Here is a 57,671-nt window from a genome sequence, read left to right as displayed (position 1 = left end):
AAGGGCTTCCATACTCGGAAAGTGCGCCGCAATGGTTTGCCCCGCTTTGGCACCGATAAGTCGGATACCCAACGCGAACAACACCCGTCCCAAGCCGCGGGATTTGGAATCTTCAATAGCTTTCAAAAGATTTTGTGCCGACTTCGTGCCCATTCTCTCCATCGTCACTAGCTGTTCTTCCGTAAGGTGATACAAATCAACCACGGTTGTTATCAAGCGATATCGAATTAGACTTTCTACGATACTCGGTCCCAAGCCATCAATATTCATCGCATCCCGTGAAGCAAAGTGAATAATTTTTTCTTTTTCAATCGCCGGACAATGCGGATTGGTACAACGTACCGCTACTTCATCATCCTTGCGTGCCGTTGGCGATTCACATACGGGACACTGCGAAGGCATCATGAAAACCTTCTCTTTACCGGTGCGTTTGTCTTTCAGAACACGGATGACCTCCGGAATGATTTCTGCTGCTTTATGTACCAACACATGATCGCCAATACGGATGTCCTTTTCCTTAATAAAATCCTCATTGTGTAATGTAGCTCTTGCCACATTTGTGCCGGATACAAATACCGGTTTTAATTCTGCCGTCGGTGTCAATACTCCCGTGCGTCCTACGTTTAAGGTAATATCCTCCACAATCGTTTCCACTTCTTCCGGCGGATACTTATATGCCGTAGCCCAACGCGGATCTTTTACCGTAGCTCCCAATATGTCTTGATCGGCAAAGTCATTCACTTTTATAACCATTCCGTCCGTGTCATAGGGCAGTTGATGACGTGCTTCATCCCAATACTTAATTTGTGCAATCACTTCATCAATCGAATCACACAGCTTATAATTTTCATTCACATGGAATCGATATGTCTCCAAGGTAGCCAGCAACTCCGCTTGGCTATGAATCGGGCTATCCTCCACGGCACCGATAGCATACGCAAAAAAATCTAGATTACGATCTGCCGTAATAGCCGGATCTTGTTGCCGCAAGGAGCCTGCCGCTGCATTCCGAGGATTTACAAATACAGGTAGACCTTCTTCATCACGAGCTTCATTGATTCGTTTAAACTCCTTATGTGGCATATAGGCTTCACCACGAATTTCAATATACGGCGGTGCCTCTTCGATAAACAGAGGAATGGATTGAATCGTACGTACATTGGCCGTAACATCTTCACCTACTCGTCCGTCGCCTCGTGTGACCGCCTGGACAAGCACGCCATTTTCATAATGCAAATTAACCGCTAAGCCATCAATTTTTAATTCCACCACATATGTCGGACGATGTCCCAACTCACGCGTAACGCGTTCGTCAAAAGCTCTCACTTCTGCTTCATTAAACACATTGCCCAAACTGAGCATCGGTCGTCCGTGAGGCACCTTAGGAAAATCGCCTTCTACCTTTGCTCCTACGCGCTGCGTCGGCGAATAGGGGGTAATGTATTCAGGATGTGCTGTTTCAAGATCTACTAACTCTCGATATAATTTATCATATTCATAGTCCTGTAATACCGGCGCGTTCTTTACATAATATAAATAGGCATGATGTGCCAGCTCTTTTTGTAAGGTATGAATGGTAAGAGCTATATCATTTTCTTTCGTTGCCATGATTTACTCCTCTGTCTACTCGCACTCCAATCTATGCTATAGTACCAAGCTATTTACGTTTATTTCCTAAAGCATGTATCGAGAGTGAGCAATGATTAAAAAGTTTTATTCTTCCAATCGTTTAATCGGCGCAAATTTCGCCATCAAAATGCGAATTCCTTGTGTAGGAAATTCTATTTTTAGTTTCAAACCGGCACCTTCACCTTGTAATGCCAACACCTTGCCTTTACCCCACTTCGTATGCATGGCTACATCACCGACCTGCCAATTTTCTACCTGTGGATTACGCACAATCGGTTTGGTCACCGGTCGTGACATAACAGACATATGCGGTGGTATACGACGTTCTGTCATTTCCGGACGCTTTGCCTTCGCCCGCAGCTCTTCAATGAGCTCCTGCGGTATTTCCTTTAAAAAGCGCGATGGCAAATAGCCTGCCGTCTTACCGAATACAGTGCGTGTGGTCGCATTGGATACATATAACTCGCGTTCTGCCCGTGTAATTCCCACATAACAAAGCCGTCGTTCTTCTTCAATCTCTTCGGGATTCATAAGCGTACGGCTGTGGGGAAATAATCCTTCTTCGAGACCGGCCAAGAAAACAACAGGAAATTCCAGCCCTTTTGCCGAGTGAAGAGTCATCAACGTTACTTTTGAGTCTACTTGTTCAAAGGAATCCACATCATTCACCAGTGCTACCTGCTCTAAAAAGTCTTGCACTGTCCCAGTTGGATTAGCATCCATAAATTCCTTGGCCACCGACAGTAATTCACCGATATTTTCGATGCGCGCTTCGTCTTGCGGATCTGTACTGTCTTCCAATTCCTTCATGTAACCGGTTTGATCCAAAATCGCTTCCAACAATTCCAGTACGTTCATCTCATTCATGGAAGCCACCAAGCCGAAAATCAGTACGCCGAACTCTTCCAACCGTTCCTTTGTCTTTCCCTTTATCGTAGGGATATTGTGTAACTGCGTCAGCGTCATAAATAAGGAGCTTCCCGTATCTTGTGCATAGCTTTGTAGCTTGCTAACAGTGGTTGCTCCGATACTTCGTTTCGGCACGTTAATAATACGCAATAAACTCAAATCATCGAAAGGATTAAAGAGTACCTTTAAATATGCCAAGACATCTTTGATTTCCTTGCGATCGTAGAATTTGGTCCCCCCTACCATAGTGTAAGGAATCGCTCGTTTGATCAAACCTTCTTCCAATACGCGCGATTGCGCATTAGTACGATATAGAATGGCCATATCCCCGTAAGGTACGTTGTTTAACTCATGCTGTTTGTACATAGTCTCACTGATAAAAGCCGCTTCTTCTCGTTCGCTTTGTGCCGTAAAGTGTTTAATCTTTACGCCATCTTCTTGTTCGGTCCACAGATTTTTTTCCGGGCGACCTTCATTATTATCAATAACCGCATTGGCTGCCTCCAAAATCGTCTTGGTTGACCGATAGTTTTGTTCTAATTTAATAGTCGTGCATTGCGGATAATCTTTTTCAAAGTCTAAAATATTTTGAATATCCGCTCCGCGCCAAGCATAAATACTCTGGTCCGCATCACCGACAACGCATATATTATTCCACTGTGAAGCCAACAAACGCGCCAACACATATTGTGCATGGTTCGTATCTTGATATTCATCAATCATGATATAACGGAAGCGATGACTGTATTTATCCTGTACCGATGCATTAGTTTGTAGCAGCTTAACCGCAACCAGCAGCAAATCATCAAAATCAAGAGCATTGTTCTTGCGTAGCTCCCGTTCATAGTATTCATATACATCCGCCACTTTTTGCGCATAGAAATCCTTGGCGGTACGTCTGAATTCGGATGCAAATAATAAACGGTTCTTCGCATCTGAAATGTGTGACTGCATGGCACCTACCGGATAATACTTGTCATCTAAATTCAACGCCTTTAACGCTGCTTTTATCACTACCTGCGAATCACCGGTATCATAAATAGTAAAATTTTTACTGTATCCTAAATAATTATCCAGCTCAAACCGTAATAGCTTGGCACAAAACGAATGAAACGTACTTAACCAAATTCTATCGGCTACCGGTCCTACCAAATCTTCTACACGGCTTTTCATTTCTTTGGCTGCTTTATTGGTAAACGTAATTGCCAAAATCTCAAAAGGGCTAACTCCTTTATCCAATAAATGTGCGATACGGTATGTAAGCACTCGTGTTTTTCCCGAACCGGCACCGGCTACGATAAGTAACGGGCCTTCCGTGGTTTCCACAGCTATGCGCTGTTCTTTATTCAATCCATCCAGTAACGTCTCCATACCCATCCTTTCTTAATTATGGCCCCTCAGGAATTGTCACCTAACATCCATCTGTAATATATACATCGTCATCACCAACGCCCAAGAAGGCCATACAATAACAAAAACGTTGCAATACGCAACGTTTTTGTCTGTCTATCATCCTGTCTTATTTCATTGCGCCCAAAATCGGAGGTACAATCTGTTTTTTACGGGATAATGTTTTTTCAAGGAATACTTCCTGTTCTTTTGGTTCTTGACTGAAAGCAGCTTTAACCACACCGTCTACATCACCGGCATACAGTAAGTTGGTACTTTCCTTCAAGATATCCGTTACCATGATGTACGAAGCAGCATATCCGTTACTAGTCCGCAATTCTTCCAAGGCTTTTAATAAATCAGCTTTACGCTTCAACACATCGGCAGCATCCATGGTAGTCAACTGACCGATACTAATAACCTGACCATTGGCAGTAAATTCTTTCATATCCGTGCGAACGATTTTTTCATCGGAGAAATCAGACACATCCGCACCGGCTTTTAACATTTCAAGGCCATAGGCTTCCAAGTCAACACCGGCAATTTCTGCCAAGCGCTTAGCCGTTTCCACATCCTTCGGAGTACAGGTAGGCGAACGGAAAAGTACGGTATCGGAAATGATGGCCGACAACAAGAGACCTGCAATCTGCTGCGGAATTTCCTGATTGTACTGCCAGTACATGTTGGCAACAATTGTACAGGAGCAACCTACCGGTTCATAGTGGATAAAAATCGGATTTTCCGTCGTCAAACCACCAATACGGTGATGATCGATGTTTTCGATGATTTCCGCATCTTCGATGTCATCGATAATCTGAACCTTTTCATTATGGTCAATCAGGATTACCTTCTGTTTGTCCTTCGGGGCTTCCACGCCGGCACGTACCATCCCCAGATACGTATCACCATCAACTACGGGATATGCACCGGTATGACCGCGATCAAATTCACGAAGCTTTAAGTCAGGAGAAATAATCTGGCATTTTGTCGCCGAAGCAATGTCGCCCGCCTTAGCTGCGCCTTTACCTTCCCAGGCATTTTCCAACGCATCGATTAATTTTTTCGGCATGATAAGGCCAATGTACTTACCATCCTTTACTACCGGAATACGATTCATATCGTGTTCGCGACGCCAAGCCAATACTGCTTTCAAATCTGCGTCGGCATCAACGGCCGGTACTGCTTCCATCACATCTTTAATGCGAACAGCAAAGCTCGTTACAATTTCCGGATGTTCCACACCAAAATAATTTAAAACAAATGTGGTTTCTTTATTTGCCGGACCCGCGCAAATAGCTCTTGCCGGAATTCCTAACTGATTTTTTAAATTTGCATAGCCCAATGCGGAACAGAACGAATCTGTATCAGGGCTTTTATGACCGGTTACAATAACCTTTTCACTCATGTGTATCACCTCGTTATAAACTGTTGAACCGATTGGTTTTGTGTCTTTCATATTATACCATAAACAGATTACCTATAACATACCTTATATAACAAAACAGGTGGGATTTTATTAATTAAATCCCACCTGTTTTACAAACTACGATTTATTTTTTCTTACCGAAGCCAAGCTTTTCAATCATAATGAAGAGCATTGGAATAACAAAGATACCAAATGCTGTTGCCGCGGTCATACCGGCAACTACGGTAATCCCCATCGATACGCGAGCACCCGCACCAGCACCGGAAGAAATAGCCAGCGGTATACATCCGAGAATAAATGCCAAGGAGGTCATCAAAATCGGACGAAGACGAATCTTTGCAGCCTCGATAGCTGCATCGACAATACGCATACCACGTTCTTCCACACGAATCTTAGCATATTCGATAATCAAAATAGCATTTTTAGCAGCCAACCCAACCAATGTTAACAAGCCAATCTGCAGATAAATATCATTAGCCAAGTTGTATCGTCCCGTAAAGTTTAAGAGATATGGTACCAGCGCAGCACCCATAATCCCCGAGGGAATAGAGAAGAGTACAGCGAACGGCACCTTCCATGATTCATACAAAGCAGCCAATACTAAGAATACGAAGATAATCCCCATACCCAAAATAAGAATTGTTTGGGAACCGGATTTAACTTCCTCACGTGATTGATCGGCCCAGTCATACGTATACCCTTGTGGTAAAGTCACTGCCGCTGCTGCTTTCAACGCATTGATAGCATCACCGGAGCTGTAGCCTTGATTCTGTGATCCCCCGATTTTAACAGCCGGATAGTTGTTAAAGCGAGTAATCGTCGCAGCCGATGTTGTCGGCTTAGGCATAATATACGTATCAACCGATACCATATTGCCGGCGCTATTGCGCACATAGATGAAATGATTCATTTCCGGCGAAACGCGATATTTTTCATCCGCCTGAATCATTACCTTATAGTTTTTACCAAACTCATTAAAATCATTTACCTGAATACCACCATAGAAGCCCTGTAACGCCGTGTAAATATCGGCCACCGATACACCATCGCGGGCAGCTTTATCGCGGTTAACATCAAAGTTATATGTCGGCGTAGAATCGTTATAGGTTGTATACACCGAAGCAAACACCGGACTCTTGCGCGCTTCTGCCAAGAAGGAATTGGCCACTGTCATCATCTTCGCCGGTGAATCACCAACCTTATTTACAAGATACATCGTGAAACCGCCGGAACTGCCTAGCCCCGGAATTGGTGGTGGATTCAAAGCCAAAATTGTTGCCTGCGGTTCATGCGCCGCAAAGCCAAACACTTTACCGATTTTTGCTTCTACACCTTGCGTTGGACCTTTACGGTGACTCCAATCAGCTAAGGTGGCAAACATAACGCCAGAGCTGGATTGCTGTGCGTTGGACAAGATATCAAAGCCTGATACGCCGGCAACTTCCGTAATATCCGAATCATTCTGTAAGAAGTTGCTTACATCCTGAATCACCTGCATAGTACGGCTGGACGAAGCCCCCGGCGGCAGATTAATAGCCATCATGAAGTAACCGTTATCTTCAGCCGGCACGAAGGAAGTCGGCAAGACACGGAATACACCTGCTGCAATTGCTACGAAAGCAATCAATGCCAACACCGTGAGCCATAATTTACGAGCTAATTTAGCCAACTGGAAGCCATACCAGTCACTGAAACGTTCCAGCAATTCATTGAAGCGATCCAATGTTCTAGATAGCCAATTAGATTGTGCCCCCGGCACATGCGGTTTCAACATAGTCGCACACAAAGCCGGTGTCAATGTCAACGCAATGAAAGCAGAAATAACTACCGACACTGCAATGGTCAAGGCAAACTGCTTATACAGTATCCCTGTCATACCACCCATAAAGGACACCGGTACGAATACGGATACCAATACAAAGGCAATACCTATAACTGGCCCTTGTACATTTTTCATAGCAGCCAAAGCCGCTTCTTTTGGATGAAGACCGTTAACCTTCATTTCATATTCCACGGCTTCAATAACAACGATAGCATCATCGACGACAAGACCGATTGCCAGTACCATAGCAAACAAGGTCAATGTATTAATGGTAAAGTCCAAGACTTCAAATGCCGCAAAGGTACCCAGCAAGGATACCGGCACCGCAATCATCGGGATAATCGTAGACCGCCAAGACTGAAGGAAAATATATACAATCAAGGCAACCAAAATCAACGCTTCTATGAAGGTATGAATAACTTCTTCGATTGACGCCGATACAAACATGGTATTATCAACGATAACGCTGTATTCCATATCAGGCGGTAGGCTCTTTGCCTGTTCTTCCAAGATTTTTTTGATAGCTCCGATTGTTTTAATTGCATTCGCATCATTGGTAAGCGATACGGCAAACACCGCAACCGGTTTGCCATCACTTTTAGCAGTGATACTGTAATCCTTGGAACCCAAATTAATTTTTGCAATATCCCTCAAATGAAGAAGATTGCCGTTTACATCCTTCTTAACAATAATGTTTCCAAATTCCGTAGGACTGATTAAACGTCCCTGTACGGTAATAGGCATCGTACGCTGCTGTTCTATAGGCGTCGGATCGGCACCGATAGTACCTGCCGCCGCCTGTTTATTTTGCGCCTGAATAGCCGAGGTTACATCCGTTACCGTCACGCCCAACTGGGACATTTTTGCCGGATCCAACCAAATACGCATTGCAAAGTCGGAACCAAATTCCTGTACACTACCGACACCGTTTACCGACTTAATTTCATCCATCATATAGTTGGATGCATAGTTCTTTAAGAATGTCTGATCATAGGTACCGTTCGGTGATTTCAACGAAAATACCAAGGCCATATCACCGGTAGATTTTGTCGTGGTTACACCCAATGTCTGTACTTCAGTCGGCAACTGTGCCAACGCACGCTGCACACGGTTTTGTGTATTAACCGTATCCATATCCGCATCGGTGCCTTGGTCAAACTGAACAGTCAATGAATAGGTACCATTACTCGTACTGGTGGATACCATGTAATCCATATTTTGAACACCAATAATCTGACTTTCAATAACCGATGCCACTGTATCACTGACTACTTGCGCCGAAGCCCCCGTATATGCCGCCGATACACGAACTTGCGGTGGTGTAATCTGCGGATATCGAGCAACCGGCAGGGTAAACATAGCCAACAACCCTACCAAGGTAATAATCAATGATATAACAATGGCAAATATCGGTCGGCTAATAAAAAATTTCGACACGATATCCCCCCTATTTATTCACTTCAATTTGTTCTTTAGTAATAGCATGCGCATTGACCTTCATGCCGGTACGCACCTTGGTAAGGCCGTCTACGATAACATCCATACCCGGTTTCAAACCACTCTTGACGATGGTATATACGCCCTGTGTGCCACCGGTTTCTACCGGTACCTGTTCAACCATGCCGTTTTCGCCTACCACCATTACAAAGCTCTTATCCAATACCTGAACCAAAGCCTTCGTCGGAACCAGGATCGCATCTTTGATAATATCCCCCGGAGAAATAACCGTAGCATACATATTCGGCAACAATAAATTGTCATTATTCGGGAAGGAAGCCTTGAGTACGAGCTTACCGGTGCCGTTATCCAATGTTTTGGCCGCCTGCACCAGCGTGCCCGTAAACGGATACATAGTACCGTCTGCCAGACGAAGCTGTAAATCCTTGGTGGCATCTAATGCTTTCATATCCTTGTTCTTCATAAAATCAAGGTATTCGGATTCGCTCATGCTAAACTGAACAAAAATCGGATTGGTAGAATCGATGGTAACCAATGTAGTCTGACCTGCCGTAACATAAGTACCTAAGTCCACATCATCCATTTTAAGCGTACCGTCATACGGTGCATATACTACTGTGTCCTCCACATTGTCCTGGGCAATGCGAATCGCTGCTTGATTTGCTTCATAAGCCGCCTTGTTTTGCTCTGCCACGCTGGCCTGTGTGTCTACCGTCTGGCGAGCAATCGCATCTTGACTGGCCAATTGTTCGTAACGCTGTAAATCACGCTGTGCATTTTGGTAGGCTGCATTCGAGCGAGCAGCTGTTGCCTGTGCACTGGCCAAATCTGCTTCATATTGACGTGAGTCCAAACGATACAAAGGCTGTCCCTTAGTTACATATTGACCACCTTTAACATACTTTTCTACCACATGACCGGATACACGAGCATGTACCGCCACGGAATTCTGTGCGATTACCGTACCATTAAAGGACTCCGGTATTTGCGTATCGGACGCTGCTATTTTAAAGGTATTGACGTCCACCTCACCTTGCTGCTGTTGACCCTTGCCACAGCCTGCCAACGCGAGCATAACCGCCAAAAACGCGGCCACTACTCCGAAATAACGAAATTTTTTCATGCGTTATCTGCTCCCTCGTTTAAAATACCACGTAATAAAATATCAATTGCTTCCGGTAAAACATGCAGGCACTCTTCCGGATTACGTTTGTTGTCGTACACAATTGATCGTGCGATTCCCCGCAACATCATGATGAGAACACCAATATCGATATTCTTAATAACTCCTATCTGTTTCTGTGTTTCCAAATAGGCCTGTAGCTGATCCCAGTCCTTGTCAAAGGTGGCCATAGCTTGATCGACAAGATATGGGATGGAATTGAACATTTCACGGAAATGATCTCCGTTCAGGGTATTGTACAAATCCGATTTAACAGAAAAATACTGCTTCAGCTTTTGGGCGCACGTTAACTGCTCATCCGCTAAAATAGCCTGATGCTGCTCATAAAAATCCCGGGCTTTTTCCGATAAAATTCTTTCCAAAATTTCATTTTTAGAGAGAAAGTTTTCATATAGTGTTCGTTTACTAATATTCAAACGCCGCGCTAAATCCTCCATTCGGAATGATGATCCATGTAGCCGAATTTCCTCAGTAGCAGCTGCTAAAATACTGTCCTTCATCCTCTCCTCCAATCTAACCAAACTAATTACTCAGATACAACAACTTACCCTGTCTGAAAACTTAACAGAAAACTCCAGTACCATTCCTTAGTTTAGCTAAAAAGCCAGTAAATGTCAACTTTTTTGGTAGGTGTGTCCAGCTTCCTATCTCTACACCAGTCATATATCTGAATTTTTATTTTCCGGCATGAATACTATCTTTTTATACACTTACATAGTTTCTCCTTTTATGCTATACTACGTAAGAATTATAAATACTATATCATGAGTTGTTATTCACAGATATTACGGGAGTTTGTTATGCGAATTGATTTACTGCGACCGGTATGGCATCCATTAACTTGGCTCGCATTTATAGCGTTACCTTTTATAGGACCGCATTTACCATTATACTTTGGTTGGGAGAGTGGCCCTTTCGAACTGTTTCAAGCGTTTATCTTATTTATCGGCGGCTGTATGTCCTTATATATTGTCTTTCGTCCCAAACCGGATATTTCTCTCTCTTTAGCCAATGCTGTGCCCAAGGCCCTTCTTCTGGCAATTACATTTATCTGGTGGTTTATGTGCCTTAGAGAGCTAAGTTGGGGCGCTGTTTTCTTGTCCCCTCTTGGTTTTGATCCTATTGAAGGATATAAATTTTCAGCTCATGAGCAATTACCTTACTATACCGCAATTCATATTGTCTGCGGCATCCTGGCCTTTTTTTCCTTCTTGGCCATAATACGTTGCCGCTACTATTTACTGGCCTATTGGAAAGTACGACGCTTCCCCTTGCCGGAAGTTATACTGGCCATTGTTATGCAGCTGTTTGCCACTACGGCCGAAGGTCATTTATTACCATTGGGTTCTCCTCCCCAAATTGTTAAAGAATGGTGTGAACTCTTATCGTATCTTAGTTTACTTGTAGGTCAAATTATTTTTTTATTTAATCGCCGTTAACGTTATCTGTATTATAACATTTATATTATACGCAAACAGGCTGTGATGCATCCTTGCATCACAGCCTGTTTTATGTATTATTAACACCTTATATATTTTTAATTTCTTAGTGCATTTACTCATTTGCCCCCGCGAAGCAACTCAATCATTGCTTTACGATCGTCAGCTCCGAACACGGCCGACCCGGCTACCAAAATATCAGCCCCTGCATTACGTACGGCTTCTACGGTTTTAGCGTTAACGCCACCGTCAACTTCTACTACCGCGTCTTTATTGCCTACAAATTCCAATAAATTTTTCGCCTTTTGAATTTTACGCACTGCATGAGGAATAAAGGATTGTCCCCCAAAGCCGGGATTTACACTCATAACGAGTATCATATCCAAATCAGCTGCTATATCTTCCAATACAGCTACCGGTGTAGACGGATTCAGAGATATTCCCGCTTTCATACCATGTTCCTTGATTGTCTGTATCAATCGATGCATATGTGCTGTTGCTTCGGCATGAAATGTAAAATATTCTACGCCGATAGTAGCGAAACTTTCTACATAATCTTCCGGGTTCGTTACCATCAGATGAACATCAAAAGGTAATGCCGTATGTGCTCGAAGTGCTTGTACCACCGGAGCGCCAAATGTCAAATTCGGTACAAAATGGCCATCCATTACATCTATATGAAGCAAATCAGCGCCCGCTTCTTCTATCTCTTTTATTTCGACAGCCAACTTCGAAAAATCAGCCGACAACATTGACGGAGCAATTTTTACCATACTATCACCTTTTCCTTTGACTTACAATTTCTTCTCGAATCGCTAAGTACGAAGCATATCTTTCTTTATGGATTATTCCGCTTTCTACCGCTTCTTTTACTGTACACACCGGTTCATGCTCATGGTAGCACGGACTGAATTTGCATCCATCCTCATAGGTCATAAACTCGGGATACAGCGAAGTCAATCGCTCCAGACTAATATCGCTGAAGTCAATGGCACTGAAGCCCGGCGTGTCCATAATAAACGAGTGATCGTTCAACGCATATAATGACGCGTGACGCGTCGTATGACGTCCCCGCTTTATTTTATCACTGACTTCACCAGTCTGAAAAGCAAAATTAGGTTCCACCGCATTGAGCAAGCTACTCTTGCCGACGCCGGATGGTCCTGCGAAGGCACTGACATGACCATCAAGTATAGTGCGCAATGTATCGATGCCTTCGCCGGTATACGTCGATGTCATAACTACCGTATATCCTACTTTTTGGTAACGCTCTACAATCTCTGCCGTTGTTTCATCTGCCAAATCGCTTTTATTGACACATAGTACTAAAGGAATATCTGCATGTTCAATCATAACGAGCAATTTATCCAGTAGCAAACTATTAATATCCGGCGCATGAGCTGCCACCACTAATACTACCTGATCGATATTGGCAATATGCGGCCTTTTTAACTCATTGCGCCGCGGCAGAATATTTTCAATGGTACCTTCATTGCCATAGATGACACGATCACCCACCAGGAGTGAGTAACGCCCCTTTTTGAGGCGTCCTCGCACCTTACATTCTGTGATAGTACCGTCCTCACCTTGCACATAGAAGTAACCATTCATGTTTTTTACTACTATTCCGGTTTTCATAAACCTCCTACAATGCTTGATCTTGAATTAATGCACCATCTAAGTATACCTGAACACGTACCTTACCAACGCCGGATACGTCCTTATCTACACGGTCGCCCGGATGGTTTACTCCATCATAAATTGTCTTTGATCCATTATCATCGACAACTACAATACGTACCTTTTGATTTTGTTTTCCCGACGGTACGGTCACATTTACGCTACCTTTAGCCGTCTGCGGCGTTGGCTCTGCCGGCTTAGACGCCTCAGTAGCCAATGCTACGGAACTACCGTCATCCACTTTACTGCCCGGCGACGGGGATTGACTGGTAATTACTGCAGTATCATCACCGGATCCACTAATTTGCCCTACTGATAATCCCATGGACGCCAATGCATCTTTGGCATCTTTCAATGTCATTCCCACTACTCTGGGAACCGTTACCGTTTTCGCCTGTATTTTGTTGACTGTAACATCAATAGTGGTTCCCTTGTTAACTTTAGAATTAGCCGGCGGACTTTGCATTAGGATAACACCATCTTCTTTGCTATCATCAGATGCTGTTGTAACCTTGCCCAGTATGAGTCCCATATCTTTTAATTTTGTCCGTGCTTGATCAAGACTCATACCGGTAATATCCGGCATCGTAAGATCTCCCGCGCCTTTACTTACTACGAGATGAATCGTCCGCTGTTCCTTAACCTCTTCGCCGGCTTCCGGACTCTGCGAGATGACCTGCCCCGCCGGTACATCAGAGTTAGTTACTTCACTTACCGATACACGTAAATGGTTATCTTCCAAAATATGTTTTGCCACCGTTACCTGTTTTCCAACTACATTCGGTACCGTTACGGTAGCATTGCTCCAGAAATTGCCAAAGCTTAAAAAGGCCCATAAAAATGCCAACAAGAAAATCACTACAGATCCTAGCAGAATATACTTTTGCGGCAATCGTGACAGCAGTGCAATAATTGAGCGCTTCTTACTATTTTTTCCTTCACCCTCGTCATCATACAACGGTTCTTCATAAGCCGTAGTGTCCTGTACCGTCGGTAATACTTGCGTTGCGAAATCATGGGGAATCATGCGACCGCTTTTGGAATTGACAAATCCCTGAGACAATCGCAAGTCACTAATCATATCAGTGATAGAATCAAATCGATCCTCCGGATTTTTAGCCAATGCTTTCATAACCGCCCCTTCCAATAAGGGAGGAATACTCGGATTATAACGCATAGGTGAAACTAAGCGTTCGCGCACATGCTTTAAGGCAACACTGATAGGTGTATCTCCTTCATAAGGTACACGACCTGTTAGCATTTCGTATAGTACTACGCCTAGGGAATAAATATCGGTACTTCCGTTGACGGGTTTCCCGCTGGCCTGTTCCGGGGATAAATAATGTGCCGATCCCATAACAGAATTCGTATACATTACAGTATTACTGGCATTCATTGCTCTGGCAATGCCAAAATCAGTTACCTTCACACGTCCCGTCTTAGTAATGAGAACATTATGAGGTTTAATATCGCAATGAACGATACCCATAGCATGTGCATGTTCCAATCCTTCGGCGATAGCAATCGTGAATTTTACCGCATTATCAATAGATAAGCGCTTATGCCGCACTATATATTCCTTAAGTGTTTCTCCCTCTACATATTCCATAACGATGTAATGATAGCCTTGATCATACCCTACATCGTACATACTGACAATATTGGGATGACTCAGCTTACCGGCAGCCTGCGCTTCACGTTTAAACCGGGCCACAAATTCTTCATCGCCTGCAAAATTTTGATGTAAGATTTTAATCGCTACCGGACGGCCCAACAGTCCATCTTCGCCTTTGTAGACATCGGCCATGCCGCCGATTCCGATTTTTTCGAGGATTTTATAGCGATTATCTAAAATAATGCCGCGCATTCTATTATCTGCTTCTTTCATTATTCTATCGCCTCCTACTCAATCGTGCCTACTACAATCGTTACATTATCTTTTGCCCCTGCATCATATACAAGTGCCATTAAATCTTCCAGTAAACGTTCGTCATCTGACTGCTCATTGAACATTGCCTCTATCGTGTCTTGAGGAATATACCCCGTCAGTCCGTCTGAGCAAAGAAGAATTCGATTACCTGATTCAACCGATAGGTGACCACAATCCACATCAACATTAGCACCTACACCGACAGCCCGTGTCAATATATTACGTTGCGGATGCGTTAACATTTCATCGCTTGATAAAGTACCTGCTTCATACAAACTTTGTACCATAGAATGATCCGTGGAAATTTGCACCAAACCATCCTCATCAAATAAATAAAGACGACTATCGCCTACATTGGCCCAGTATAATGTATGATACTGTTCATAGGCAACAACTGCTGTCGTTCCCATTCCCTTCAGTTCAGGTTCCGTAAACACCCGTTCATATACCATTCGATTAGCTTCACTAACAGCATGTTGCAAAGCCTCCTCCGAAGGCATCTTCAACTGGCGTAATGCTTCTGCGATACTATCAATAGCTAGCGTGCTGGCAATTTCCCCGCCTTTATAGCCTCCCATTCCATCAGTGACTATACAAAACGGTCCCTCGATACAAAATCTATCTTCATTTCGTTTTCGCACTAAACCGATTTTACTCATACCAATACACTTCATAGGCTTACCTCATTTCTCGCTTTGCGCTTTTTCTGCCTGCTGACGCATATGCTGAACCTTTAGCTGTCCGCAAGCAGCTTGAATCGCATCTCCCATTTCCTTGCGTACTGTAACAGCTACTCCATAGGAGGCCACTATCGACTTGAAAGCATCAATGGCTCGCGGCGATGGTTTAAATAACTGTATATGTTCGTTCCCGTTGACCGGGATTAGATTAACATTACAATTTGGAAAGGTTTTTACCAAGGCTCCTAACTCATGAGCCTGTTCTCTAGACGCATTCACGCCGTCTATCAAAATATATTCAAACGTAATCCGTCGTTCCGTTTTCTCATAATAAGTCTTAACCGCAGCCAATACATCTTTAATGTCGTAATATGCACCGATGGGCATAATCTCACGGCGTATTGTATCATTGGGCGCATGCAAGGATAATGCCAGCGTAATCGGAATACCTTCATCTGCCAAAAGATAAATATTTTCGACAATGCCGCAGGTAGATAAGGTCATTCGCCGGTAGCCAATGTCAAAGCTTTCTTTTTCATGCAGAAAACGTAAAGCGCCGATTGTATTTTCATAATTCTGTAAAGGCTCTCCGGCCCCCATAACAACGATGGAATGTATACGTTCTTTGAGTACGTACGCAAACAGCAATACCTGTGCTACGATTTCATGAACCTCCAGATTGCGGAACAAGCCACCTGTAGTAGAAGCACAAAAAATGCATCCCATAGCACAACCTACTTGTGAAGACACACACACCGAATTGCCGTAATGCTGCTTCATCAATACGGTTTCTACTTGGCTGCCGTCACTAAGCTTTAGCAATAATTTTTTAGTATTACCGTCAGGTGCTGTTTTCTCCGTCACAATCGTCGGTAAACTGATAACGCAGTATTCCTTCAGCCATGTCCGTAAATCTGTTGGCAACTGTGCCATATCACCAAAAGAGAATATGTAGCGTTTATAAATATAATCCATCAGCTGTTTTGCTCGGAACCGCTGAAAGCCTGCAGCTGTTATAAGTTGCTGTAGCTCCTCCAATGATTTACCCAACAGCTCTGTCATAGAACCTCCTTGCGCATGCGCGCTATAAAAAAGCCATCCATCTCATCTTTATGTGGCATCAAAGTAACCATAGGCCCTTTAGTCTCGAAAGGCAGCAATGTTGCTGCATCTTCAATGATAAATTCAGGATGTTCCTTTAAAAAAGCAGTGACTACACCCTCATTTTCAGCCTTATTGATTGTACAAGTAGAATAAATCAAATGGCCACCGGTCTTTACAGCTTTTGCAGCGCGTTCTAAAATACGTCCCTGCAATTCCGGCAGTGCATCAATAGCTTTTTCCTCCTTACGCCATCGCATATCGGGTTTCTTCTGTAATATACCAAGACCCGAACAAGGCGCATCAACCAGTACCTTATCAAATACATTATCATACGATTCCGGTAATGTCGTGGCATCCTGTTCATAAAAGGAAACGATAGACACATGCAAGCGCTGAGCATTTTGTTTCATCAATTCGATTTTATGGCTATGAATGTCATTGGCCACAATAGCTCCTTGATTTTGCATCAAAGCAGCCATATGCATTGTCTTTCCACCCGGTGCTGCGCAACAGTCCAACACCTTCTCTCCCGGTTTTGGCTGTACAACATAAGCTACTGCCATAGAAGCTTCGTCCATAAAAGTGATTGATCCCTCTTTCACCCATTTTGCAGCTTCTAAGCTACCTCGATGGCTAAGAATTCGCAACGCCTCAGGTATTTTAGTACTCTGTTCTACCCGCCATCCGGCTTTCTCCATTTCAGAAACAATCACTTCAGGCGTAGCTTTCAAGGTGTTGACGCGAGCTATAAGTGCCGGATTGTCATTACACCAAGACAACAGTCCCAACGTTGTATCCTCGCCATACTCGCTAAGCCAACGCTGTATTAACCATTCCGGTTGATTATACACATATGACCAACGCTGCGCTTCACTGTCTGCCATTGCTTCAATACTTAATTCTTCGCGACAGCGTTCACTATTACGCAAGACACCATTAACGAATCCATGCAATCCGCGCGTAAGCTTCCGTGCTAATTTTACACTTTCATTCACTGCTGCCGAATGAGGGACTCGATCTAAATACCATAGTTGATATAACCCAAGACGTAAAATTTCTACGACCATGGCGGATAATTTTTTAATAGGTCGTCCCGTCAGTTTAATTATCATGGCATCCAAATAATTTCTTCGTCTGATAACACCATACACGAGCTCGGTAAAAAAGCGGCGATCTACATCCGTAAAATGATATTGACTAATATATTGTTGTAAAACAATATTAGCGTATCCGCCATCGCGGTTAATCTCCAACAACGCTCGTACAGCTGCCAAGCGTACATTTACTCGGTTGCCTGACCTCAATACCGAATCTTGTTTTTTAGTATCCATTAATTAATCTCTCCACAACTGCTTGAATCCTCTTTGTATCTACTCGCGTATTACAGCAAGGACCACATGGTCGTTCGTTAAGAACACCTACTACAGGAATAGGGAACACATCATTCATACCGCTTACCAAATCACGTTCACAGGCAATAGCTACAATAGCTTTGGGACGTATTTTTTTTATCATCATCCGTGCAAGCGTCCCTCCGGTCACAACTACGAAGTGGCAACCGTACGTATCAGCTATATCTAACAGTTCACCAACCTGACAACGTCCACAGCGCTTGCAATTATGAACATCCGTGGTTACCTTATGAACGCAATCACTTTGCTGTAAACAGTGAGGTGTCAATAACAACACTCTCTCTGCCGGCACTTTATACAAATTAAGCTCCACCAAATGATTAATAAGAGCAATCAGAGACTGACTTATGCGGTCCTTATCAACACCACATAGTTTTCCCAGCCCCAATACCGCCGGGAAAAAAGCGTACAACCACCGATTACTGATGCGTAATACTATCGGTGAAATTCGTATTCCCTTTTTAGCTGCCGCAAGCATGATTCCCCACATAACCCAGCATACGATAGGAAACAATGCCAGCAAAACCTCGCCGGTCATAGCCGCGCCAATACCGAAGGCCTGCATGCCCGGCCACAGTAAAAACATGAGTGTAGACCAGGCAAAAGATAGAATGACAAACACGGTAAAGGTTAATTGAAAATATAGCGGATATTGACCATATTTACTGTGCGTACTTTGCTTATCACATAGATTGTGTGTATTGCTCATCAAATACCATCCCCGCCTTCAGCTGATGGCCCCGGCAAAAATCACCGGCCTTCATACGTTTTTTATTTTCCGGTTGAACCTCGGTAATAGCTAACACGCCATTTCCTGTCTGTACGGCAAATCCGTTATCATTTATTCCAATAACAGTACCCACCGCGCCTACCTGTGCCCCAGGGAATTCATGCGCCACCCCTGCTTCAGTAAGCGCATAAGCCTTCCATATTTTAAGTCGCTTACCATTCAAAAAAGTTACACACCCCGGCGACGGAGAAAGGCCTCTAATTTTTCGTGCCAATACAACAGCATCTTCTTGCCATTGCAAATACCCCATATCCTTCGTCACTTTGCGAGTATGCGTAGCACAACTATTGTCTTGCGGTGTTGCCGTTACCGTACCGGCCACTAAACCGTCTATTGCTTCATTGATCATCGAGCCTCCCAAAAGAGCCAATCGATCAAACAACTCACCTGTAGTTTCCTCTGGTTCGATTTCAATCTCAGTTTGTACCAAGATATCTCCTGTGTCCAGCCCTTCATCCATCTGCATAATAGTAATGCCCGTCGTTGTATCACCGTTTAAGATAGCCCAGTGAATCGGCGCTGCTCCACGATATGCCGGAAGTAATGAGGCATGTACATTAATGCATCCCCACTGCGGCTGATGAATTAACCATGGTGGCAAAATCTTGCCATAGGCTACCACTACCACAATATCCGGACGCAATTCATGAAGGCATTCTTTTATATCCTCTGTTTTTAGCGTATCCGGCTGAAAAACAGGAATATTTGCTTCCAGAGCTATTTCTTTAACCGGTGGCATTTGAACCTTTTTACCTCGCCCTTTAGCCTTATCCGGTTGGCAAAATACACCTACTACCTCATGAGGCCCTTCAATTAATGCCTGTAGCGTAGGCACTGCAAAATCGGGCGTCCCCATAAATACAACTCTCAAGTGTTGCATATCTATCTTCTCCTTATGACCTATATAGAAGTCGTCATCGATGTTTTTGTTTCCTCAACTGCCTCGCTGGCCGCTTCCTCTATCTGACTTGCTTGCTCTTTCGCCACATATACTTTTTCCAGACGTTCCACAAACAAAATACCATTTAAGTGATCAATCTCATGTTGTAAAATGCGGGCTAAAAATCCTTCAGCTTTAATTTTTTTCTTCTTATTATGACGGTCGATATAATGTACTTCCACAAAATTATACCGTTTTACATCTCCAAAATAACCTGGCACGCTAAGGCATCCTTCTAATCCAATTTGTTCACCGTCAGCCTTTACAATTTCAGGATTAATGAACTCTTGTAAACCGTTACCGTCATCCAGTACCAACATTCTCTGTGACACACCTACCTGCGGTGCTGCCAGCCCGACACCGTCGGATGCATACATAGTTTCCGCCATATCGTCTAACAACTGACGAATCTTCTTATTAACAAATTCCACCGGTGTTGCCACCTGCTTTAACACCGGATGTCCTGCTTTAATTACTTCTAATACTGCCATATAACCTCCGTTACATCGGGTCCACATCAATAGCCAACCCCTCTTGCGTAAATATCCAAGAATGATAAATATACTTTTTTACATCTGATAAGGTATCTCCGCGTACCATAACCGATATGCGATACAGATTGCGTACTCGATTAACACCTTCTTCGTATGGTCCCAGTACTTCAACATCATCGTCAAACGCTTTACTGAGCTCTTCTACAATAGCCGTTGCTATCTGCATTGCTTTATCTTTTTTTTCATGCTGCATACGGAAATGAATCATCTCGCCACACGGTGGATACCCCAACGCTTTGCGCGCCTCGATTTCTTCCTTATAAAACCCTTTGTAGTCGTGGGTCTTACTCTTTATTATAGCATAATGCAGTGGATTGTAAGTTTGAATTACCACATGCCCTTCCGATTTTCCGCGACCGGCTCGTCCCGCTGCTTGCGTCAATAAATCAAATGTTCTTTCAGCCGCCGTATAAAGCGGTATATTCAATACAGAATCCGCTGTCAAAATGCCAACAGCCGTAACACCTTCAAAGTCGTGACCTTTAGCTACCATTTGAGTGCCTAATAAAATATCATACTCACCGGCAGCAAAACCGTGTAGCACATCTTCGCCACGTCCTTTTTTCGCTGCTACATCCTGATCCAGCCTTGCAATGCGTGCCCGGGGAAATTGTTTTGCCAATTCCTCCTCCACTCGCTGCGTGCCGGAGCCAAAAAATTTAATTTTCCTGCTACCACATTTAGGACACACCTCAGGTACCCGTTCATGGTATTCACAATAATGACATCGTAAGGCTTCATTTGCCCTATGATATACCAACGATACATCGCAATGCGGACAGTTCACCGGTTCACCGCACTCGCGACACATAACAAAAGTGCTGTACCCCCGCCGATTAAGGAGCATAATCATCTGTTCCTTTTTTTCTAATGTGCGTTGAATGAGATCCGTCATAGCATCGGAAAATACAGAGTAGTTTCCATGAAGTAATTCTTCTTTCATATCCACTAACAACACTGTTGGCAACGGCTGATGATGAATACGTTCCGGCAACTCCAACAACGTGTAGATTCCCTTCTTAGCCTTATAATATGAATCTACCGACGGCGTGGCCGATCCTAAAATAACAGGACAGCTGTTGCTTTCTGCGCGCCATAAAGCAACCTGCCGCGCATGATATCTAACCATGTCTTCTTGCTTATATGATCCATCGTGTTCTTCATCAACTACGATAAGGCCGATATCATCAGTCGGTGCAAATACCGCTGAACGTGCGCCGATGATGATATGACTATCCTTACGACGTAATCGCTCCCAATTATTATAGCGCTCGCTAATTGTCAGCTTGCTATGAAAAACAACTACTTCGTCACCGAAAGCTTCTACAAAACGAGTAACAATTTGATCCGTCAGCATGATTTCCGGCACTAAAATAACGGCTATACGATTTTCCGCCACACAGGCTGCCGCTGCCTTTATATATACCTGTGTCTTACCGCTGCCTGTTACCCCGTGAAGCAAAAATGGACTAAATCTCCGATGAATAATCGCATCATGAATCGGCGCATATACCTTTACTTGTGCATTTGTTAACGGTATATCCGGTATTTCTCGAGCATCGTAATCCGTATGCGTGTGTCGGTATTTTTCTTCACGACGTACCCCACTAAGCTCCGATACTTGTTTAATGATAGCTAATGAGAATCCTTGCTCTTTAAGCATATCATAGGAAGCTCCGCCAACGGACAACAAATATGCCACTGCTTCACGTTGTCTCTTTTTTCGAGCCGGTATAGATTCCACGGTAAGAAATGACTCGGGATATAACCAAGCGACCTTAGGCCGCTCATAGCTTTTTAATTCTTTTTTATCAATGGTAAATAAGCGAAGTGCATCAGGATAGGAGCAAAGATAATGATGGCTGAGCCTTTTTGCGGTAGCCAGCATCTCCGGTGTAAACCAAGGTGTTTTATCGAGTACGGAGAGAATAGGCTTAACCGTAAAATTAAGAGCCACTGTTTCCGGCGCATAACCAACAATAATCCCCTCTTCTTTACCGCGCCCCAATGGTATGGCAACGCGCGTCCCAACGGGTATCACGCCAAGTGCATCCGGCACTTCATAAGTAAAGGGCTTGTTCAACTGTTTAGCCGGTCTATTGACAATAACTTCTGCTAATCGCACCGTAGCACCTCCTTAGTCACTTCTTTTGATTATACCATTTCCGTTAGTAATTGAAAAATGGATGCCTCACCATTCTCTATATTACAAGAAGGTAAAAGCATCCATTATTACATCTTCACTTAAGGTTTATGAATCAATCCTCAAGCTATCCAATTAAAGTCCTGCTTCCTGACGAAGGATATCCGCTTTGTCAGTTTCTTCCCAAGGAAGATCGATATCGGTACGACCGAAGTGACCGTATGCCGCCGTCTGACGATAAATCGGGCGAAGCAAGTTGAGCATTTCGATAATCCCTGCCGGGCGAAGGTCAAAATGTTTACGCACCAATTCTCCAATGCGTTCTTCGGAAATTTTACCGGTACCAAACGTTTCTACCATGATGGAAACCGGCTGTGCTACACCAATAGCATAGGCAATCTGAATTTCACATTTATCTGCCAAACCGGCAGCAACGATATTCTTTGCCACATAACGAGCCGCATAAGCAGCACTACGGTCAACCTTTGTAGGATCCTTACCGGAGAAAGCACCGCCACCGTGACGAGCCATACCACCATAGGTATCAACAATAATCTTACGACCTGTTAATCCTGCATCCCCCTGCGGTCCGCCAATAACAAAACGTCCCGTTGGGTTAATAAAGAATTTCGTATTTTCATCAACAAAGCCTTCCGGCAATACCGGGGCAATTACATACTTCTTCAAATCTGCTTCAATCTGTTCACGCGTTACTTCCGGACCATGCTGCGTAGAAATTACGATTGTTTCAATGCGCTTCGGTACACCGTCAACATATTCAACAGTTACCTGCGTTTTACCATCCGGACGAAGATAATTAAGAGTTCCATCTTTGCGCACCTTCGTCAACTGACGAGATAAACGATGAGCCAACGCAATCGGCATCGGCATGAATTCTTCGGTTTCATTAGTTGCATAACCGAACATCATACCTTGGTCGCCGGCACCAATTTTATCAAACTTATCCTGACCGCCTTGGCGGGTTTCCAAAGCTTCATCAACACCCATGGCAATATCGGCGGATTGTTCGTCAATAGCTACATTAACGCCGCAAGTATCGCAGTCAAATCCAAATTTAGCGCGAGTATATCCAATTTCACGGATTGTTTCACGAACAATATGATTAATGTCCACATAGCAATTTGTAGAAATTTCACCTACTACATGTACCTGTCCGGTTGTTACCAACGTTTCGCAAGCAACATGCGCAGTCGGATCTTTAGCTAAAATAGCATCCAATACCGCATCGGAAATCTGGTCAGCGATTTTATCAGGATGACCTTCCGTAACGGATTCGGACGTGAAAAATACGTGTTTTTCAGCCATTCATCTTACCTCCAATAAAAAAATTCCTCATCAATAAGATGAGGAACCTAAACCCCATCTTTCGGCTGTTACCGTCGGAATTAGCACCTTTTCTTCACAGAATGGTTGCTGTAGCTTCATTGGGCCTTTCCCTCCACTACTCTTGATGAGTCATATCATTTCTAATTTAACTGTAGTAACTTTTGTTACCTCGCATATTATACTACAAAAGTATGATTCTGCCAAGGCCACAATGTAATATATCTTTTTACTATAATTCAGCTACGGCTGCAATAATTCGCTTTGCCACATCTTGCTTACTCATAAGTGGCAGATTAGTAATCTGCTCACCAGGATAAATAAATGTAACTTCATTAGTATCCACATTAAAGCCAGCATTTTCCTTACTTACATCATTGGCTACAAGCATATCTAAGTTTTTATTACGCACTTTTGCACGGCCGTATTCGATAACGTCATTAGTTTCTGCTGCAAAACCAATAAGCTTTTGATGCGTTTTCTTCTCTCCCAGCCCCTTTAAGATATCCGGATTTTTTACCAAATCCAAAGACATATGCTCCATCTTTTTTATCTTTTGCTCTGCTGCCTCAGCCACGCGGAAATCCGCCACTGCGGCTGCCATAATAACCGCATCACACTCTTCATATACTGCTTCTACCTGTTGCTGCATATCACACGCCGACTGAACAGGCACAAACTGCACACCATACGGAACCTCAAGATGAGTCGGCGCCGATACCAAGATTGTACGCGCACCGGCTAACGCAGCCTGTTCGGCAATAGCATATCCCATTTTTCCGCTGGATTTATTACTAATGAATCGTACCGGATCAATAGCTTCCTGTGTGCCACCGGCTGTTACAACCACAGTTTTTCCTTTTAACAAATCTGTTTTCATAAGATGAAATTGTAACCATTTCACAATATCCACCGGTTCCGGTAATCGACCAATACCACTGGTTCCGCAAGCCAACGATCCGCTGGCAGCTTCTAATATATGGTACCCCAATTGACGCAATGTGTTCATATTGCGTTGCGTAATTGGATTCAAATACATATTTGTATTCATAGCCGGACAAAGAAAGACCGGTGCCTGTGTAGCCATAATTTGCGTAGTTAACATATCGTCCGCAATACCGGAGGCGATTTTACCGATTACATTAGCTGTTGCCGGAGCCACCACATAAGCATCTGCCCATGTAGCCAACGCAATGTGTTCGACATTCCAATCATGAACATCTTCAAACATCTTTACAGCTACCGGATGCCCACTAATCTCGCCGAAGGTCATAGGAGAAACAAATTTAGTAGCATTTTCCGTCATCACTACCTTTACTTCCGCCCCTAACTTACGCAAACGACTTACCACTTCCACAGCTTTATAGGCTGCAATTCCTCCCGATACCCCTACAATAATATGCTTGTTCTTCATCGCCTCTGCTCCTATAGAAAATACCGGTATGATACCGGTATTTATAACGTTCTTATTTAATGCCATCCTTAATGCGGGCAAACCCGATTTTATTTTCTGCGATTTCATGTAACGCTACAGAAACCGGTTTATCGGAATCTACATCATTCACCAGAGCCGGATCGCCATCGGTTAATTCCCGTGCGCGTTTAGCGGCCAATGTAACTAACGTATATTTACTATCCACATGTTTTTCCAAATCTTTTAATAGCGGTTTTACCATCATAACTGCAACACCTCTTCCATAAATTACCTACACGGTTAGTCATTCGTATAATTTTTGTAAATATCCTGAATCTTTTCTTTATTGCGTTTTATCTTACACGTTTCTGCGCGTAAAATAGAGGCCACTTTTTCCACAGCATCCTCTAATACATCATTTACTACAATATAGTCGTAACGATGCGCTAACGCTAATTCAGAACTAGCCTTTGACAATCGCTTGTTAATCACATCCGTCGCATCGGTGCCACGATCGCGCAACCGATTCGACAAAATATCCAAGGAAGGCGGAACAATATAGATAAACACAGCATCGCTGAAACGATCTTTTACCTGCATTGCACCTTGGATATCAATCTCTAGGATAACACTTTTACCTTCCTCGAGCAACTTCATAACATGACTCTTCGGTGTCCCATAGTAGTTATCATATACCTGAGCATATTCCAGGAACGCATCCTCTGCGATGAGTTCTTTAAATTCTTCTTTAGTGCGGAAAAAGTAGCTAATACCTTCCTCTTCTCCCACACGTGGCGCCCGTGTTGTCATTGACACAGAGTACACCAGATTCGGCATCTCCTTGCGAAGCGCCGCACAAATTGTGCCTTTACCCGCTCCGGACGGACCGGAAAGCACGATTAAAATTCCCTTCTCCGTCATTTGCCTATCATCCCTCCACTGTTTCTTCCGTATGCTGCACTACACGATGAGCCACTGTTTCCGGTTGAATAGCAGACAATACAATTTGTCCGCTGTCCATTACTAAAACAGCTCGCGTTTTACGACCGTATGTAGCATCAATAAGAATGCTTTTATCCCGTGCATCCTGTATCATTCTTTTAATCGGTGCCGAGTCAGGACTGATAATAGCCACCAACCGTGAAGCGGACACCATATTACCAAAACCGATATTTAGCAGTTTCGTACCCATACTCCAACTCCTTATCTTTGGGACTTACTCGATATTTTGTATCTGCTCTCGTATCTTCTCAAGTTCACATTTCAATGCTACTACTCTATCCGTAATCGACAGGTCCGCCCCCTTGGAGCCCATCGTATTCACTTCTCGATTCATTTCCTGAATGAGGAAATCCAATTTACGGCCTATCGGTTCCGTATCATTGAGGGTGTTTCTTAATTGTACCACATGAGACCCGAATCGTACAATTTCTTCTGAAATATCTGTTTTATCCGCCATAATGGCTACTTCCTGCAGTATTCTATCCTCATCAACGGTCTTGCCGAGTGCAGATAACATGTCATCCAGTCGTCGGCGCAATCGTTCTTCATACGCCGTTAGCACATCAGTTTTATGACAATCGATAGCCTCAACAATATTTTCCAGCGTCTGTAGCCGCGCTTCAATATCCAGGCGCAACGCTTCACCTTCCTTAGCCCTCATTTTTAGCAGATTTGTTATCGCTTCCTCTGCAGCCTTCATCGCCAACATAGCAATCGTATCCGGTGTTATATCCACCTCTTCCACGGAAAAACATTCATTGCTAACAGCCGTAACAGCCGACAAGGGCACTTCTTGTTCGGATCCATAAAAACCTTCCCGCACCAACGCACGACGAACTTCTTGCACTAATGCGCTGTCCACCGTCAAAGTCCGTCCCTTTGTCCCCGATTTACAAGAAATGCTTACTTCTATCTTACCTCGAGCCAATGATCCCTTCACCATCCGCCGTATCTCATCCTCTACAGCGGTAAATAAGCGAGGAACCTTGCATATGATATCGCAATACCGAGAATTTACCGATTTCATCTCTATGGTAACATCCAATTGTTCATTAGCAGCGCGGCCACTGCCAAAGCCAGTCATACTATTCATTATCGTATCCTCTCATATAGGTCATTTAATATCAATATTTATTCTAACACTAATAACCACCTAAAAAAAGGTATAAATATGATATACTAGCTAGTATGAAAGGAGAGGATAAAATGAATTTAGACGGATTGACTTTATCCGTATTGGTCAGAGAATTGGCAGCTCATATCGTGAACAGTCAAATTCAACGCCTCTTACAGATAGATAAGACAACATTGCTGTTTCGCTTAAACACGCATAACGGCAATCGTAATTTAATCATAACCGTCGGTGCCAAACCGAGCATATATATGGCCAATCACTTAACAGATATTCCTAAAGAGCCGACCTCACTTTGTATGTTTCTGCGTAAACACATAGAAGGCGCTCGTCTTACATCCATCGAACAAGTAAATGGTGATCGTATCATCCACATTACGGCTGATAAATTAGCCTTAGACGGTACACTCGTTGCCACCCACATTTACGTAGAACTTATGGGAAAATACTCCAACTGTATCTTCGTCCAAGACGGTGTGGTATTAGAGTCACTCATCCATGTATCACCGGTTATGAACCGTGAACGTACCGTCTCACCCAAGCAACCTTATGAGTTACCTCCCAACGCGGAGCGAACAAGCATCTTTGATTTTTCCGAAAAAGAAATTAAAGGTATGTTACATTCATTTCCGGATGATACAGTCGGCAAAACAATACGAAAACTCTTCAATGGTTTTGGTCCCGTATTACTGCGCGAAGTATGCTACCGTGCCAAAATAAATGAAAAGGATATCTGGGAAAACTTGTCCGAAGATTCAATCGATCAATTAGCTACAGCATTATACTCACTGAGATGTGAGTTAGCTACTGCCAACGTACTCTATGAATGCACATTGACTTCAGGCAAAAAAATTGCATCACCTATCCCCCTATCCTATCTCACAACCGATGAGTCCGCATCACAAACTGTTTACGACTCACTCTCTCATGCGATAGAAACGGATATAACTGCTACCGGATCCATTCATACCGCCGGTCACGACTTAGAACGTTTGCTTACACAAGCTATAAAAAAGGAAGAATTGCGTCACAGTAAAATCGAAGCCGAAGTGTCCGATACCAGTAAAGCAGATACCTACAAAGCCTATGGTGATTTATTGATGATCAATGCCTATCAAGATAGTCATTACGCCGCTTCTATTACCGTTGACAATGTGTTAATCGATCCGGTTGTACCGATTACTATTCCTCTTACACCGGAACTAAGCATCGTTGAAAATGCCCAATCCTACTACAAGTTATATACCAAGTTAAAAAATCGCACTAAGAGTGGTCGGTATCAATTAGAACAAAGCCGTATTCGCATCGACTATTTACAGTCCATTCTTTATAGTTTAGAACTGGCTACAACGAGTAATGAAGTCCAGGCCATCCGCACGGAATGCGAATCAGCAGGGTTAATAAAAAAATCAAAAAAACCTTTGCCATATAAGCCGGCCAAAGATAATTTTATACGCATCCATCTCGATGGGGGCGAGCTTATTATCGGTCGTAACAATCAACAAAATGACTATCTCACCCATCGCTGGGCAAAACCCTATGACATGTGGTTTCATACCTTACACACCCAGGGATCCCATGTCATTTTAAAATGTGATGGAGAACCCACTGAAGAACTCTTGGAGCTAGCCGCTCGTTACGCTGCTTACTTCAGTAAAGCCCGAGAGTCTTCCAAGGTGCCGGTTGACTATACGTTAGTAAAATATATTAAAAAACCCCCTGCCTCTCCTCCGGGATTTGTTATTTATACACATCAAAAAACATTATATGTAGACCCGTTCATTCCTCAGGAAGACGTTATACAACAATAATGAAAGGCCCGTTGCACTACGAATCATAGTACAACGGGCCTTTTGTTATTGATTTATTGCTGCTCACGACCGGACTGTTTTAAGTTTTCCTGTTCCTGACGAAGGCTTTCCAATACCTTTTCTAAATTATTTTCCAAGAACTTAAGCACATCCGATGCATACTGTAAAGAACTATTCTTTAATTCCTTAGAAGACTGATTAGCTAATGTAATCGTCTGGTTAGCATATTCTTGCGCCTGTTTAGCCAACTCACTTTCTTCTGTCAGCTTAGCAATATATTCTTTTGCCTGTGCAATCAGCGTATCAGCTTGACGCTGGGCTTCCGCCATAATCTTGTCCTTTTCGGCTACCACGCGGCGAGATTCTTCCAGCTCCAACGGTAGGGATTCGTTGATAGAGTCAAGAATGCGCATGATATCTTCTTCTTCAATTACACGCTTGGTCGTCATCGGAATGCGACCACTATTTTCAATTAAGTTTTCCAAATCTTCTAACAGCTTTTCCGTTTTCATTCTTTCCACTCCTAGTGTCATCATTTACCGTTAAATTTTGCTTCCAAAGCTTCCTTTACCACAGGCGGTACCAAGCCTGTCAGCTTGCCGTTAAACTTCGCCAACTCGCGAATACCTGTTGAGCTGACAAAAGAATATTTATTATTTGTCATAATAAATATAGTTTCTATGTTATCATCCAAAAATTTAGAGAACAACGCACGCTGGAACTCATATTCAAAATCGCTGAGCGCGCGAAGACCGCGAATAATAATATGGCTATCCTTGGATTTTACATATTCGTTTAATAATCCACCGGCACAATCTACTTCGATATTCGGGATATGTGTTACCGACGCTTCAATCAGTGCCACTCGCTCTTCCATCGTAAATAGCGAATGCTTATTGGGATTGTCCAATACAGCTACCACCAATTTATCCACCAATTTGCTGGCACGTTCAAAAATATCAACATGCCCGTTAGTCACGGGATCAAAACTCCCCGGGCAAACGCCTATGCGCACAGTATTAACTCCTTTCAAGCTCATCACGCCTAATATAGGTTACCCTGGTATACCCAAAACGCTGTTCACGTACAATTTGCCAACCTTTGGGTAACACCGGTTCTTCCTTTTCGTGGCGCTCTATGACGAGCATTCCATCGTTTTTTAACAAATCCGTTGCTATTACAGCATCCAATGTCTGTTGAACAAAGCCCTTTTCGTAAGGCGGATCTGCGAATATATAATCAAAATTACGGCCTTGCAAGCGTTTGACAGCCACCATTAGCGGATGCGACCATACCTCTACACGATCTTCTAGGTGACAGTGTACGGCGTTCTCCTTAATCAGCTTCGCCGTCGCTACATCAACGCAGACAGCACCGCACGCACCGCGACTTAACGCTTCCAACGCCAATGCCCCGGTACCAGAAAAAAAATCCAATACCGTAGCATTAAAAAGGCCGTAGTTAGACAATATATTAAACATACTCTCACGCACTCTATCCTGAGTAGGACGTGTCGCGTGGCCCTTAGGAGCTTTTATTGTATGCCCCTTGGCTGTTCCGGCAATAATTCTCATATATCCTCTTTATGACTACATTCCTTCTACTAGTATAGTATATAATTCATTAAAATAAAAGTAGGCTTACATTATTTCTAATGCTTTCTTCATAAAATACAATAGCACGAAGTATAATCATCATACTATATATTCATTTCATCCTTCAAATCCCGTGCCATGAGACTCCACAATGCTTCGGACGGCGCTTTTTGATGATACAACACATCGTAAAGAGCGGAAGTAATCGGTAGTTCTACGCCCAACTGTTCGGCTTTCTCGTACACGGCGGCAACTGCAAAAAATCCTTCCACTACCATATTGGTATGCGTCACAATATCATCCATTGTCATACCATCTGCTAATTTTTGTCCGGCCGCTCGATTACGACTGTGTTTACTCATACATGTGGCTATTAAGTCACCCATTCCCGCCAATCCGGCATAGGTTTCTCGGCGAGCTCCCATAGCAATGCCCAACTTCGTCATCTCATGAAGTCCTCTTGTCAAAAGCGCAGCCTTTGCATTATCGCCCAACTTCATACCATCGGCAATGCCTGCTGCTAAAGCAATAATATTCTTTGTCGTTGCTGCCATTTCCACGCCGGTCATGTCTTCATTAACATAGACACGGAATGTGCCGGAATTCAATACTTGTTGGACTACTTCTGCTGTAGCCAGCCGTTTTGCTGCAACCACCGTAGCCGCCGGTAAATTGCGGCCAACTTCTTCCGCATGATTCGGTCCCGATAGAATAGCAATATTATCAGTAACCTTAGCTAATATCTCATCAGCCACCTGCGACAAACGTTTCCCTGTTTTGCGCTCAATCCCTTTAGAGCACAATACTACTGTCGCCGATTCTCGAATATAAGTGACGATTTCCATCAAAGTACTCCTCACATATACGGAAGGAGTAACAATCAAAATGACATCTGCCAAGTTAACAGCTTGTCTGCAATCATCACTAATTTTTAAAGTAGGCGGTAAGGTAACACTTGCTAAGTACTCTCGATTTTCGCGGTAGCGGAGCATAGCCGTCGCATGTTCCGGGCGTCGACAATATAATATAGTATCGTTACCAGCCTGCAGGGATTTCAAGGCCAGTGCTGTTCCCCAGCTACCGGCTCCGATAACAGTCACTTTCATTTTGTGTCACCACTCTTTGTACGTACTACCTTTAATTCCTTGCCTTGCAGAAGTCGAACGATATTTTCCCGATGACGTACAATAACGAACAGTGCTGCCACAGCACCAAAGACAATATACCACAAGGGTGCATTAAATGCCCACATCAGAATTGGCACCAATGCTGATGCTACAATTGATCCCAGAGACACTAACTTTGTAAAATAAACGATAATGGCCCAGACGGCAAAACACACAGCCGAAACAGTCGGAACAAGAAAAATCAATACTCCCAGACCGGTGGCTACGCCACGTCCACCTTTAAACCCTAAAAACAGCGACCAGTTATGACCAACCATGGCCAGAATACCACCAATAAGCATAGTTTCCGGTGCCGGTCCCATAAGCCAAACACCAATCATTCCTTTTGCTACATCGCAAAGAAATACAGGGAGAGCTGCTTTCAGGCCCAACACGCGATAGGTATTGGTAGCGCCTATATTTTTACTACCGTAAAGCCGTACATCAGTATTAAAAAATAGTTTACCGATTAGCAGCCCACTGGGAATACTTCCAACCACATAAGCCAATGCTGCCATCAACCACGGAGAAAATACGTCCGTCATTCGTCGTCATTTCCTTTCTTACCCCGTAAAATCAGTCGTATCGGCGTTCCTTCAAATCCAAACGATTCCCGAAGGCGATTTTCTAAGAAACGCATATACGAAAAATGTATTAACTCAGGTTCATTGACGAAAAGAATAAATGTAGGTGGTTTTACGCTAGCCTGTGTCATATAATAAATTTTAGGCACACGCCCATTTCTTGACGGTACCGGATTAACCGACTGTGCATCAGATAATACTTGATTAAGAACACTGGTAGAAATACGCATATGTTGCTGTTCAGATACAAATTTAATCATATCCGCCAGTCGGTGAATCCGCTGTTTTGTTAATGCAGAAGCAAACAAAATAGGGGCATACTGGAGGAAGCCCATTTCATCATAAATATCTTCGGTAAACTTGTTGGTCGTCTTATCATCCTTTTCGATAAGGTCCCATTTATTTACTACAATAATCATGCCCTTGCCGGCCTCATGTGCATAACCGGCAATTTTTTTATCCTGCTCAGTTACACCATCCGTAGCATCCAAAACCAAGACAACTACATCAGCGCGGTCAACCGACCGAAGCGAGCGTACAATACTATATCGTTCTACGGGAGCATCAATCTTTGCCTTACGTCGCATACCTGCCGTATCAATCAGCACAAACTTCTGATCGCCGTGTGTCCAATGCGTGTCAATAGAATCACGAGTTGTTCCGGCCACATCGCTGACAATCACTCGCTCCTGACCCAACAATGCATTGGTCAAAGATGACTTACCCACGTTAGGACGACCAATCAATGCCACATGAATGGTATCTTCTTCACTCTCGGTAGTCCCGGCATCGGGGAAATTTTTAACCACATCATCTAACAAATCACCAAGGTTCATTAGATTTTTTGCCGAGATTCCAATAGGATCACCAATACCTAGATTATAAAATTCATAAATATTGGCTTCCTGTGCCTGACTATCAATTTTATTAACCACCAAAATAACTGGCTTACCACTACTGCGCAGTATATTAGCTACTTCCTCATCAGCCGGTACAATACCTGTCTTACCATCTACAACAAATAAAATAACATCTGCTTCTTCAATAGCAAGCTGTGCCTGCAAACGCATCATTTTTGGAATAACATGACTGCCAGCAGTTACAAATTCAATCCCGCCTGTATCAATCATGGTGAATTCTTTATTTAGCCACTCTGCATCGAAATAAATACGATCGCGAGTAACGCCGGGAATATCTTCCACAATGGAAATTCTCTTATTTACAATCGCATTAAACAGTGTCGACTTTCCTACATTCGGACGACCGACAACTGCCACTAACGGTTTTGCCATGCTCCTCACCTCAAATACTCATATATTAACTATTTTATTGTACCATATTTCACTTTATTCAATAAAGAAAAAAGACCAACCGATTTATACGGCTAGCCTTTTCAAAAGAAAGGGAGACACGGCAACGTCTCATTGCCACATCTCCCACTTAGTATCTTATTCTGCGTCTTCAGAGGAAGCTACAGGTTCCATAAGCTCAGTCAAAGCCAAACCTAATTTCTTTTCGTCTTTGCTGAAGGAAATTACTTTAACTTCTACTTCCTGACCACGGTTGAGGTAATCTTCCACTTTAGCATTTCTCTGTTTAGTAATCTGAGAAATATGAAGCAGACCCTGGATATCGTCGTTAACGGCAACGAATGCACCATAAGCTACCAAACGAACAACTTTACCGGTCAAAACATCGCCAACGCTAATAGTTTCTTCGGCCAAATCCCATGGGCTCTTTGTCAAAGCCTTTAAGGACAAGGAAAGTTTGTGGCTTTCCGGATCGAAGGACTGCAATTTAACTTCGATTTCCTGACCTACGGAAAGTACATCTTCTACCTTTTTAATCTTATGCCAGGAAATGTCGGAAATATGAAGCAAACCTTCAATGCCTCCGATATCAACGAAAGCACCGTACGGCATAATCTTACGAACCACACCTTTGTAGTTTTCACCAACAGCAATTTTCTTCAAGGCTTCTTCTAATTTAGCCTGACGTTCTACTTCAAGTACAGCACGACGAGAAAGAACTAAGCGGTTTTTCTTTTCATCGATTTCAAGTACTTTAGCTTCAAATTCGGTACCTACCAAATTTTCAAGAGATTTTACGAAGTATACGTCACCTTGGGACAACGGAATGAAGCCGCGCAAGGAATTTACAGTTACTACAAGACCTGCCGGAATGGCATCAATACCTTTACAAATGATTGGCTGATCTTTTTCCTGAGCTTCGATAACATACTGCCAATCTTCGTCCTTAGCTAAACGAGTCACAGAAAGATATACCGGGTTATCTTCTTTAATATGGTTCATAATAACCGCTTTAATCTGGTCACCTTCCTTAAGAACATCTTTTGCGGAAGCCGGTGCCGGATATGCGATTTCCGTACGATTCAAGATTGCTTCCGTTTTATAACCGAAAGAAACCCATGCACGTTCATCTTCTACCTGTGCAACAGTGCCTTCTACTACAGATCCTTTCTTAAGATCTTCGTCCCAGTTTGCTTGTGCAGTTAATAATTCTTCAAATTCATTCATTGTCTCAATGACCTCCTTAATTATCCAGTCGGGTGTCGATGCACCGGCTGTAACCCCTACTGTTTGGACCCCTTGGAACCAGGCCACTTCTAATTCAGCAGCGGTCTCTATGTGATATGTGGTACAGCCTACATCTCGGCAAACTTCCGCCAGCCGATTTGTATTGCCACTATTTTTACCACCTATCACAATCATAAGGTTTACTTCTTTCGCAAGTTCTACAGCCGAGTTTTGACGCTCCTGCGTAGCCGTGCAAATAGTTTTGAAAACCTTTAGATTCTTAGTTTTTTTCTCTAATATACCTATTATACTTTGAAACTTAAATTGTGAAAAGGTCGTCTGTACAACTACCCCCATATTTTCCACGAAAGGAATAATTTCGGCGTCTTTTTCAGATTCAACGATTATTCCTTTATTTCCAGCCCATAAATTAATGCTAATTACCTCTGGATGCTTTTTTTCGCCCAAAATAACCAATGTCATATTATCATCCACAACAGACTTAGCATCTTGCTGTGCTTTTTTTACATGAGGACAAGTAGCATCGACTACATCTAAGCCTTTATCTTCTGCTTCTTTATAAATAGCAGGCCCTACCCCATGGGAACGAATAATTACTTGTCCATCCGGAATTTCCTCCAGACTGTTAACGGCACGCACTCCGTCATCGGCTAAGGACTGTACTACCTGCGGATTATGAATAATCGGTCCCAATGTATAACTGGTAAAGTCATTCTCCGCTGTTTTCTGTGCCATAGCCACCGCACGCTTAACACCGTAGCAAAAACCACAATTCTCTGCAATGCGAATTTCCATTGACATCCTCCTTTAATCTATATATGATGCCCACAACCGTTTATGTATGCTACTACAATAAAACGATTGCAGCAACAAAGCAACAGTATTGCTACACATATAGTATCATGAATCGGTCCTTGCATGATAGTCCGCAATCATAGTTTCTATTGATTCTTTTACTTTAGCATTTAATGCATCAATAGCTTCCTGTGTCGGTTTAGCTTTTTCTACTTCTATTACATCACCAATAATAATGGCAATCTTTCCCCGTTTCATCTCACGTGTACCAATAACTGCTACAGGGACTACCGGTACGGCTGTACGCAAAGCCATAGAAGCTACCCCATCATGAAAGCGTCCCAGCTTTCCCGGTTTTTGGCGACTGCCTTCAGGAAAAATTCCCAATACCCACCTCTTTTTCAAGAGGTTCATAGCATGACGAATAGCAATTTTATCGACTCCGCCTCTACGCACCGGAAATGCTCCCAACCATTGAATTACAGTACGCAAAAACGGATTACGGAAAAGTTCTTCTTTGGCCATAAAATGGACAGCTCGAGGTAACGCATAGCCTATGACCGGTGGATCGTTATTACTTAAATGATTGGGTGCTACAATGAGAGGCCCCTCCATAGGAAATTTTTCACGCCCTTCCACATGGACATTGAATCCCCAACCGTAGATTACTTTGAACGCAGTACGCCATATACATTCTACTACCGGATTCATTTTTCATCCCCCTTTACCTGTATTGCCTCTTCAGCCAGCAAAGCAGACTTATCAATGATAAGCTTCATAATGTGTTCCACCGTATTCTCAAAGCTCATATTACTGGAATCTACCACTACTGCCTCAGGTACACATATAAGCGGTGATTCCTTACGGGTAGTATCCATCAAATCCCGTTCCTTTACGCTACGCTTAATGTCTTCTAATGAAACCTCTTCAATATCCTTCACTTCCAACCACCGACGGTGCGCCCTGGCATCAACAGAAGCCGTTAAATATATTTTAAGTTCTGCATCAGGCAAGACAACCGAACCTATATCTCGGCCATCCAAAATGACACCGCCGCAACGTGCCATCTGTCGTTGCTTTTCTACCAGAAATTCACGCACCGATTTATAAGATGCTACTTGAGAAACATGTCCCGTCACAGCCTGTGACCGAATATCTGCTGTAATCTCACGATTGTTAACATATACGCGAAAGCTGTCTTTTGTCGGCTCTAAGCGAAGATCTATCGATGGCAATAACGCCGTTACCTTTATTTCGTCCTTTACGTCCACGCCAGCATGTAATGCAGCCCAAGTGATTGCCCGATACATGGCTCCCGTATCAATATATAAATAGCCTAACTTTTGAGCTACTAATTTTGAAATGCTGCTTTTGCCCGCACCGGCCGGCCCATCAACGGCCACCGCAATTTTTCGTATACTGCTCATGTATGTCACTCCTTGCATATTTTGTTCCATAGATCATATCACTCGGCATCATTGCCATGCGCCGCATGCATCGCTGCCACATAGCCGGTAGAAAATGCCGCTTGCAGATTATAACCACCAGTAAAGGCATCAATATCAAGCACTTCACCTGCCGCATATAACCCTTTAATTTTCTTTGATTCCATGGTTTTAGGAGAAAACTCCTTCACCGATATGCCACCAGCCGTTACGATGGCCTCTGCTACCGGACGCGTTCCCTTCACAGTCAACTGTAAATCGCGTAATGTGTGAACCAATCGCTGCCGCTCTTCTCGACTGATTTGATTAATCGCTTTATCCGCCTGTAAATCTGCCTCGGCAATTACTCTACCGATAAGGCGTTGCGGCAAAATATCTTTCAAACCGTTGGCCAATTGCTTTTTGGAGTATGTCGTAAAGTCACGTTGTACACGCTTATCCAACACCTCTTCCGTAAGTGCCGGCTTTAAATTAATCGACAATGTAATAGGTCTTGCCTTTTTACGTAACAATTTGGAAACCGTATGGCTCAAAGATAAAACAATCGGTCCCGTGACCCCAAAATGCGTAAACATCATCTCACCAAATTGCTTTGCTTGTAGCTTTCCTTTGGCATATACCGACAATTCAACATTGCGCAGGCTTAGCCCCATAAGCTCCTTCACCCACGGCTCCTCAACCTCTAGCGGGATTAAGGACGGTCTTAATTCTGTTACCCTAAGCCCCAATGCTTCTGCTATCTTATGCCCATCACCGGTAGAGCCCGTCAAAGGATAAGATACGCCGCCGGTCGCCAAAATAACAGCATCACAGTAATACGTCTCCTTATCAGTTACTACTGCTTTTATTCGATCTTCTTCCACGAGAATATTGGTGACCGCCTCATTAAGATGGAGTGTGCCACCATAGTTCTTAAAAACTCGACGAAACATATCGCGCACTTCCAGGGCCGAATCGGATACGGGGAATACGCGCCCGCCGCGTTCCTCCTTAACGGCCAGCTTCCACTCAGTCAACAAAGCCAATAAATCTGTATTATTAAATTGCCCATATGCACTGTAAAGAAAACGACCATTTCCCGGAGTATGTGCAATTAATTCATCTACACTACAGGTATTCGTTATGTTGCATCGCCCTTTTCCGGTAATGCCCATTTTCTTACCTACCATATTCATTTTTTCTAGGAGCAATACTTTAGCCCCTTCGCGAGCCGCAATAGTTCCTGCCATCAATCCTGCTGCTCCGGCCCCAATAACTATAATACGTCGCATCATAGATTATTCCTCCGTCTGCTGTTTCAGCTGTCGCACCTCATCATCCGTCAACGAACGATAGGCACCGCGCTTTACCCCGGACAAATTGAGGCCACCGTAACTGATGCGCTTCAAATTCTGAATACGATATCCGAAGTATTCAAACATGCGCCGTACTTGACGATTTCTACCCTCGTGAATTGTTATATCAATCGTCGTTAAACCTGTTTTTGCATCAAAACCATAATCTATTAATTCAGCAGGAGAGGTCATCCCATCCTCCAATGCGACACCTTCGCTAATCGTTGTTAAATGGTCATCGTTAATACGTCCCTTTAAGCGCACTTCGTACGTCTTCTTCACACCCGCCGATGGGTGAGAGAGCATCTGTGCCAAGGCACCGTCATTTGTCAGCAATAAAAGGCCTTCCGTATTATAGTCCAATCGCCCTACCGGATATACCCGTTCGTTAACACCCTTTAGATAGTCCATGACTGTCGTTCTTCCTTCCGGATCGCTGACAGAAGTAATAACGCCTTTCGGTTTATTGAGTAAAAAATATAATGGTTTAGGCGGATGTATTAGCTTCCCCTCTACCTTTACACGATCAATGTCCGGATTAATTTTAGTACCCAACTCCGTAACATAACGACCATTTACCTGTACAACACCTTTTGTAATAAGCTCTTCTGCTTTACGACGGGATGTATAACCGCATCGTGCAATATATTTTTGCAATCGTTCTTTTTCCATGTATAAGTCCTTTCTCTTATGGATACGTATTTCTTTATTCGTTAACGAGTTCTTCCTCTATCATTTATAGTTATTCTGCTGTAAATTCGGCTTCTTCCGTATTCGCAGATTCTTTCGCATCCTCTTTTGTCTCTGTCGATAATACTTCGCTTAGTTCCAAGCTTTCCTGAATACGAATTTCCCGTTGCAATGTATCTATGGAAGAAATACCGACACTACGCAAAAAAGTATCCGTCGTACCGAACAAAACAGGACGTCCAACAGTATCCTTGCGCCCTAGCTCAGCGATTAAATCACGATTTAACAACTGTTTCAATACTTTTTCACTATTGACACCGCGAATTTCTTCTATTTCAGCCTTAGTAACCGGCTGTTTAAAAGCTACGACTGCCAATGTTTCCATAGCTGCGGCCGATAGCTTGTCCTCCCGCTGTCGGATGCGACTTACATAGCGTCCCGCCTCTGGAGCCGTGACGAGCTCAATGCCGGCACCACTACGCCTAATGCGAATCCCGCGGGCTTCCTGCACAAGCGCCTTCTCATACTGTGATAATGCCACTTCCATAGTTTGCGGCGTTACTGAAAACACCTCTGCCAATACATCCAGCGGCATCGGCTTGGCCGCTGAAAATAAAACGGCTTCAATATCCGATTGTGTCATCCGCATCACCCCCTCGTATCACTTCACTGCCTGTTCCTCGTATTAACCAAACATCACGCTCAGCATAAACATCTTCTGTTCCCATCTTCTGTTTATTTTCGTCAATAAGCAGAACCTGCCTCTTAAGCAATTCTAACACAGCAATAAAGGTCACTACCTTTTCCTCGCGGTACAGTGAGGAGTGCATTAATGTATAAAAGCTGAGACGCCCTTCACGGTGCAAACGATGAAGTAGGCTGCGAATGGTCTCTTCTATACTGAACGTTTCTCGCACTACCTGTACTATCGGCGTTGATATAACCGATTTGTGTTCTCTAGCCATACTGGCCCTAAAAATTTTATACAACTCGCTTAACTCAAATCGGTATACCCTTTCTCGGCCCCATTGGCTTAGCGCCTCAACGCGCGGAAAAAGCATATCGCTCTCATCGGATTTTGCCTGAAGTACCGTCGTCAACTCTTTAATCTGTTTGTATTCTAATAGCCGCGTTACCAATTCGTCTCGCGGATCCTCATCCTCTCCATCGGATAGTATTGTCGTACGTGGTAACAACATCCGTGATTTTATATACAACAATGTCGCCGCCATGACAAGGAACTCACTACTGTAATGAATATCAAACTGTTGCCATTGCTCCAGCTGCTCCATATATTGCGATGTAATATCCACTATGGGAATATCATAAATATCAATTTTATGCTTTTCAATTAAGTGCAGCAACAAGTCAAGCGGCCCTTCAAAAACAGCCAGCTTATACTCGTACTGCATCTCCTCCGCTTTCACTATCATACTCATTATAAAAAGCGGTGCTCTTCATGCATCCGCTTCTCCCTTTCCAAAGATTCAAATGCCTCTTCGGCCTCATCCTATTGTACTGTATATACGCATTTATTATACAGAAATATCTCCTAAAAAACCAGTATTCACTTCCATCTGCTGAATTTTTGTCACTCCACGGCAAATCTTAGAAGTAAAGCTATTTTATATTGTATTTTTCGTCTCCTTCTGCTATCTTTAGTAAGGATATACTATTATCTAGTCATTGTAATCACAGTTACATAATTATAAATAATACATGCAGGCATGCATGCTAAAGAGAGGAACTCTTCATGAAACACACACTACTATCCATGTACAACAGGTTCCGTTGGCCGTATTTACTAACGACACTTGTCATCTACATCATTTTACACCTTACATATGAACCCATTACTCTGGGCTTTGACCTTGAGGATATAACTACCCTGGCCTTACCGCTACTGATTGGACTAATAGGGCTACAGCTTATAATTAAAGCTCCACTATATCGTAAAATATACGGAGGTCATGGTTTAGTAGGTGTTGCTTGGGCTTTTACTTTTCCCTTGCTCTTCCATTGGTCTTACAGTAAGCCTTTTTATTTTTACGAATTTGCCGGTGACTTTCTCTTTGCCTTAACCGCCTTTATCAGTCTGACATTACTGCAATACGGCCTAGCCCGGATTGGACGCTTTCTTCGCTTATCATCAATATGCTTTACACTCATTGATTGGCTACTGCTTTTAATCCCTTTGGGGCAGATTGGGTATTATGTATCTACATGGCATTGCCTGACACCGGCTACATTAATGGCCCTCTACCAAACAAATCCGGAGGAAGCTTTCGGTTTCTTAAAAAGCGCCGCCGGCATTCCCGGACTTATAGGCATTGTCATTGGTCTCGCTCTTTTATTTTGGTACCTTTACCACGTAAATTACTGCTTAGCTCGCTTTGCTGCTAACCCTATTAGTTCAGAGACAACCTATAATGATACTCTATCTTCCAAGACATCGGTTCTTTGGCGCTGGCTACTTACAGTAATCATTAGCATATATGCTTTTGGTTTCCTTTTACCCGGTACCTGTATTCTTCGTAACTGGAGCGATGTTACCAAATACATGCACGAGCTTCAGCAGTACAATGCTCTGCATCATGATGTATTCGATTCCTTACAGATAAATGAAAAAACAACAGCAGCCCAACGAATTCCGGGAACAATCATCCTAGTTATCGGGGAGTCGGCTTCACGCAACTATATGAAAGTGTATAATCCCGACTTTCCTTACGAAGATACACCATGGCAGTCAGAAGAAGCTTCTAATCCAAACTTTATCTTTTTCAACCATGCTTATTCCTCTTACGTACAAACAGTACCAACTTTAGAGCGTGCCTTAACAGAACGCAATCAATATGACGATGCGCCCTTCCTTCAATCCGCCAATATTATGGATGTCGCTAAAAAAGCCGGCTACACTACCTATTGGCTAAGTAACCAAGGCGTATATGGGGAATATGATACGGCAATTTCCTTAATCGCCAAAACATCCGACCATACAAAATGGGCTCATGAATCCTATATGTTCTCTGATAAATACGATGGCGTGTTATTGCCTTTGTTACAAGAAGTGCCTAAGGATACACCAAACTTTATCGTAATTCACATTATGGGCAGTCACATTTATTACAACGATCGTTATCCTCATGAATTTAGCAAATGGAAAGTCGGCGAAGTGCCGAAGGGGATGGAAGCGTATGCTAACAGCCAACTTTATACGGACTGGGTATTAAAATCAATTTATAACTATGCTAAGGAACATCTGAATTTACAGGCTATGATTTACTTCTCCGACCACGGAGAAAGCTTGCATTTATCGCACAATCCTGATATCTTTGATTTTGACATGGCACGAATTCCATTCTGGATTTACTTGTCACCACAGTATCAAGCTGCTTACCCGGCAACAGCACAACTCTTACGTCAACGTGAACATCAATATTTTACTAACGATTTATTGTATGATACCGTATCCGGACTCTTACAAGCACCATCGAATCGCTATGATGCACATCGCGATCTGAGTAATCCGGCTTACAAATATAACAAAAATAATTTAACTACTTTACTCGGCCAACAACCTTTGACTAACGATCCGGAAGTTGACAAGTAGATTAAAATAATTGCAAAAAGGTCTCGCAACGAAGAACTCTCTTCGTTGCGAGACCTTTCTAATATACCATTCAATACAATTGTTATTATGCTTCCTTTACCAACGGTAAGGTAAGATGAACTACGGTACGAATCGGTCGTTTTGTTTCTGCGTCAGTGCTACGGAATCCCAATACATTGTACAGCTGTTTAGCACTTTCCATACTCGGCAAACTATCTAAAAGAAGCCGTTTATAGCCGTTTTCTTTTGCCTCTTCCACTACAATCTTAGCCATTGACATACCAAGGCCGGTACGACGGAAGTCAGGACGTACATATAAACGTTTCATTTCCGCCGTTGATGCATCCACGCGGCGAATCGCTACACAGCCTGCCGGTTTACTGTCTACAAAGGCAATATACATAGCTTCGCCTTCACCTTTATACTTCTTTTCTAAACCTTCAAACTCTTTGACATCTGCCGTTACACCCAAGGACTTTACATACTCTACAAACAACAACTTCATTTCATCAATGTATTCATGTCCGTCTCTCATTTCGAAATTCATAACAATCCCTCCTAGTATACACATATGTCAGTAATGCAATCGCCATTCCGCGCACATTGCTGTTTATCTCTTGTATATAAGATTCGCCATCTTGTATCTAATCTCCTCTAAAATATATTTTATTTTATATACTTTCAAGTTTCCCTATATTCAAGATTATTTACGCTATATATTTAAGATTATTATCTGTATATTCAAACTTATTTACGCTGATGCGTATCATGCGTATCTGTAAAGTAAATGGTTGCCTCCGCTTCCGTAATGACCTCTATACCGACTGCACGTAACGCCTCTACAGTAACACCGTCACTACTTCGTAATGTATGGGTGAAGGTTCCATCATATATTGTTCCACTACCACAACTGGGGCTTTTAGATTTCATAATAGCTAAACAGCAATCTTCCCGAATTGCTAATGCTACTGCTTGCTTTGCTCCTTTTTCGAATGCCTCCGTAACATCATCACCATCAGCAGTGATTACTCGAAGACCACACCGTTCTGCCGGTGTTCGTGGTGTAGACAGTCCTCCGGCTTCTTCGGGACAAAAAGAAATAATATCTCCCATAGTTTTAATTTTCTCCACAATTTGTTTATAGTTATGCCCTCCGTCATAGCGACAAGGCTCTCCCATTAAACACGCACTGATCAAGATTTTTTTCCTTTTTTCCCTACTTGCTCCATCGCGAATTCGTTGGATGATATCTGCTATAGCACTCGCTTTCCTTGTTTGTTGCATCATTAATTTTCCTCCCACTAAATTTGGGCATAAAAAAAACAGACTGAAATCAGTCTGTAATGGTGCCGAGGACCGGAATCGAACCGGTACGGTTGTCTCCAACCGACGGATTTTAAGTCCGTTGCGTCTGCCTGTTCCGCCACCCCGGCAGGAAATGTGTGGAGGCGGCACCCAGAATCGAACTGGGGAATAAAGGTTTTGCAGACCTCTGCCTTACCGCTTGGCTATGCCGCCACATAAAAATGGAGCGGAAAACGAGATTCGAACTCGCGACCCCCGCCTTGGCAAGGCGGTGCTCTACCGCTGAGCTATTTCCGCATGTATGGTGCCTCAGGACAGAATCGAACTGTCGACACACGGATTTTCAGTCCGTTGCTCTACCGACTGAGCTACCGAGGCGAAAAAATGGCGACCCCGATCAGATTTGAACTGACGATCTTCGCCGTGACAGGGCGACATGTTAACCGCTACACCACGGGGCCGTTCATAAGCTACTTCATTATTATATGATAACCATCATTCATTGTCAAGTCATTTTTTCTTAACAATCTACGATTACCACTCCTAACGCAGTCGACTCTATGAAGAGTACGTTGTATATAATACAGCATCCCCTTCATTCCGTCAACTGTTTTTTTCTATTTTGTTAATCTTTTTTTCAACTTGGCCTACCAGTATCCGACGTATTAATATACGACTTAAGTTTTTCATTATATAATAACTCACGTCCTAAGGTAGTTATCTCTGCATGTCCCGGCAATATAATCAGCGATGGATCCCAGAAGCTTAAACGTCGTAGCGTTTGTGTTAACGATTGCTCATCACCGTTATAATTTTTTGTTGTGCCTATAGAATCCTTGAACAGCGTATCTCCGGTAAATAAGTAGCCCTCCAACTGAAACATAACACTGCCACGACTATGTCCGGGCATTTCATATACATAAAAAGATAATCCACCTACATCTAAAATAGATTCACTAATAGTACTGAAGGGTGCCGTAAACATTCCCTTGTACGATGACGGCATACGGCGCTTTGCATGAAGAAGTTCCTCATCACCGGCATGCATATACACAGGTGCCTTCGTCATCGCATATACACCATCGACGGCACAAACATGATCACAATGACCGTGAGTCAACAAAATAGCCGTCACCTTTGCCTTCCCCACCATATCCATCACTTGTTTGGCATGTAATCCCGGATCAATAACTACCGCTTTCTCTCCCTCTACATCCTTATAGATAATTACATAACAATTTGCCTTATATAAACCCAAAGGTTGCTTTATAATTCGATAGCACTCCGTATGAGCTACAACTTCTCTGTTCATACTTTACCTCATGCCTTCCACTTATCGCATGACAACACGATAACTACGCTTTCTTTGCTTAACAAAATAGCCTTGCCAGAAATCCGGATGCAACAGCACCAAAAGGGTAAACAGCTCCAAACGTCCCAACAGCATATCTACAACACAGGTTAATTTAGCTACCGGATGTAATATGGCAAAAGAGTCTGTAGGCCCTAATGTACCAAAAGCCAACCCAACATTACCTAAAATACCAGCCACACATTGTAAGGATTCACCGACATTCAGTCCCGTACCGGCAATGATAATCGAAGAAATTGCAAATATCATCATATAAAGGAAGAAAAAGTGCTGTGCCAATTGTATCCATTTTACCGGCATTGGTTTGCCATTGATACGCACTGCTTGCACCATATCAGGATGTATTGCTTTACGCAGATAAATAATGCTGCTCTTCACTAAAATAATAATACGGATAATTTTAATTCCACCCGTCGTCGATCCGCTACAGCCACCAAAGAATGTAGACAAGAATAATACCATCTGTGCCATCATAGGCCATACATCATAGTCAGCAACAGCAAATCCCGAGCCGGTTTGCATAGAAATGAGCATAAAGGTAGCATCATTAAAAGACTGCAAAAACGATTCCGATCCCTGCACACTAAGAGCAAATGTAATGAGCATAATGCCGATGCCCAGGATCAAGAGATACATCCGATATTCAAAATCATACCAAATTTCCTTAATTCCTCGTTGAAATACGCTGTAGTAGACAGTAAAATTCCCTCCGGCCAATATCATAAATACCACTAAGATGTAGCGTATCCAATAATTATCAGCATAGGCAAAGGTTCCCGCTGCATTAGGCGTAAAGCCACCGGTAGCAATCGTGGAAAATGTCATATTAATAGCATCAAACCAACTCATTCCCGCACCGTAAAGAAGTATGCAGCAAACAGCTGTAAACAGCAAGTAAATGCGCCACAACTTAACTGCCATGGACTGAATCCGCGGCAAAACAACTCCGGGGCGTGGCACCGAAGCCTCAGCATTAAATAAATGGGCAGCATCGGCCCCTAAGTTTTTTAGAAAAGCCAATACCAAAACGATAATGCCCATACCGCCCAACCAGTGTGTCAGCCCGCGCCAGAGAACAAAACTTTTCGGTACACTGTCCAAATCTGCAATAACACTAGCACCGGTAGCTGTAATACCCGATACCGATTCAAAAAGCGCATCAATAAAGGATGGTAAAATACCGCTAAAATAAAAAGGCAGCGCCGAAGCTAACGAAGATAGCAGCCACGTAGCGCTGACAATTAAAAAGCCATCACGCAGGCTGTAGTTAGTGCCGGGCCGCCCCCAATAATAGAGTGCTCCACCTGTCAATGCCGTTAAAACACTGACCGTTATAAATGAATAATATGGCTCTTCCCAGAGAAGACCATAACCAAAAGGTACCAACATAATGGTTGCCAATAACAACAACAGCTGGCCCACGAGGTGCATGACAATCTGTATCTTCATAAACGCCCTCCGTCAACCTTGCTTCAAATATGTCAGCAATTTATTTACATGCTCAGGTAACGAGAAAAAGACGATATGATCATTATCATACAATATCGTCGAGCCTGTCGGCACAATCGTAGTATCACCGCGTACTACGGCACCTACCAACGCTTTCCCCGGAAGCCGTATATCCTTCAAGGCTTTTCCCACCAATGGAGAAATAGATGTTAATACGACCTCTACTGCTTCTGCTTTAGAGCCTTCAAATGTAGAGATACGAACTACATCCTCACCGGTACGAACCATACGCAAAATTTCACCGGATGTCAACAGCCGCGGTGAAAATACAATATCAATCCCTACCTGTTCCATCAGCGTAATATATTCCGGTCGGCCTACGCGAACAATAGTTTTGGGCACGCCTAAATGCTTTGCTAAAAGAGCGACCAACAAGTTTAACTTATCATCATCAGTCAGGCAAATAATAACATCGCTGTCGGCTACTTCTTCTGCTTCCAACAAGCTCATGTCCGTACCATCGCCACAGATAACCATCGACTTATTGACCTGGGTAGCCAATAACTCACAGCGTTCCATATTTTTATCAATAACCTTCACATAATAGCCGGCCTCTTCCAATAGACGTGTTAAATTACGACCTATAAGACCGGCTCCAATAATGACTACATTCTTGGTTGGCCTCTGACTTACATGGAACCATCCTTCCACTTCACTGATAGCTGCCGTTGCTCCCAGGAAAAATACACTATCCATATATTCCAACGTACTTTCCCCATGAGGAATAATCATTTCCCCCTCGCGTAGTATACCTACCACCAAGACACCTTTCGGGAATTCTATATCCCGCAACGGACGACCACACACATCCAGATGTTCACGAATCTTAAATTCCATTAAGCGTACAGCACCGCGAGCAAAATCTTCTACATCGAGTGCAGCCGGTGTCTGAAGCACCTGTAATATTTCTTGAGCAGTAACCATCTCCGGATTAATAAATAAATCTACGCCCAACTTCTCCTGAAGCTCCCTATTACCGGCTTTTAAGTAATCATTATCGCGCACACGTGCAATGGTACGCGGTATACCGCCGAGCTTGGCCACGGTGCACGCCAACATGTTTACTTCATCGGAATCAGTAACAGCAATAAGCATCCCTACATCATCCATACCTATTTCTTGTAGCAACCGTAAACTGCTGCCGTTACCGTTAACCAAGCTAACATCCAAATTATTTTCTAGATTTTTAATGCGTTCCGCAGATTTTTCAACGATATATACGTCATGTTCGTCCTTTACCAATCGATCGGCTACAGAGTAGCCTACCTTGCCGGCACCGACGACAATAATCTTCATCTTCTGCACTCCTCTTCATGGTGTCCTTTAGCGTTGTTTTCATCATTCGCCTCTAAGACCGCCTCTTTACCCTTATCCGTGAGGAATGTCCAGCCCTCTTCCTGATATACTAAACCATCTTTCATTAGATGACCTATAGCACGCTTAAAGGCCGCTTTGCTAAATCCAAACTTAGCTTTGATAATATCAGAAGTACTTTTATCGCTATACGGCATGCGACCGTTACGCTGTTCTAAATATGTCAACAGTTTATCACCGTCCGATACAAGAGCTGCTTCCTTCACAGGTCGCATAGACGCATTCAACCGTCCATCTTCACGCTTATAGGTAACGCGTGCTTTTACCATTTCGCCTACCTTTAACGATCTTGTCATTTCACTGCGATGAATAAAAGCTAACCAACGTTCCGGCGTAATAAAAAAAGCTCCCTCTGCGGTTATATTATAAATCGCTCCACGAATTTCACCGCCTAAAACAGCCGCCTCCGCCGGCTTAGCTGCGCGCCGCATCGCATCATCCACATCCATAGAAACGGCTAAACGCCCCGATTTATCCTCGTACAAACGAACCCATACTTTTTCGCCTACCTGGGGACGACCGCGCATTTCTGCATGAGGCATAAAAATACCACGCTCCGTGCCGACCTCTACGAAGCAACCAAAACTTGTGCGATTAATAACTTCCACATAGCCAATTTGTCCTACCGACATAGCCGGCAGACGCATACTGGCCGTCATGCGCCCCTTAGGGTCCTTGTAGAGGAATACCGTCACTTCGTCACCGATGGTAACCGGTGTTGTTTGTTGATCACGGTGTAAGAGAATATCATCATTGGTATTACCCGTGCCGCCATCTAAAAAAGCACCCTGCTCACTTTGACGCAACACCTTGAGAGTGGCAATTGTATTTTCTGCCAATGCTGTTGCCATAATTACTCTCCTTCAAAAGGAACCGTGGCCGCATCACTCCACAATTCTTCCAAGCCATAAAATTCACGCGCTTCTCCGCTAAATATATGACAAATAATATCACCAAAATCAAGAAGAATCCATTCACCTTCGCGATAGCCTTCACGATGAACCACGGTCACCCCGGCTTCTGCACCGGCATCTTCCATCTCATCAGCCACACTTTGTGCATGCTTTGGATTAGAAGCACTAACGACAACAAAATAATCCGACAGCATGGAAATACCTTCTAAATCCATAATAGTAATATTCTGGCCCTTCTTGTCGTATGCTTTTTGCGCCAACATAAGGGCAATTTTTTTAATATCTGCTTTTTCCTTCATATAAACTCCTTTTCTACATATAACCGTTGCGAACAACATATTCCTATTTTAACCAGCAAGCATTACTTGTCTTTGGCTCGCTACATTGATATAGATAACAATTAGTTATCACAATCTTACTTAAATGCCTTTATCCTTGTCCGCTTCGGTTTTACTACTATTCTTGGTACCGGCTTCATTTATTTTTCCGTTGGCATCACTGTTACTTTTTGATGTACCGGATCCCGTAGTTGGTTCCGAACCAATATCAACAGGCTCATTTCCCATAGTAATCCCAATCAGTTGCTGCGCCTCCGTAGGATCATATGCCCAATACGTAGTCCCATCGATTGTTTCTTTTGTGCCCGGCAAAATAAAGTATCGAATCTGCTTAGCTTCCATAGATCGCATAGCAAAGGTTAACTTCATCGCATCCCAGGATGAAATATTTGTCGTAAAATCACCCCAAATACGCCATACATTCCATAGTTTGGTCACCGTTAGTGACTCAGTTTGACGACTAATGATTTCCTTAATCAAGCGTTCCGTACGAACTGTACGGCTAAAAGCATTTCCGTCTTCATCGAGAAAGCGCATATATTGCAATGCTTTATCATCAGTAAGTCGCTGATAACCGCGAGCCAGATTGATATCTGCCGTATCTGCACCAGATTCAAAATGTACCATATCACGTTCCACATAAAGATCCGGTGTTCCCCAAACATTAACCATTTTTTTAAATGCTTCTTCATCAACAATAACATAATAGGGAACAGAAATATGGAACATATCCTCCACTACTGCTTTAGTCAATTTAATATTGCCAGCACTATAAAAGGTATCAATGGCTTGCTGTGAAGTCTTATCGCGACTTTCTATTTTTGTATTAGACGGTATGCCGATAATATCCAGCTTACCTTGATCCTTATTAATGGCTGCCAAGAAAATAGCATCCCCTTCACCTTGCTGTGATGCATCGCGGCCAACTACCAAAATATAAATCGGCTTATCCAGTGCCTTTTGTTCCACAGGTATAGTCGCCACTGCTTCCGGTCGTGTTGGCGATGCCGACGTACTGTTGGTAGCGGGCGAAGACACATAACGCATAACGGCACCGATACCATAGACAAGTGCGCTTATAATCACAATAACTATAACAAAGGCTACCGCGATGCGGTCCCAACGGATTCCACGTTTTTTCTTGCGGCGTCGCCGTTTAGGATGTTGTACCGCCTCCGTCTCATTCGACTGTCCTTGCCTCTCTTGTTGTTCCTGCTGTTCATCCATGGCTCTCACCTGCTACGTTTCATCTGTGCCAAACAATCATTTCTACCTAAAATAGTTTTAAAATAAATACTTAGTTTCTGCTCTAATAAGTGAGCAATAGTCGAGTCATAGCCGGCTAATACGGCTTCATCTAAATCTATAAACGCCAATTTTCGCAGTGCATCAACACCGGGAAATTTACGCGACGGCTCAATATAATCAGCGAGAAATACGACCTTATCTAGCGCAGACATACCTACCTTGCCGGTAGTATGTACTCGAATAGCCTCCAATACCTCTTCATCATCGATACCATAATAGTCACGTGCCATCACAGCTCCGGCCAAACCATGTAGTAATGCCCCATTCTCATAGACAGCACGATCTACTAATACATTAGCTTCGTCTACCATGGCTTGCATCTGACTTAAAGGTAATTCTTTGGCGCAATCATGGAGTAGCCCGGCCAGATATGCTTTATCCGGATCGGCACCATACCTTTTTGCCAATATTTCTGCTGTCTTGGTAACACCCATAATATGTGTAAATCGCTTAGGTGAAATGCGACGCTTCAAATCATTATATATATCTTCCATTGTCATGCTAGTAATGCCTCACTTCATAAATAGATGTCATGCTCTGCTATATATGTACAAACCGCCTTCGGAACCATATAGCGAATACTCTGTCCCGTACGCAATCGGCGGCGCAACTCTGTAGCCGATAATTCCATGGCCGGTACTACCAACGAATGTATTTTTTCTCGTCCCACATCACCGAAATAAGCAATGATATTTTCTATATCTGCCGTTCCATCGGGACGCGTAGCACCGATAAAATGACACAATTCTAAAAGTTCATCGATGTGTTTCCACGTTGGTAAATCCTGAATGGTATCCGTACCGGCAATAAAATAATATTCCACATCTTCGCCGTAGATTGTATGAAAATGGCGTACTGTATCCACCGTATACGACGGTCCTCCCCGGGCCAATTCTACATCCGACACAGTAAACTTCGGATTATCCATAATTGCGGCTGCCGTCATTTCATAGCGATAACGTGCTTCGATAACATCAGTATGCTTATGTGGTGGCTGGAATGCAGGTACAAAAATTACACGCTCCAACTCATAGGCTTCCAAGGCCCGCTCGGCAATCATCAGATGACCGAGGTGGATAGGATTAAAGGTACCACCAATAATCCCGATACGCCCCCGTTGTTTCATAAACTTTTCACTATCCTTATAAGAATAAGAGAAATAACCAACCATAATACAATGGCTTTTACATAAGATACCCACTCATAACGACCCTTGGCAGTGTTTATATACGCCAAGTAGCAACGTATATAATAGTACCACCGCAGTATATGATGTCCTTCTTTAGCCACGCGTCTGTCCATCTCCGTAAACAAGAAATTTATACGAAGTCAACGCCGGCAACCCCATCGGTCCGCGAGCATGCAGCTTTTGCGTACTGATGCCTATTTCTGCACCATAGCCAAACTCAAATCCGTCCGTAAAGCGCGTCGATGCGTTAACGTATACCGATGATGCATCCACATCACGCATAAAAGTATCTGCTGTGGCCTTGTTTTCCGTAATAATACATTCAGAATGCTTCGTTCCATACCGATTAATATGGTCTATTGCCTCTTCCAAAGAGTCCACAACTCGGCAATTCATAACCAAATCATTATATTCTGTGTACCAGCTCTCTTCCGTCGCCGGCATAGCTGCCGCTGTCAAACGTTGTATCGCTTCATCACCATATAAGCGCACTCCGGCTTTTATTAGTGCATCAATAACATCAGGTAATATTGTATCTACCGCTTCACGATGAACAAGTAGCGTCTCTGCTGCGTTGCATACCGAAGGGCGTTGTGTCTTTGCGTTGATAACAATGGGAACTACCTTGGCCGGATCAGCTTCTTTATCCACGTAAATATGTACTACACCACTTCCCGTTTCAATAACAGGAATGCGGCTTTCTTCAACAATGCGTCTGATAAGTCCGGCTCCACCGCGAGGAATAACCACATCAATGTACGCGCGCTGGCGCAATAAATCGGATACCGCTTCGCGATTTGTCACTTCCACCAACTGCACCGCATCCTCCGGCATTCCCGATTCCTTTAATGCTCTTCGCAACACTGCCACCAATGCACGATTCGATGCCATTGCTTCCTTGCCACCGCGCAAAATAACGGCATTCCCCGTTTTTAAGCACAATACAGCTGCATCAATCGTTACATTCGGCCTTGCTTCGTAAATCATAGCAATAACACCTAAGGGTACACGTCGTTTCTCAATACGTATACCGTTAGGACGCGTTGTACGCTCCATACACTCACCGATAGGATCCGGCAAATCAATGACTTGACGCACCCCCAAAGCTATCTGTCGGATGCGCTCTGCTGTAAGCTGCAAACGATCCATCATCACCGGTGGCACGCCGTTTTCAGCCGCATGCTTCATGTCTTCCTCATTAGCCGTCAATATGGTATCCATATCGGCTTCAAGTATATCCGCTACACGAGCAAGCACATCATTTTTCATTTTCGTCGATGCCTTCTGCATATCGAACGCCGCCGTCTTTGCCTGTCGCCCCATCGTTTCAAATAACGTCTTGTAGTCCATCATTGCCTTCACCTCTCTTAACGAAGCATAACTAAATTATCTCTGTGAATCACTTCTTCATATGTGCTGCCTATCTGTAATAACTCCGCAATATCTCGCGAGGAATGTCCTTTAATACGATCCAAGTCATAGGAAGAATAATTCACCATACCGCGACCGATTTCTTCACCTTCAAATACAATACTCACCGTTTCACCTTCATCAAATTCACCTTCTACTGCCGTAATACCAACAGCCAGCAAACTTGATCCCTGCGTCATCAGTGCATGAGCGCAGCCTTCATCAACAATGATTGTCCCCTGCAACCGAGAACCGAAGGCCATCCAACGTTTTTTCATATGAGGCTTCGTTGTACGCGGTACAAAATGAGTACCTACCTTTTCACCGGAGGCAACGCGACTGATAACTAACGGAGCTGCCCCCAAGGCAATAACCATATGAACACCGGAATTCACCGCAATATTGGCGGCTTCGATTTTTGTATACATTCCTCCGGTACCGCGACTCGATCCGGCACCACCAGAAATCTCATAAATATGCGGTGTAATCTGGTCTACTTCTTCGATCAGCGTTGCTGTCGGATCCGTTTGCGGATTAGACGTATATAAACCTTCAATATCCGATAAGATAATAAGCATATCCGCTTCTATGATACTTGCTACCGATGCTGACAAAGTATCATTATCACCAATCTTCAATTCATCAACGGCGACAACGTCGTTTTCATTGATAATAGGAATAACGCCTAATGTCAATAGCGATAGCAGAGTATTACGCAAATTAACGTAACGGCTGCGCTTGGTACTATCTTCGCGCGTCAATAAAACTTGGCCTACGGTATGACCGTATTCACCGAATAATTTTTCATACATATGAAGCAAAATGCCTTGCCCCACTGCAGCTGCCGCCTGTTTTGTGGCAATATCCTTCGGTTTTTCCTTAAGTCCCAGAGGAGCCAACCCCGCACCTACAGCCCCGGAGGATACAAGAATAACCTCCTTACCTTGATTAGCAAGATCTGCCAGTTGTTTAACTAACGATTCAATGCACAATATATTTAATCGTCCGTTCTCGTGAGTTAGCGTACTTGTCCCCACCTTTACGACGATGCGCTTTGCTTGTTGTAATGCCTCTCTCATAATATGGCTCCTTTTTTCTAATACAACGTACAGGGTCAGCTATCGGATCACCGTCTTCACGGTGCCGGAGTCAGCGTACTACGCATCGATTTATTCGGGCAATATAATCTTCGGTTCTTCTTTAGCCTTATACAAAACGCCGTTATGACCAATAACCTGTACCAATTCAGCGCCCAACATGTCTGCTAAATCCTCAAAGGCCTCTTTCGGATCCACCGGTGCATTATTAAGGACTTTTACCTTAATCAACTCCCGTGCCGTAATGGCATCTCGTGCACTATCAATAACCGCGTTTTCCAAGCCGCCCTTACCAATAAACACTACTGCCGGCATCGTGCTGGCCATAGCTCTTAAAAATCGTTTCTGTTTGCCTTTCATATATGCTCCTACATAACTTAATCATGATATATAAAGCGCTGATCGCCGATAACAACTTCGTCACCGTCTTTACAACCCTTCTCTTGGAGTTTTTTATCAAGCTCCATATATTTCCAAATTTTTTGGAAGCGACGTAAGGATTGTTCATCATCTAAATTTGTCATAGCTACTAGTTTTTCAATACGCGCTCCGGTAATAATAAAGGCTGCATCGTCACCACGGGTAATGACAAAATCCACATCCGGTTTTGCTTCATACATTACCACATCATCCGTAGCATCCGGTTCCGGTACATAGTTTTCCACGTAATACCATGCTCGATGAACTAAATCGGATAAACCTTCACCGGTCAAAGCATTAACAGCAAATACTTCGTAGCCGTTTTCTTCAAAGTACGAACGCACCCTATCAATTGTTGCTACATCTTCTACGAGATCAATTTTATTCAAAGCAATCAATTGCGGTTTTTTACTGAGCTTTTCGCTGTACTTTTTCAATTCTTCGTTAATCTTATGGAAGTCCTCAATGGGATCGCGACCTTCGATACCAGACACATCTAAGACGTGAATTAAAATATTACTACGCTCTACATGGCGAAGGAAGTTATGACCTAAACCAACACCTTCGCTGGCCCCTTCAATAAGCCCCGGAATATCCGCCATGACAAAGCTCTTTCCATCATCTACGGAAACCACGCCAAGTACCGGCGTAAGCGTGGTAAAGTGGTATGCTGCTACCTCCGGCTTAGCCGAAGATACTTTACGAATAATACTGGATTTACCTACACTAGGATACCCCAAAAGGCCTACATCGGCCAGCACCTTTAACTCCAAACGCACCCAACGTTCTTCACCGGGCTCGCCTTTTTCCGCAAAGGTCGGCGCACGATTGGAACTAGTATGGAAGTGCGCATTACCGCGACCGCCTCGTCCGCCTTTGGCAACCACAAAAGTCTGACCGTCCTCAATAAGATCCGCCATTAACAACCCACTTTCCTCATCCCGCACCGTTGTCCCCATCGGTACGGGAATTATCAAGGACTCTGCATTACGTCCATATTTATTACTACTTTGCCCACCTTCACCGGCCGGGCCTTTAAACTGTCGTTTATATCTAAAATCAACGAGTGTGTTGATATTTCTGTCTGCTTTTAAAATAATATCCGCGCCTCTACCGCCGTCACCACCGTTCGGTCCGCCGTTAGGCACATATTTTTCGCGACGGAAACTACTCATCCCGTTGCCGCCGTCACCGGCCTTTACAAAAATTCTGGCAGAATCGATAAACATATTTTCCATCCTTTTCTTCACGTAACCGAATACTGATAGTAATCAGGCGGTAACGATACTACGTTACCGCCACCCGATTACCGTGACTGTAAAATTTCAATTGCCTTGGCCATCTGTGTGTCATCCACGAAATCACCCTTTGTTCCCGTTCTTCCCTCGGGAGACGGTAGTTCCACAGTGACATCCGGTGCGATACCGGTTCCATCGATAACGCGATCATTTGGCGTATGGTATTTGGCAATGGTAATTTTAATGCCTTCATCACCGAATGCATTAACAACGGTTTGTACCGTCCCCTTGCCATAACTATTGGTTCCCACAATGGTCCCCACTTTTTCATCTTGTACAGCGCCGGCTATAATCTCCGACGCACTAGCCGATCCTTTATTGATAAGTACTACCAAAGGAATCGGTGTTTCCAGACCATCCGAATCATAACTTTCAGTATGTCCGCTCCTATCTTTTATAGTCACAATAGGACCTTTAGGTAGAATATAGCTGCCTACCTCCTGAGCTGCCGTCAACAAACCACCCGGATTGTTACGCAAATCCAAGACCAACTTTTTCATGCCTTTGCCCTGTAATTCTTTATAGGCCTCTGCGAATTCCGTTCCTGTCTTTTCGGCAAATTGACTAATTCGAATATAGCCAATATCGTTGGTAAGCATCTTAGAACGCACCGTAGGTAATGTAATCTGTTCTCTTACAATAGAAATATCCATTGTTTCTTGACCGCGGGCAATACCGAGAACAACAGTAGTCCCCGCCTCGCCGCGTACCAAGGCAGATGCTTCCGACAAGGACATTGATTTGGTAGACGTACCGTTAATCGATGTAATTCTGTCACCGGTCTTAACTCCGGCTTTAGCCGCCGGCTGTTCCTCAATAGCTGATACAACCTCTAGACCATCCGGCCCCATCCCCATAACGATACCAACACCGCTATACGTAGCCGAGGTTTGTTTCATAATCTGATCAAAATCATTTCGATCAAGATATTGACTGTGTGGCTCACCTAAGGACTCCATCATTCCTTTTAAGCTGCCGGTAAACAATGTTTCTTTTGCTACCGGATCCATGAAAAAATGCGTAGCAACAAAGTACGTGTAAAAAAATCGCACCATGCCCAACGGTGAGCCCGAAAGATACCAAAAGGTAAGCCACATCACTACCAGCCCAGCAAATATGTACTGTGCTGCTCGACGCAACAGGCCGAGTAATGTACCGCCTTCTCGTAT

The 57,671-nt window shown here is 43.5% G+C and carries 53 protein-coding genes, 5 tRNA genes and 1 riboswitch (2 of these 59 cut by a window edge); of the genes, 3 read left to right on the top strand and 55 right to left on the bottom strand.

The features are described 5' to 3' along the window. From ligA to Q5873_RS03780, 6 genes are all read right to left on the bottom strand, one after another. Positions 1 to 1,608 carry the 5' portion of an NAD-dependent DNA ligase LigA gene (gene ligA, locus Q5873_RS03805; RefSeq protein ID WP_303059317.1) on the bottom strand. The gene continues 402 nt to the left of window position 1, outside the view, so only the first 1,608 of its 2,010 coding nucleotides appear in the window; it begins with the start codon at positions 1,606 to 1,608; its stop codon lies beyond the left edge, outside the window. 105 nt (positions 1,609 to 1,713) lie between these two features. Beyond that, entirely contained in the window at positions 1,714 to 3,909 is a 2,196-nt protein-coding gene (pcrA, locus tag Q5873_RS03800) for a DNA helicase PcrA (protein WP_302227049.1), read from the bottom strand. A gap of 148 nt (positions 3,910 to 4,057) precedes the next feature. Next, positions 4,058 to 5,332, bottom strand: coding sequence for a manganese-dependent inorganic pyrophosphatase (locus Q5873_RS03795; RefSeq protein ID WP_303059315.1), 1,275 nt, complete (start codon positions 5,330 to 5,332; stop codon positions 4,058 to 4,060). A gap of 145 nt (positions 5,333 to 5,477) precedes the next feature. Then, positions 5,478 to 8,612: an efflux RND transporter permease subunit gene (locus Q5873_RS03790; RefSeq protein ID WP_303059313.1), complete on the bottom strand. Its 3,135-nt coding sequence runs from the start codon at positions 8,610 to 8,612 to the stop codon at positions 5,478 to 5,480. Between the two features lie 10 nt (positions 8,613 to 8,622). Next, complete coding sequence (locus Q5873_RS03785) at positions 8,623 to 9,756, bottom strand: efflux RND transporter periplasmic adaptor subunit (RefSeq protein ID WP_028256032.1); 1,134 nt, start codon at positions 9,754 to 9,756, stop codon at positions 8,623 to 8,625. After that, on the bottom strand, positions 9,753 to 10,316 hold the full coding sequence (locus tag Q5873_RS03780) for a TetR/AcrR family transcriptional regulator (RefSeq protein WP_303059311.1): 564 nt from the start codon (positions 10,314 to 10,316) through the stop codon (positions 9,753 to 9,755). Before Q5873_RS03780 ends, Q5873_RS03785 begins: the two co-directional genes overlap by 4 nt. 300 nt (positions 10,317 to 10,616) lie before the next feature. On the opposite strand from Q5873_RS03780, the gene Q5873_RS03775 reads away from it, so the two are divergent. Further along, positions 10,617 to 11,255 carry a hypothetical protein gene (locus Q5873_RS03775; RefSeq protein ID WP_303059309.1) on the top strand — a complete coding sequence of 213 codons (639 nt, stop codon included), beginning with the start codon at positions 10,617 to 10,619 and terminating at the stop codon, positions 11,253 to 11,255. Positions 11,256 to 11,374: 119 nt separating this feature from the next. On the opposite strand, the gene rpe is transcribed toward Q5873_RS03775, so the two are convergent. The 16 genes from rpe to Q5873_RS03695 form a co-directional block, all read right to left on the bottom strand. Continuing rightward, positions 11,375 to 12,028, bottom strand: coding sequence for a ribulose-phosphate 3-epimerase (gene rpe / locus Q5873_RS03770; RefSeq protein ID WP_303059307.1), 654 nt, complete (start codon positions 12,026 to 12,028; stop codon positions 11,375 to 11,377). 4 nt (positions 12,029 to 12,032) lie between these two features. After that, on the bottom strand, positions 12,033 to 12,893 hold the full coding sequence (gene rsgA / locus Q5873_RS03765; RefSeq protein WP_303059305.1) for a ribosome small subunit-dependent GTPase A: 861 nt from the start codon (positions 12,891 to 12,893) through the stop codon (positions 12,033 to 12,035). Between the two features lie 7 nt (positions 12,894 to 12,900). Then, the gene (gene pknB / locus Q5873_RS03760) at positions 12,901 to 14,823 is read right to left on the bottom strand and encodes a Stk1 family PASTA domain-containing Ser/Thr kinase (protein WP_303059303.1); all 1,923 of its coding nucleotides are present in this window, start codon (positions 14,821 to 14,823) and stop codon (positions 12,901 to 12,903) included. 14 nt (positions 14,824 to 14,837) lie between these two features. Then, positions 14,838 to 15,539, bottom strand: coding sequence for a Stp1/IreP family PP2C-type Ser/Thr phosphatase (locus Q5873_RS03755; RefSeq protein WP_288301855.1), 702 nt, complete (start codon positions 15,537 to 15,539; stop codon positions 14,838 to 14,840). A 9-nt stretch (positions 15,540 to 15,548) separates the two neighbouring features. Continuing rightward, positions 15,549 to 16,607 (bottom strand): dual-specificity RNA methyltransferase RlmN, encoded by a 1,059-nt coding sequence (gene rlmN / locus Q5873_RS03750; protein WP_303059300.1) that lies wholly within the window; start codon positions 16,605 to 16,607, stop codon positions 15,549 to 15,551. Further along, complete coding sequence (gene rsmB, locus Q5873_RS03745) at positions 16,604 to 17,980, bottom strand: 16S rRNA (cytosine(967)-C(5))-methyltransferase RsmB (RefSeq protein WP_303059298.1); 1,377 nt, start codon at positions 17,978 to 17,980, stop codon at positions 16,604 to 16,606. The genes rlmN and rsmB overlap by 4 nt, the downstream gene beginning before the upstream one ends. Continuing rightward, entirely contained in the window at positions 17,970 to 18,770 is an 801-nt protein-coding gene (locus Q5873_RS03740; protein ID WP_303059296.1) for a DUF116 domain-containing protein, read from the bottom strand. The genes rsmB and Q5873_RS03740 overlap by 11 nt, the downstream gene beginning before the upstream one ends. Next, a complete protein-coding gene (gene fmt / locus Q5873_RS03735) occupies positions 18,745 to 19,731 on the bottom strand; it encodes a methionyl-tRNA formyltransferase (RefSeq protein ID WP_303059294.1) in 987 nt (328 codons plus the stop codon). The genes Q5873_RS03740 and fmt overlap by 26 nt, the downstream gene beginning before the upstream one ends. A gap of 20 nt (positions 19,732 to 19,751) precedes the next feature. Continuing rightward, positions 19,752 to 20,282 carry a peptide deformylase gene (gene def / locus Q5873_RS03730; RefSeq protein WP_303059292.1) on the bottom strand — a complete coding sequence of 177 codons (531 nt, stop codon included), beginning with the start codon at positions 20,280 to 20,282 and terminating at the stop codon, positions 19,752 to 19,754. A 10-nt stretch (positions 20,283 to 20,292) separates the two neighbouring features. Continuing rightward, on the bottom strand, positions 20,293 to 22,470 hold the full coding sequence (priA, locus tag Q5873_RS03725; protein WP_303059290.1) for a replication restart helicase PriA: 2,178 nt from the start codon (positions 22,468 to 22,470) through the stop codon (positions 20,293 to 20,295). 153 nt (positions 22,471 to 22,623) lie between these two features. Beyond that, positions 22,624 to 23,814: a methionine adenosyltransferase gene (gene metK, locus Q5873_RS03720; RefSeq protein ID WP_205087619.1), complete on the bottom strand. Its 1,191-nt coding sequence runs from the start codon at positions 23,812 to 23,814 to the stop codon at positions 22,624 to 22,626. Positions 23,815 to 23,865: 51 nt separating this feature from the next. Then, positions 23,866 to 23,966, bottom strand: a riboswitch (SAM riboswitch). 98 nt (positions 23,967 to 24,064) lie between these two features. Beyond that, entirely contained in the window at positions 24,065 to 25,246 is a 1,182-nt protein-coding gene (coaBC, locus tag Q5873_RS03715) for a bifunctional phosphopantothenoylcysteine decarboxylase/phosphopantothenate--cysteine ligase CoaBC (RefSeq protein ID WP_028256044.1), read from the bottom strand. A 52-nt stretch (positions 25,247 to 25,298) separates the two neighbouring features. Further along, the gene (gene rpoZ / locus Q5873_RS03710; protein ID WP_028256045.1) at positions 25,299 to 25,511 is read right to left on the bottom strand and encodes a DNA-directed RNA polymerase subunit omega; all 213 of its coding nucleotides are present in this window, start codon (positions 25,509 to 25,511) and stop codon (positions 25,299 to 25,301) included. A gap of 35 nt (positions 25,512 to 25,546) precedes the next feature. Beyond that, entirely contained in the window at positions 25,547 to 26,167 is a 621-nt protein-coding gene (gene gmk, locus Q5873_RS03705; protein WP_028256046.1) for a guanylate kinase, read from the bottom strand. A 7-nt stretch (positions 26,168 to 26,174) separates the two neighbouring features. After that, a complete protein-coding gene (gene remA, locus Q5873_RS03700) occupies positions 26,175 to 26,438 on the bottom strand; it encodes an extracellular matrix/biofilm regulator RemA (RefSeq protein WP_028256047.1) in 264 nt (87 codons plus the stop codon). A gap of 24 nt (positions 26,439 to 26,462) precedes the next feature. After that, a complete protein-coding gene (locus Q5873_RS03695) occupies positions 26,463 to 27,341 on the bottom strand; it encodes a YicC/YloC family endoribonuclease (protein WP_288301861.1) in 879 nt (292 codons plus the stop codon). 113 nt (positions 27,342 to 27,454) lie between these two features. On the opposite strand from Q5873_RS03695, the gene Q5873_RS03690 reads away from it, so the two are divergent. Next, positions 27,455 to 29,191, top strand: coding sequence for an Rqc2 family fibronectin-binding protein (locus Q5873_RS03690; protein ID WP_303059285.1), 1,737 nt, complete (start codon positions 27,455 to 27,457; stop codon positions 29,189 to 29,191). Positions 29,192 to 29,244: 53 nt separating this feature from the next. Here Q5873_RS03690 and Q5873_RS03685 read toward each other — a convergent pair whose 3' ends face one another. The 13 genes from Q5873_RS03685 to Q5873_RS03625 all read right to left on the bottom strand — a co-directional run bounded on the left by Q5873_RS03685 (position 29,245) and on the right by Q5873_RS03625 (position 40,797). Beyond that, positions 29,245 to 29,703 carry a hypothetical protein gene (locus Q5873_RS03685; RefSeq protein WP_028256050.1) on the bottom strand — a complete coding sequence of 153 codons (459 nt, stop codon included), beginning with the start codon at positions 29,701 to 29,703 and terminating at the stop codon, positions 29,245 to 29,247. 20 nt (positions 29,704 to 29,723) lie between these two features. Further along, a complete protein-coding gene (coaD, locus tag Q5873_RS03680) occupies positions 29,724 to 30,206 on the bottom strand; it encodes a pantetheine-phosphate adenylyltransferase (RefSeq protein WP_028256051.1) in 483 nt (160 codons plus the stop codon). Between the two features lie 4 nt (positions 30,207 to 30,210). Further along, positions 30,211 to 30,765, bottom strand: coding sequence for a 16S rRNA (guanine(966)-N(2))-methyltransferase RsmD (rsmD, locus tag Q5873_RS03675; protein WP_288760105.1), 555 nt, complete (start codon positions 30,763 to 30,765; stop codon positions 30,211 to 30,213). A gap of 125 nt (positions 30,766 to 30,890) precedes the next feature. Then, positions 30,891 to 31,892: an NAD(P)H-dependent glycerol-3-phosphate dehydrogenase gene (locus Q5873_RS03670; protein ID WP_288191217.1), complete on the bottom strand. Its 1,002-nt coding sequence runs from the start codon at positions 31,890 to 31,892 to the stop codon at positions 30,891 to 30,893. After that, positions 31,889 to 32,497 (bottom strand): glycerol-3-phosphate 1-O-acyltransferase PlsY, encoded by a 609-nt coding sequence (gene plsY / locus Q5873_RS03665; RefSeq protein WP_303059282.1) that lies wholly within the window; start codon positions 32,495 to 32,497, stop codon positions 31,889 to 31,891. The genes Q5873_RS03670 and plsY overlap by 4 nt, the downstream gene beginning before the upstream one ends. Next, positions 32,494 to 33,828 carry a ribosome biogenesis GTPase Der gene (der, locus tag Q5873_RS03660; protein WP_288301866.1) on the bottom strand — a complete coding sequence of 445 codons (1,335 nt, stop codon included), beginning with the start codon at positions 33,826 to 33,828 and terminating at the stop codon, positions 32,494 to 32,496. Before der ends, plsY begins: the two co-directional genes overlap by 4 nt. A 156-nt stretch (positions 33,829 to 33,984) precedes the next feature. Then, complete coding sequence (locus tag Q5873_RS03655) at positions 33,985 to 35,889, bottom strand: bifunctional 4-hydroxy-3-methylbut-2-enyl diphosphate reductase/30S ribosomal protein S1 (RefSeq protein ID WP_288760103.1); 1,905 nt, start codon at positions 35,887 to 35,889, stop codon at positions 33,985 to 33,987. A 105-nt stretch (positions 35,890 to 35,994) separates the two neighbouring features. After that, positions 35,995 to 36,600 (bottom strand): lysophospholipid acyltransferase family protein, encoded by a 606-nt coding sequence (locus Q5873_RS03650; protein ID WP_028256057.1) that lies wholly within the window; start codon positions 36,598 to 36,600, stop codon positions 35,995 to 35,997. Continuing rightward, positions 36,597 to 37,316, bottom strand: coding sequence for a (d)CMP kinase (gene cmk / locus Q5873_RS03645; protein ID WP_303059279.1), 720 nt, complete (start codon positions 37,314 to 37,316; stop codon positions 36,597 to 36,599). The genes Q5873_RS03650 and cmk overlap by 4 nt, the downstream gene beginning before the upstream one ends. Positions 37,317 to 37,354: 38 nt before the next feature. After that, a complete protein-coding gene (locus Q5873_RS03640; RefSeq protein ID WP_288760171.1) occupies positions 37,355 to 38,605 on the bottom strand; it encodes a BaiN/RdsA family NAD(P)/FAD-dependent oxidoreductase in 1,251 nt (416 codons plus the stop codon). A gap of 6 nt (positions 38,606 to 38,611) precedes the next feature. Next, the gene (locus Q5873_RS03635) at positions 38,612 to 39,340 is read right to left on the bottom strand and encodes a pseudouridine synthase (protein ID WP_303059277.1); all 729 of its coding nucleotides are present in this window, start codon (positions 39,338 to 39,340) and stop codon (positions 38,612 to 38,614) included. A 70-nt stretch (positions 39,341 to 39,410) separates the two neighbouring features. Next, a complete protein-coding gene (gene scpB / locus Q5873_RS03630) occupies positions 39,411 to 40,007 on the bottom strand; it encodes an SMC-Scp complex subunit ScpB (RefSeq protein ID WP_438364091.1) in 597 nt (198 codons plus the stop codon). After that, positions 39,982 to 40,797, bottom strand: coding sequence for a segregation and condensation protein A (locus Q5873_RS03625; protein WP_303059274.1), 816 nt, complete (start codon positions 40,795 to 40,797; stop codon positions 39,982 to 39,984). Before Q5873_RS03625 ends, scpB begins: the two co-directional genes overlap by 26 nt. Positions 40,798 to 41,111: 314 nt before the next feature. On the opposite strand from Q5873_RS03625, the gene Q5873_RS03620 reads away from it, so the two are divergent. Beyond that, positions 41,112 to 42,968, top strand: a complete 1,857-nt coding sequence (locus Q5873_RS03620) for a phosphoethanolamine transferase (protein ID WP_303059272.1) — start codon at positions 41,112 to 41,114, stop codon at positions 42,966 to 42,968. 85 nt (positions 42,969 to 43,053) lie between these two features. Here the strand turns inward: Q5873_RS03620 and Q5873_RS03615 are convergent, their stop codons facing one another. The 20 genes from Q5873_RS03615 to Q5873_RS03520 all read right to left on the bottom strand — a co-directional run. Beyond that, positions 43,054 to 43,515: a GNAT family N-acetyltransferase gene (locus tag Q5873_RS03615; RefSeq protein ID WP_028256062.1), complete on the bottom strand. Its 462-nt coding sequence runs from the start codon at positions 43,513 to 43,515 to the stop codon at positions 43,054 to 43,056. Positions 43,516 to 43,715: 200 nt separating this feature from the next. Next, positions 43,716 to 44,255 carry a 2-thiouracil desulfurase family protein gene (locus Q5873_RS03610; protein WP_303059270.1) on the bottom strand — a complete coding sequence of 180 codons (540 nt, stop codon included), beginning with the start codon at positions 44,253 to 44,255 and terminating at the stop codon, positions 43,716 to 43,718. Between the two features lie 57 nt (positions 44,256 to 44,312). Next, a tRNA-Leu gene (locus Q5873_RS03605) sits at positions 44,313 to 44,401 on the bottom strand. 10 nt (positions 44,402 to 44,411) lie between these two features. Then, positions 44,412 to 44,486, bottom strand: a tRNA-Cys gene (locus Q5873_RS03600). A gap of 9 nt (positions 44,487 to 44,495) precedes the next feature. Next, positions 44,496 to 44,570 (bottom strand) — tRNA-Gly (locus tag Q5873_RS03595). Between the two features lie 5 nt (positions 44,571 to 44,575). After that, positions 44,576 to 44,651: transfer RNA gene (locus Q5873_RS03590), tRNA-Phe, on the bottom strand. Positions 44,652 to 44,658: 7 nt separating this feature from the next. Then, positions 44,659 to 44,734: transfer RNA gene (locus Q5873_RS03585), tRNA-Asp, on the bottom strand. A 176-nt stretch (positions 44,735 to 44,910) separates the two neighbouring features. Continuing rightward, the gene (locus tag Q5873_RS03580) at positions 44,911 to 45,585 is read right to left on the bottom strand and encodes an MBL fold metallo-hydrolase (RefSeq protein ID WP_288301874.1); all 675 of its coding nucleotides are present in this window, start codon (positions 45,583 to 45,585) and stop codon (positions 44,911 to 44,913) included. Positions 45,586 to 45,606: 21 nt separating this feature from the next. Continuing rightward, the gene (locus tag Q5873_RS03575) at positions 45,607 to 47,094 is read right to left on the bottom strand and encodes a TrkH family potassium uptake protein (protein WP_288760861.1); all 1,488 of its coding nucleotides are present in this window, start codon (positions 47,092 to 47,094) and stop codon (positions 45,607 to 45,609) included. A 12-nt stretch (positions 47,095 to 47,106) separates the two neighbouring features. Next, the gene (trkA, locus tag Q5873_RS03570) at positions 47,107 to 48,450 is read right to left on the bottom strand and encodes a Trk system potassium transporter TrkA (RefSeq protein ID WP_303059269.1); all 1,344 of its coding nucleotides are present in this window, start codon (positions 48,448 to 48,450) and stop codon (positions 47,107 to 47,109) included. Continuing rightward, positions 48,447 to 49,379 carry a CvfB family protein gene (locus Q5873_RS03565; RefSeq protein ID WP_303059267.1) on the bottom strand — a complete coding sequence of 311 codons (933 nt, stop codon included), beginning with the start codon at positions 49,377 to 49,379 and terminating at the stop codon, positions 48,447 to 48,449. Before Q5873_RS03565 ends, trkA begins: the two co-directional genes overlap by 4 nt. Before the next feature lie 2 nt (positions 49,380 to 49,381). Beyond that, the gene (gene rsfS, locus Q5873_RS03560; RefSeq protein WP_288301877.1) at positions 49,382 to 49,741 is read right to left on the bottom strand and encodes a ribosome silencing factor; all 360 of its coding nucleotides are present in this window, start codon (positions 49,739 to 49,741) and stop codon (positions 49,382 to 49,384) included. Between the two features lie 120 nt (positions 49,742 to 49,861). After that, positions 49,862 to 51,007, bottom strand: coding sequence for an LCP family protein (locus Q5873_RS03555; RefSeq protein ID WP_303059265.1), 1,146 nt, complete (start codon positions 51,005 to 51,007; stop codon positions 49,862 to 49,864). Between the two features lie 5 nt (positions 51,008 to 51,012). Next, positions 51,013 to 51,588 (bottom strand): bis(5'-nucleosyl)-tetraphosphatase (symmetrical) YqeK, encoded by a 576-nt coding sequence (gene yqeK / locus Q5873_RS03550; RefSeq protein WP_028256067.1) that lies wholly within the window; start codon positions 51,586 to 51,588, stop codon positions 51,013 to 51,015. A 17-nt stretch (positions 51,589 to 51,605) separates the two neighbouring features. After that, positions 51,606 to 52,214, bottom strand: a complete 609-nt coding sequence (gene nadD, locus Q5873_RS03545; protein WP_028256068.1) for a nicotinate-nucleotide adenylyltransferase — start codon at positions 52,212 to 52,214, stop codon at positions 51,606 to 51,608. A gap of 156 nt (positions 52,215 to 52,370) precedes the next feature. Continuing rightward, the gene (locus Q5873_RS03540; protein ID WP_303059262.1) at positions 52,371 to 53,630 is read right to left on the bottom strand and encodes a glutamate-5-semialdehyde dehydrogenase; all 1,260 of its coding nucleotides are present in this window, start codon (positions 53,628 to 53,630) and stop codon (positions 52,371 to 52,373) included. A gap of 14 nt (positions 53,631 to 53,644) precedes the next feature. Further along, a complete protein-coding gene (gene proB, locus Q5873_RS03535; RefSeq protein WP_303059260.1) occupies positions 53,645 to 54,766 on the bottom strand; it encodes a glutamate 5-kinase in 1,122 nt (373 codons plus the stop codon). Positions 54,767 to 54,856: 90 nt separating this feature from the next. Continuing rightward, positions 54,857 to 55,144: a ribosome assembly RNA-binding protein YhbY gene (gene yhbY / locus Q5873_RS03530; protein ID WP_288190239.1), complete on the bottom strand. Its 288-nt coding sequence runs from the start codon at positions 55,142 to 55,144 to the stop codon at positions 54,857 to 54,859. A gap of 17 nt (positions 55,145 to 55,161) precedes the next feature. Next, the gene (gene obgE, locus Q5873_RS03525) at positions 55,162 to 56,433 is read right to left on the bottom strand and encodes a GTPase ObgE (RefSeq protein ID WP_288760874.1); all 1,272 of its coding nucleotides are present in this window, start codon (positions 56,431 to 56,433) and stop codon (positions 55,162 to 55,164) included. 77 nt (positions 56,434 to 56,510) lie between these two features. Then, a protein-coding gene (locus Q5873_RS03520) for a S41 family peptidase (RefSeq protein ID WP_303059257.1) crosses the window boundary here: on the bottom strand, positions 56,511 to 57,671 show its 3' portion. It continues 6 nt past the right edge of the window; the window shows 1,161 of its 1,167 coding nt (coding positions 7-1,167); its start codon lies beyond the right edge, outside the window; it ends in the stop codon at positions 56,511 to 56,513.

It is taken from the genome of Veillonella magna, assembly GCF_959600285.1.
GTDB lineage: Bacteria > Bacillota > Negativicutes > Veillonellales > Veillonellaceae > Veillonella_A > Veillonella_A magna.
The sequence above is the reverse complement of the archived record's forward strand: the minus strand, read 5'-3'. Positions and strand labels throughout refer to the sequence as shown.

Excerpts from the sequence above, each read along its gene's own strand:
- pcrA (WP_302227049.1), bottom strand. The coding sequence starts at position 3,909 with ATGGAGACGTTACTGGATGGATTGAATAAAGAACAGCGCATAGCTGTG.
- Q5873_RS03795 (WP_303059315.1), bottom strand. The coding sequence starts at position 5,332 with ATGAGTGAAAAGGTTATTGTAACCGGTCATAAAAGCCCTGATACAGAT.
- Q5873_RS03785 (WP_028256032.1), bottom strand. The coding sequence starts at position 9,756 with ATGAAAAAATTTCGTTATTTCGGAGTAGTGGCCGCGTTTTTGGCGGTT.
- Q5873_RS03780 (WP_303059311.1), bottom strand. The coding sequence starts at position 10,316 with ATGAAGGACAGTATTTTAGCAGCTGCTACTGAGGAAATTCGGCTACAT.
- Q5873_RS03775 (WP_303059309.1), top strand. The coding sequence starts at position 10,617 with ATGCGAATTGATTTACTGCGACCGGTATGGCATCCATTAACTTGGCTC.
- rpe (WP_303059307.1), bottom strand. The coding sequence starts at position 12,028 with ATGGTAAAAATTGCTCCGTCAATGTTGTCGGCTGATTTTTCGAAGTTG.
- rsgA (WP_303059305.1), bottom strand. The coding sequence starts at position 12,893 with ATGAAAACCGGAATAGTAGTAAAAAACATGAATGGTTACTTCTATGTG.
- pknB (WP_303059303.1), bottom strand. The coding sequence starts at position 14,823 with ATGAAAGAAGCAGATAATAGAATGCGCGGCATTATTTTAGATAATCGC.
- Q5873_RS03755 (WP_288301855.1), bottom strand. The coding sequence starts at position 15,539 with ATGAAGTGTATTGGTATGAGTAAAATCGGTTTAGTGCGAAAACGAAAT.
- rlmN (WP_303059300.1), bottom strand. The coding sequence starts at position 16,607 with ATGACAGAGCTGTTGGGTAAATCATTGGAGGAGCTACAGCAACTTATA.
- rsmB (WP_303059298.1), bottom strand. The coding sequence starts at position 17,980 with ATGGATACTAAAAAACAAGATTCGGTATTGAGGTCAGGCAACCGAGTA.
- Q5873_RS03740 (WP_303059296.1), bottom strand. The coding sequence starts at position 18,770 with ATGAGCAATACACACAATCTATGTGATAAGCAAAGTACGCACAGTAAA.
- fmt (WP_303059294.1), bottom strand. The coding sequence starts at position 19,731 with ATGCAACACTTGAGAGTTGTATTTATGGGGACGCCCGATTTTGCAGTG.
- def (WP_303059292.1), bottom strand. The coding sequence starts at position 20,282 with ATGGCAGTATTAGAAGTAATTAAAGCAGGACATCCGGTGTTAAAGCAG.
- metK (WP_205087619.1), bottom strand. The coding sequence starts at position 23,814 with ATGGCTGAAAAACACGTATTTTTCACGTCCGAATCCGTTACGGAAGGT.
- coaBC (WP_028256044.1), bottom strand. The coding sequence starts at position 25,246 with ATGAAGAACAAGCATATTATTGTAGGGGTATCGGGAGGAATTGCAGCC.
- rpoZ (WP_028256045.1), bottom strand. The coding sequence starts at position 25,511 with ATGATGGTAAAACCGCTATTAAAAGATTTGGAAAAACATGTGGATAGT.
- gmk (WP_028256046.1), bottom strand. The coding sequence starts at position 26,167 with ATGACGGAGAAGGGAATTTTAATCGTGCTTTCCGGTCCGTCCGGAGCG.
- remA (WP_028256047.1), bottom strand. The coding sequence starts at position 26,438 with ATGGGTACGAAACTGCTAAATATCGGTTTTGGTAATATGGTGTCCGCT.
- Q5873_RS03695 (WP_288301861.1), bottom strand. The coding sequence starts at position 27,341 with ATGAATAGTATGACTGGCTTTGGCAGTGGCCGCGCTGCTAATGAACAA.
- Q5873_RS03690 (WP_303059285.1), top strand. The coding sequence starts at position 27,455 with ATGAATTTAGACGGATTGACTTTATCCGTATTGGTCAGAGAATTGGCA.
- Q5873_RS03685 (WP_028256050.1), bottom strand. The coding sequence starts at position 29,703 with ATGAAAACGGAAAAGCTGTTAGAAGATTTGGAAAACTTAATTGAAAAT.
- rsmD (WP_288760105.1), bottom strand. The coding sequence starts at position 30,765 with ATGAGAATTATTGCCGGAACAGCCAAGGGGCATACAATAAAAGCTCCT.
- Q5873_RS03670 (WP_288191217.1), bottom strand. The coding sequence starts at position 31,892 with ATGAAAGTGACTGTTATCGGAGCCGGTAGCTGGGGAACAGCACTGGCC.
- plsY (WP_303059282.1), bottom strand. The coding sequence starts at position 32,497 with ATGACGGACGTATTTTCTCCGTGGTTGATGGCAGCATTGGCTTATGTG.
- der (WP_288301866.1), bottom strand. The coding sequence starts at position 33,828 with ATGGCAAAACCGTTAGTGGCAGTTGTCGGTCGTCCGAATGTAGGAAAG.
- Q5873_RS03655 (WP_288760103.1), bottom strand. The coding sequence starts at position 35,889 with ATGGAAATTCGCATTGCAGAGAATTGTGGTTTTTGCTACGGTGTTAAG.
- Q5873_RS03650 (WP_028256057.1), bottom strand. The coding sequence starts at position 36,600 with ATGAATCCGGTAGTAGAATGTATATGGCGTACTGCGTTCAAAGTAATC.
- cmk (WP_303059279.1), bottom strand. The coding sequence starts at position 37,316 with ATGAGCAGTATACGAAAAATTGCGGTGGCCGTTGATGGGCCGGCCGGT.
- Q5873_RS03640 (WP_288760171.1), bottom strand. The coding sequence starts at position 38,605 with ATGCGACGTATTATAGTTATTGGGGCCGGAGCAGCAGGATTGATGGCA.
- Q5873_RS03635 (WP_303059277.1), bottom strand. The coding sequence starts at position 39,340 with ATGGAAAAAGAACGATTGCAAAAATATATTGCACGATGCGGTTATACA.
- scpB (WP_438364091.1), bottom strand. The coding sequence starts at position 40,007 with ATGCGGATGACACAATCGGATATTGAAGCCGTTTTATTTTCAGCGGCC.
- Q5873_RS03625 (WP_303059274.1), bottom strand. The coding sequence starts at position 40,797 with ATGAGTATGATAGTGAAAGCGGAGGAGATGCAGTACGAGTATAAGCTG.
- Q5873_RS03620 (WP_303059272.1), top strand. The coding sequence starts at position 41,112 with ATGAAACACACACTACTATCCATGTACAACAGGTTCCGTTGGCCGTAT.
- Q5873_RS03615 (WP_028256062.1), bottom strand. The coding sequence starts at position 43,515 with ATGAATTTCGAAATGAGAGACGGACATGAATACATTGATGAAATGAAG.
- Q5873_RS03610 (WP_303059270.1), bottom strand. The coding sequence starts at position 44,255 with ATGATGCAACAAACAAGGAAAGCGAGTGCTATAGCAGATATCATCCAA.
- Q5873_RS03580 (WP_288301874.1), bottom strand. The coding sequence starts at position 45,585 with ATGAACAGAGAAGTTGTAGCTCATACGGAGTGCTATCGAATTATAAAG.
- Q5873_RS03575 (WP_288760861.1), bottom strand. The coding sequence starts at position 47,094 with ATGAAGATACAGATTGTCATGCACCTCGTGGGCCAGCTGTTGTTGTTA.
- trkA (WP_303059269.1), bottom strand. The coding sequence starts at position 48,450 with ATGAAGATTATTGTCGTCGGTGCCGGCAAGGTAGGCTACTCTGTAGCC.
- Q5873_RS03565 (WP_303059267.1), bottom strand. The coding sequence starts at position 49,379 with ATGGCAACAGCATTGGCAGAAAATACAATTGCCACTCTCAAGGTGTTG.
- rsfS (WP_288301877.1), bottom strand. The coding sequence starts at position 49,741 with ATGAAGGAAAAAGCAGATATTAAAAAAATTGCCCTTATGTTGGCGCAA.
- Q5873_RS03555 (WP_303059265.1), bottom strand. The coding sequence starts at position 51,007 with ATGGATGAACAGCAGGAACAACAAGAGAGGCAAGGACAGTCGAATGAG.
- yqeK (WP_028256067.1), bottom strand. The coding sequence starts at position 51,588 with ATGACAATGGAAGATATATATAATGATTTGAAGCGTCGCATTTCACCT.
- nadD (WP_028256068.1), bottom strand. The coding sequence starts at position 52,214 with ATGAAACAACGGGGGCGTATCGGGATTATTGGTGGTACCTTTAATCCT.
- Q5873_RS03540 (WP_303059262.1), bottom strand. The coding sequence starts at position 53,630 with ATGATGGACTACAAGACGTTATTTGAAACGATGGGGCGACAGGCAAAG.
- proB (WP_303059260.1), bottom strand. The coding sequence starts at position 54,766 with ATGAGAGAGGCATTACAACAAGCAAAGCGCATCGTCGTAAAGGTGGGG.
- yhbY (WP_288190239.1), bottom strand. The coding sequence starts at position 55,144 with ATGAAAGGCAAACAGAAACGATTTTTAAGAGCTATGGCCAGCACGATG.
- obgE (WP_288760874.1), bottom strand. The coding sequence starts at position 56,433 with ATGTTTATCGATTCTGCCAGAATTTTTGTAAAGGCCGGTGACGGCGGC.